The sequence below is a fragment of the Croceicoccus estronivorus genome, assembly GCF_001625325.1.
GTDB lineage: Bacteria > Pseudomonadota > Alphaproteobacteria > Sphingomonadales > Sphingomonadaceae > Caenibius > Caenibius estronivorus.
Genome location: NZ_JRQQ01000007.1, coordinates 57672 through 115342, shown reverse-complemented (window position 1 = coordinate 115342; position 57671 = coordinate 57672). Strand labels below are relative to the sequence as shown.

The window sequence follows — 57671 nt, the reverse complement described above, 5'->3', positions numbered from 1 at the left end:
GCGGTGAGCCGCGATCACCTTGAACTTCAGCGCATCGGATGCCTCGTATTGCAGGGTCAGCGCATGACCGGACGTACGCACAGTCTGCGGGCCCTCGTCAGCATAGGAGAGGTCGTTGCGGCGGCCGTCCGCCTGCACGATCAACGGCACCCCGCCCAGCGATGGCGACTGCGCGTAATAGTCCGCGAAACGCGGCGCAGTGAAACGGATCTGGAATGCCGGGGGCCGATATTCGCCATCGGTAAGATCGTATGAATAATCGGCTGTCAGCTTGCCCCATTCGCCATGCACACGCGCCCAAAAGCCGTCGACATTAAGCGCACCTGGGTCGGCCGATCCAACCTTGTCCGGGCTGTTGACTTCTCCGTCCCGTTGGCGGTGGAGATAGCTTGCCGAAGCGCGCAATCCGGTATTGCCGATGTCCCCCGTCGTCAAACGGGTGTTCAGCACGATTTCCGACAGTTCCGCGTAAGTGACGCGTTGTTCAAAGCCGAAGTCGGCACTGGGAGTCCGGGTAACGATATTGATCGCACCACCCGTCGTGTTGCGTCCGAAAAGTGTCCCTTGCGGTCCCCGCAGCACCTCAATCCGTTCGACGTCCGCCATCTCCGTGTTGGATGCCGTCATCCGACCGATATAGACGCCGTCTATATATGTCGCGACCGCGGGGTCGAGCGCACCGCTCGGATCGAAAGTGCCGATGCCGCGGATCATGGCCGCGTTGCCTGTCGGCGAGCCGACAAGAGTCACCATTGCCACGTTCGGGACAACGGCGTTCAGATTGTCGGTGGTGCTGATACCAAGCGCCGCCATCGTCGAATTCGACACGGCCGTAACTGCAACCGGAACATTCTGCAGGCGCTCGCCAACCCTGCGGGCTGTCACGACAATGTCCTGCACTTCCACCGATGATGATGCCCCGCTCTGCGCCCCCTGCGCCAGCGCGGGCGAGACCGACCCCGCACAACAGGCGAGAACAGTACCGGACAGCAGCGCCCTTGTGAATTTCGTCATTTTTTTCTCCCAACGGACATTGTTTTAAATTGCATTCGTTGTCCGAACCGATGCGCTGCCCAATCCCGGCGACGCGTTCGGCCTTCCGGCGAGCCGGCATGAACATCGACAGCCGGTCGTTGCCGGCAGCCCTTGCGATCACCCATTGCTCATCTGGCACCCAATCCAGGCCCGGCCCCTTTCAACCTCCTTTTGGGCGGGTTCCAGCGAGTGATCTTGCGCACAATAGGCCTGCATGGATGCAAACCGTCAATAATGATCTCATATTTCGAAAAATATTTTTCTATTTTCGGTGGAATATGCCGGATATGCGGAAAATTGCAGCCGTAGTGCACGCGAGTGCAGTTGGTTAGGTCTGCACATTCACACAAATTGCACGGCTTTGGATTTGCTACAGGTTTCAGCTAAGCGCCAAAGACGCACCGAATCGCAACTCAGCAGACGCCATAAGGCGCCATGCCCGACAACCTTCGGACGAAGTCAGCGAGAGAGGGAAATCTCAGTGGGCTGAGACGGAGCCACGAACGAACCGGGATTTACAATGCTACGCCCGGCGATGAAGGAACCGATGCGGTCGGCGGCAGCTCGCAGGCGCTTCGCCATCAGCAAGACCGCCTTGCCCTCGAGCGGACGCACGAAGCCCAGTAGACTGAGGCCAAATGCGACCGTTTCAGCGCGTCCGAATACCGGCGCGGAAATGTAAGCGAGGTTGTAGCTCGCCTCCGGATCGACGCTTGCGATATAATAGTCAGTCATATCCGACCGGTTTCTCAGTTCCAGAGCACGCTCCAGGCTATCGAGCGGAACAATCCGGACACCAACCGCATAGCGATTGGCCCGCAGAAATTCGAGCGCGCGCATCACGTCCTCGCGATCCTGGGCGCTTAGCGGCGGTTCGCCGCTATCCATCCAGCGCGCCAGGACCTCATCGCCGGCCCACGCCAGGAAAATATTGCCGACCGGCGGCGCAAATCTCTGCGGGGCCATACCAGGTGCGTCCCATGCGATGTGGGACAAGGCAGCCGCCCTTTCATGCACGACGATTTTGTCGCCTTCGAGAAAAGATGCAGAACACACCACGTCGAACTCGTCCGCCAGCAGCCGCATTTCCGGCCGTACAACCTGCATCAGAACATCCAATGGTAGCGTCACCTGCGCCAGTCGGCTCACCGCAGGGCCGATCACATAGGTTTTCGCGGCCGTACGATAGACGTAGCCAGCATCCACCAGCGCCCCGAGCAAGTTGTGGCAAGTCGCGCTGCTGATCCGCAGGGACTTCGATATTTCCGTCAAGGTAAACGCCTGGCCGCTGTGACCGCCCAGAAAATTGAGCACAGCGACGGCGCGCGCGATGGGAGGAGAGGATGACATGGCAATGCAACGCCCTGAACTTTCCCGGCCCTAACATCAAGCCCGCGCCTTCGGCAAAATGTCAAATCCCATCATAGATTCGTTATTTTGAGAGAATTTTTGTAATCTTGACAAACTTTCGGCATTATTCGATTTCACGCCTGAACAAAGCATGAGAACGGCGTTGCAAAGCCGTCTGCCCACCCCAGCCCGAGAGGAAATCATGACCGTATTGCCATTCAGCCCCTTCGACGCCGACGCCCACGTCAATCCGCCGCCAACATTCTGGGACGACTACCTGCCGTCCGCCTTGGCCGGACGGGGCCCGAAAATCGAAGAAGGCACACCGGACGAAACGCACGACTGGGTCGTGTTTGAAGGATCACGCAAACCTTTGAACGTACTTTCGTCCGTTGTTTCGCAAGGGCGGAACTTCCGCCCGGTCGGACGCAGCAGCGAAATCCAGTCCGGTAGCTGGGAACCCCAGGCGCGCCTCTCGGACATGGACAGCGACGGCGTAGGCGCCGCCGCGCTGTTCGGTGGCGGCCCGCTGGGCACCCGCGACAATGACCTCTACATCGCCAGCTTCGAAGCCTACAATCACTGGCTGGCAGATTTTTGCTCCTATGCGCCTGACCGGCTTGTCGGAGTCGCTTATCTCCCCATGCAAGATATCGATCAGTCCGTAAAAATGCTGAAGGATGCAGCAAAGCGCGGCATGCGAGCTGTCAACATCCCGGCATTCCCCCAGTCCGGAAAAGGAACGGACGGAGGCGGTTTCGCAGCGCAGGTACTCGCACTCACTGGTGACCCGGATGGCCCGCTGCAATACGATGACCCCGCTTTCGACGTCTTTTGGAAAGCGTGTGTCGATCACGACATCGCAATCACAATTCATCTCGGTGCCCGCATCGCGCGACCCGGCATGAATCGCTTCCTGCCCCACCTCGTAATGTCGAAAGTCTGCATGGCTGAACCGATTGCGATCATGATCTTCGGCGGCGTCTTCGATCGCTTTCCAGCCTTGCGCTTCGGTGCGATCGAAAGCGGCGTGGGCTGGATGGCCTGGATGGCCGAATACATGGACAGCATCTACGACAACCAGCGGCATTGGCTGCAGCTGGACCTGCAACATCGCCCAAGCCACTACATGGATCAGAACATCTATGCTTCCTTCATCCGCGATCCTGTCGGCATCCGGAACCGCAATCTGCCGGGCGGACGAAACATCATGTGGTCAACCGATTACCCCCATTCCGAGACGACGTGGCCAAAGTCGATGGACGTCATGGACTGGCAGTTCGACGGCGTTAGCGAAGAAGACCGGGCACCTATCATGCGCGAAAACGCCATGCGGTTCTTCGGCCTGTCCTGACCACCTGAGTATAGAGCATACTGGCCAGCACGATATCCATTGTGCTGGCCAGTATCGGCACTGTTGTGGTTGATATGGCTGGCCCTCATGAGGTGCCAACCATCTAGCCGCCATTCACCTCTAGCGAGCGCATCCGACTCCCTGAGAGTACGTTGCTCAGGCACTGCCTCATAGGCCACCGTCAATCGATAATCAGGTCATCATACTTGAACGGCCCGCCAACAACTGGACGAAGTGAAGCCGGGCTGCTTCCATCGAGGTCGAGCAAACCGTATTCCCGAGCCTGCTCCGCACCAATCACAGTGCGACCTGACAGCGCCATCATCCCTGGATCGCTGTGGATGGCCGCAATGAGACGTCCCGTGAAGTCTGGTGTTTCCATATGAGGCAGCAAGAAATCAAACTGCCCAGGCTTCTCCGCCATGGAAGCCGCTGACCGGGCTGTTTTGAGAAGGCCCATCCAGATGCTGACAGACGCCGCACCGAAAGGCTTTAGTTCCACCGCCATATCGGCCGACATCTTATCGGTTCCGGCCTTTTGTGCACCGTACGCGGGCCCATGGGCATAATTGACGGCACCGGGCGCTGAGGTGAAGATTATGAGACCTCCAGGTTTGGCGACGAGCAAAGGGGCAGCCGCATGAGCCGCGATATAGCTCGACCTGAGGCCGACGGTAATGATGTCCGCCATTCCGACAGGCCTCGTCCAGAACGGTCCACGCTGGATCAGATCGCTACTGATTGCCGCGGCGTTATTGACAAGAATGTCCAGGCGTCCCTCATCACGTTCGACGGTGGCAAACAGATCTCGCACAGCTTCGTCGTCGGCATGGTCGCAAGCGAAGGCAACACCGCGCCCGCCGGCAGCGGTTACCTGGGCTGCAGTTTCATGGATGGTTCCGCCGAGCGGTGATGCATCCTGCGTCTGGCTACGCCCGGTGACATAGACGGTATAGCCTGCTGCTCCCAATGCCCGCGCGATGCCCTGGCCCGCACCGCGACTTGCCCCTGTAACGACGGCAACACCTTTGCTCATACTCATATCCTTTTGCGGCCTGACCCACCGCTATTCTCACATGATCCGGAAACCCACGCATCTGAGATAGCGGTGGGTGGGGCGTATCTTACCAGTTGATCGTAAATGTGGCGTCAACCGTGCGCGGCGTAACGGGTCGTCCGCTAATCGCCGCAGTGTAGCTGGCGGTGGACACAACGTAGTTCTTGTCGAGCAGATTACGCCCGACCAGAGCGATGCCATACCGTCCGTCATCACTGGTCCAGCCAACGCGCGCGTTGAACAGGCCATAGGCCTTCTGCTGTTCGAGATACCCGCTGACACCGTCTGCCCCGTCATTGGCAGGGCTGAAGTAGAGGTCATCCTGCCATTTGTAGTCGGCACCGATGTAACTGTTCCCGCCTGCGAGAGGGAATTCATACTGCGCTCCGACGGTGAATGCCCATTCGGGGGCATTGTTCAGCCGTTTGCCGGTTGCGTCAAAGGCGCCGAAGGCAGCCGTATAGGCGCCTGTGTAATGCCGGTACTTGGCATCGAGATAGGCCAGCGTACCCGAAAGAGTAAATCCGCGAGTGGGACGGGCCTGCATTTCCAGTTCGACACCATAAGTCCGTGCAGAAGCCGCGTTTTGCGTCACGGCATAGGAAGGTGGAACGAAAAGGGTTACCTGCAGATCGTCATAATCATACCGGAATCCGGTAAGCGCGATATCGAGCTTACGATCGATCAGCGACGTCTTTGCGCCCACCTCGTATGACCATAGCAATTCCGGGGCGAAGCCGCGTTCGGCAATTACTTTGTCGGTTGCGCCCATGTCATATCCGCCACTCTTGAAGCCACGGGTGACGGAGGCATAGATCAGGCTGTTGGCATCCGGACGGAAATTGATCCCGAACTTGGGTGTCCATGCATCGTATGTTTCCGAGGCGCTGGCGACGAAAGGATCATAGAAATATGGTGCACCAATCACCGGGGCGGACAGTGCCGTATCAAAGTCTGGCGATGCGGATGCAGTCCAGAGGAAACGACCGGCCAGCTTCTTCCGTTCGCGAGTGTACCTTAGCCCTGCAACGATCGATACTTGCGAGCTGACCGCGTATTCAGCCTGTCCATAGAACGCAATGGAGCTGGTACGGATTTCGGGGAGACGGAAATTACTTGCGTCAGCAGGATAGAGTGTGAAGCGAAGCGGCTCTTTCACCTTCTCATGAAAATAAAACAAGCCTGCAAACAGAGTAAGGTTATCGAACTTTCCAGTAAGTGAAAGATCTTCGCTATACTGTTCTTGTCGGAGATTAACTGTTGAGCGCCCGATATCGCTTGCACTGGCATCGGAATCATAGTCCAGATTGCCATGCAACTGCCGCCATGAAGAGAGTGATTTCAACGTCACCGTATCAGTCAACGGGAAGCTCAACTCCAGCGACACCCCACCGCCCGACTGCTCCTGCCGGTTTCTGCGGTTCAGCGACACCTTGTCATAGTCCCCCAGGACCGCATCGTCTGTGGCAAGGCCAGTTGGGGCAAGCAGTTTGGAATAGCCTACAAGCCGCCCTTTCTGGCGCGTATAGTCACCGCGCAGGATTGCCTCGCCATCACCGAGCGGAGCAACGATCTGCCCGCGGATTCCGAAGTTGCTGTCCCGCCCGATATCGCCACCGGTAGAGACATTATCGAAATAGTCTCCATTGCGGCGATACTGAACAGCGAGACCTGCAGCCACTCCTCCGCCAAGCCCACCGCTGACGTACGCGGCACCCGATGCCGTCCCATACGTTCCCGCGCCAGCCTGGAGCCGGGCTTTGAACTCTTCGGTTGGCTTGCGGGTGATGACGTTGATGGTGCCACCGACCGAGTTGCGTCCGTAAAGTGTGCCCTGTGGCCCTCGCAAGACCTCGATCCGTTCGACATCGAGGAAGCTGGAAAAATATCCCAAGGTGCGACCAAGGTAGACACCATCGAGATGCACCGTGGAACTGGGATCGGTGCCCGCGAAGGGATCGTTGGACCCCACCCCGCGGATAAATATCTGCGCATACCCGGTGAAATCGGCGATTTGCAGGTTGGGTGTGTAATCGGTCAAGCCGCGAATGTCGTTTACACCTCGCTGGTCGAGTTGATCCGCGGAGAGTGCGGTGATGGCTATAGGCGTGTCTCTGAGCCGTGATTCCCCTGTACGTGAGGCCGTAACGACAATTTCCGAAGACGGTGCCTGGTCGTCCTGCGCCATCGCTTGAGTACCACCAAGACCGATTGCGAGAACGCTGGCTGCAAGCCCGTACCGTCCGAAATTGGATGACATCATCTTCCTCCCTATCAGGTACGTATCAGTACCCTGAAATAAATGGTGATTCTTATGCAGTTGATTCGAATTTATTGTGCGCCACCTAAATAGGTACGCATCAGTACACAACAGAATTTTTCCCTTTAGGGTGGCGATGTGACTTGTTGACCCCCGATTGCCAGACCATTATCTGTGCGGAAGTAGTATTTGGGGATCAGGTGGTTTGAGCACGAATGTGACTGAGGAAAGTCCGCGTCGGCGGGGGCGTCGCCGCAGTCAGGAGGCAGAACGTGCGATACTCGACCAGGCGATGCTGATCCTGCTCCAGTACGGCTTGCAAGGATTTACCCTGGATCGCGTTGCGGCAGCTGCTTCAGTAAGCAAAGCGACAATTTATCGCCGCTGGCGCTCAAGGGAGGAAGTGGTCCTGGCCGCATTGGGAGCGATCCCTTCGATCAAGGCGGAAATAAAGGGCAACGTGATCGAAAGTCTCACAGGCGTGATTCAACAGTTTGTGGAGCTCGTGAAAAACACCCCGGGACAACTCGAAGCCCAAACCAGAATGGTGACGATGATGCCATCTCTGGTCGCGCAGTGCGCTGACAATCCCGCGCTGATGGAAGCCCTCCATACCTACATTGAGCAGCGCAAGGCCCCAGTGCGGGAGATTCTCGATCATGCCATCTCAAGTGGGGAGCTTCTCGCACCTCAGAATGTCGATCTGCTGATCGATGCGATAATGGGGCCCATAGTCTTACGGCTGTTTCTTGGAGGCGGCGATGTCAGCGAAGATGCAACACGCGAACTAATCCGCTTGGTGGTATGCGGCGCAAATACGCTCAAATAACGCGTCGAGATACGACACGGGAGCATTCGGGATGCCCAACGAGAGCCGGGTTGGAGAGGTTCTTCGGCGGCGGCCACTGCCGACATCCAGCAGCATGGCCCCGCCAGCGAACCGGCAGTCACAAAGTGTCAGCTGACCTGATCAAGGCAAGCGCACAACCAAGACCGTCATCTGCGGTTCGTCAGTAGCTGCAATTTGCAGCGTATAGCGACCCGGCGTCAGGGGAAAGTCGACGATTTTGCGAATGCCGGTGCAATCCGGACCATGGCCGTGCACAATGGAGGTCACAGCCTGACGGCCGCGAACGAGGTCGATCCAAGCTGCCGAGCCGAGCGCGACTCGGTAAGTGCCGGCTTTACGCACATCGAGCCGGACCAGGCCGCCGAAGCTGCCCGATTCACCGGGCTTCTCAGGGCGGAGAGGATACCGGACCTCAGGTGTTTTCAGCAACGTCAGGTGTGCAGCCTGCCCAATGGCCAGGCGCGCACGGCCAGTGCGGCCTTCGCTATTTTCCGCCGCAAGTGGGACCGGATCAGCCCAGGATGCCAGTTCATCTGTCGGTGCAACTGGCATCACGCAAGCTGCCGGAGCCATCTCCTGCGCTGCGACTGGTGGGGGCACGAGAGCGATGAAAGCCAGTGTTCCCAAAACCACAACCCTTGAAATTTTCACGGCCATGCTTGCCTCTGTCACCCATATCTATATTTCTCTAAATATAGATAGTCGCCCTTTGCGACAACCACTATCGGGGTATCCCATGCGTCTGTTCACTTTATTCGCTGCTGCGAGCAGCCTTGCTCTGTCGACGGGGGCATGGGCAGATGAAGCGCCATCAACGAACGATGACGGCACGTTCACCCTTGGCCAGATCGTCGTTACCGCGCTGCGGCCGAAGGGAATCGAAATCAGTGGCGAGACGCTGACCGCCGAGGCGATCTATGCGTTCAACCGCCCGACCCTTGACGATGCGGTAAATGTAATGCCCGGTGTCATCGCATCGAACAGCGGCGGGTCGCGCAATGAACGCCTCGTCTTCGTCCGTGGGTTCGACCGGTTCCAGGTCCCAGTCTCGATCGACGGCATTCGGGTCTATCTGCCCGCCGACAATCGGCTCGACTACGGCCGTTTCCTCACCCCCGACATTGCCGAAGTGCAGGTCGCCAAGGGATATGCCTCGGTGCTTGACGGGCCTGGCGCGATGGGCGGTGCCATCAATCTGGTAACCAGCAAGCCCACGCGGGCGTTGGAAGGAGAAGTGCGCGGCACGCTCAATCTCGGCCGTGAAGGCGAATATGCGGGCTACACCACTTACGGTCGGCTCGGGACCGCGCGTGATAAATGGTATGCTCAGGCGTCATTCGCCCGCAACTTCCAGGATCACTGGGACCTTGCCGGGGGCTACACTCCGACGGTCGGTTCGGCCGAAGATGGCGGGCATCGTGACTTTTCCCGCACGGTCGACTGGAGGCTCAATCTGAAAGCAGGCCTCACGCCGAATGCCACTGATGAATACTCGATCAACTACACCCGGCAGGAAGGTGAGAAGAACGCACCACTGCACGTAACCGATCCGCTCTCAACGCAGCGGTTCTGGACTTGGCCATACTGGAACATCGACAGCATCTATTTCCTGTCGAACACAGCCCTGGGTGACCGGGCTACGCTGAAGACGCGAATTTACTACAATACCTTCGACAATCTCCTGCGCTCGTTCAACGATCGCACTCAAACCACGCAGACCCTGGGCCGCGCATTTAACTCCTATTACGCCGACAAGGCGTGGGGCGGTTCAGTGGAACTCGGGGTCGACATCAGCAGCGCAGACCGGCTCACGATCGCTGCTCATTACCGCCGCGACAAGCATGTTGAATGGCAGCAAGGCTTCCCTTCGGGGGCGACTGAACCGCCGCAGACCAACATCGAGGACACGTATAGCATCGCTGTCGAAAACCGGGTCGCATTCACATCGGCCCTGAGCCTGACATTGGGAGCGAGCTTTGATTGGCGCGACCTCAAGAAGGCGGAAGAGTACGGCACACCACCAGCTGGCGGGGCGGCAGCGATTTTCAGCTATCCGCTCCGGAACTCCGATGCCTTCAACGCGCAAGGCCAACTCGTCTGGACTCCTGACGCTGATACACGCGTCAATGTCAGCATTTCGTCGCGCGCCCGCTTTCCAACTATCTTTGAGCGTTTCAGCACGCAGTTCGGCACTGCAGCGTCGAATCCGGGCTTGAAGGCCGAGCGTGCAACGAATTATGAGCTAGGCATCAGCCATCAGATCGGGGCGTTTCATATAGAAGGCGCGCTGTTCTACAGCGACATCGATAATGCCATCGTCTCGGTGCGGCCAGCCGGGTTCCCAGCCAACGCCACTCAACGTCAGAACCTTGGCAATGCCCAATACTATGGCGGGGAGATTTCGATCAACGCCAAGCTTGGTCCAACGTTCGATCTGGGAGCCAACTACACATACATCCACCGCAGCTTCGACATCGCTAATCCCGCGCCGGGAACCATGGTGCCAGTTTTTGCGCTGACAGGCGTCCCAACCCACAAGGCCTTCATCTACGCCGACTGGCATCCTCTGAGGAGACTTCGCATCCTGCCAAGCCTCGATATTGCCTCGGATCGCATGACTTCGACGACAGCGCCCCCGCCTATTTATTACGAGACGGGAAACTACGTCGTTGCCAACCTGCGAGTGGATTACCTGGTCACCGAGCAGATCGAACTCGGATTCGGCGCGCGAAACCTGTTTGACAACAATTATATGCTGGCAGACGGCTTTCCAGAATCAGGCCGCATTTTCTTCTTGAGTGCCCGGGCAAAATTCTGACCAATGGCCTCAGCGAGGCGCCCTTTAACGACTGGCAGCCGACAAGCGGAAACAGTCCAGACTGGTGCAAAGCCCTAGTATTGGGACCTGTTCTGGCAAGGAATGACAGAGGTTTGTGGCGGAGCTTTCAGTCTAGCTGCAGCTGGTTTCCGACCAGCACTTCCTCTCTCATTATGTATTCAAGCTTTACCTCTTAGCCAGCGCAACCAAACGACGGCCCCTGCAAGTATCCCGGTCGCTTCTGGATCACGCATATAGGGATGCGTAATTTGATATGACTGACCTTCGGCGGCACGACCGCCACTTATGCGAACATATCCCGCAAATGGATCAAAGGAGGATTCTGCGCGATCTGCGATTGTGGCATTTTGCCTTCCCTCGCCAGCCTCTGGTAAACTCTTGTGTTTGCGAGCGCCATATAAGTCACGGCCATGCGGCAGAAATACAGCCTGTGGTCCACACGCCTTCCGGTCAATTTCTCGTAATGATCGAATGTTTGTTCTTCGTCCCAGAAGCCAGCCAGACGATCGGTCTGCGCGTAGGCCTCCGCCATTACCCGATCCATCATGACGTAAAAGGCAACATCGAACCCAGCCACGCCCAGGTGCGAAAATTCAAGATCCAGAACCGCCACGGGATCGAGACCGCGAAACAACATGTTTCGCAAACTCGCATCCCCCCAAACCATTACCGGATCATCATTCATTTCAGGCTGCGCGGTTTCAAGCCACGACACCGCTTGTTCAAGGACAGGATACACTCCTTCCTGCTGAACCACATCAAGATACAGGCGCCAGTATGCAACAAGCCTGTCCAGCGCCGTAAGGCCTCCGGTGCGTAAGGCCAGACTGGCCGGATCGCAGTGGACAATATCCGCACTATGTATCTGCGCGATGGCGTTCAGACCATTTTCCCACAATCGCGACCGTTGCTCTGCATCGAGATCGTGGATCCACCCTTGCTTTACGTATGATGGCCAGTCAGGTGCGCCTTTCCCCTCCACATAGTCCATCAAAATGAAGGGTGCGCCAAGAATGCGCTCGTCCGGCTCAAACGCGATAGGTTCAGGCACCGGTGCGGCTGAACCTTGCGCCAATATCTTCTGAGAAAGGTACTGTTGCCCCGCATCGACATAGGGATAAGCGACCCGTGCAGAGATCAAACGTAACACGCATCTCTTGCATATGGGGCCACGCGCCAGCTCGACCACATATATCTCGCTCGATGCGCCGCTGGTTCCCGGAGTCCGCACAGCTGCTATTTCCCCAAGGTCCCGTTGGTTCAGCCATGGCTGCAACCGGTTGGCGATCGAGTTTGCGTTCTGCAAAGTCGATTTTTCCAGCGACGAGCGGATCGCGGCATCCTGAAGGCTATCAGAGGTCGACATATTGCGCCTCAGACCAGCCCAGTGGGCGATAAGGGCCCATGAGAAGCTGTTCGGTGTGGCCGAAACCGATGACCCGCCCGTTTTCACGCAAGGTCATGACGCTAAGAAGCATTTGCCGGTCTAGGCGGCTCATATCCACGCCAGAAAGATCCCAGTCTTCCCGTTCCAATGCCAGAACGGGTCCATGCGACAGACCATGGTTCCAGGTCGCGTGATTGTATCCAATCCCGGCATAGTAGAACGATGGGCCAGCCACCATCTCCCAGTCACGGCAGCTGCCATCCTCCAGCTCAACACGGTAGCGCCCTCCTCCGATGCGCCGCGTACCGTCGCGAAAATCAAGATCGAAAGTCCAGTCGGCCACGTGTATCAGGCATGGCTCCCCCACCGGCACATCAACCGGGGTATCGTAGACCGGAGCGAAGTAACCTGTCCGCTCTTTCGAAACCCCCTCACCATCGTCGAGCACACGGATGACGCAAAACTCGCCATCGAGCCGGGCGACGAGATTCATCCAGAAAATCTGGCCTCCCTTTTCAGCAGTCGTGTGATTTTCGGCGAACAAGCGCACCCCCCAGGACTTGTCGCGCAAACCATGGCACCTGCTCTGATCGACGGGATAACGAACACCATCAATCGCAATCCAGCCATGCCATCGGCCATATTGCATGAAACGCGTCTGATCGATGAAAGTCATCCCATCGCGCTCCAGCTTTAGCCGGCCTTCGTCGATCGCTCCGGTTTCGGCACGAAATTCCAGATCGTAACCAACACCTTCAGCGTCACCGTAGCAGCGCAGCAGGCGCATCGGCTCCACAATCTCCAGTTTCAGAGGCCCACATTCCATGATCGACGGATCGGGCGAAAGAAGAAGCGAGGCATGCAAGCTCACCTGTCGGCCGCCCACAGCCACGGAAAAATGCGCATCCTGAACGTGACGGTTAGGATATCTGCCAAAAGCCGCGCCAAACACGATCGCACCAGACCTTTCATAACCCGAAAAGAAATACCGGTCGTAGAAATTGCGGTCGGTAGTCGCAGGCACCCGCAGATAGTCGGGCGTCTGATGAAGACAGTAGTCGTCGAAGCGCGAGATCATCGAATTATTCGACCACTGCGGCAATTATCGAGGCACAGTTGTCGATCCGTATCTCCCCGCCGCTCATGAATGAAGATTCGTCAGAAATCAGATAAACCACCGCATTTGCGATATCTTCCGGCACAGCAGAGCGCATTTGTGGAGCATCCGGCTGCACAGGCGCGGATGGCGGAATCCGCATGCCAGGCATCTGCGCCGCCATTTCCGCTTCCAATCCCGAAACCAGTGGCGTGTCGACCCCCCCGGGAAGAACCGTATTGCAACGAATGCCAAGCTTGTTGACTGCGCAGTATGCGGCCACCGACCGTGTGTAAGATGCGACCGCCCCCTTCGACGCGCAGTATCCACCATAGAAGTAGAGGCCGGAAACGGCGCCGATCGACGCAATGTTGACGATGGACCCGCCACCGCTGTCTATCATTGCAGGGATCGCATGTTTGCACCCGAGGACAGTGCCCTCCAGATTGACGGTCATCATCGCGCGCAAGGCATCGAGCGTGATCGTGCAGGGATCGCCAACCCGGATAATGCCAGCGTTGTTCACCAAACCGTCCAGCCTGCCGTACCGCGCAACCACTCTCGCGATCAAATCCTCCCAATCGGCTTCTGAACTGACGTCGTGACGCACGAACTCCGCATTGCCGGTGCGTTGCGCAACCGCTCGCCCCTTCTCCTCTTCGACGTCGGCAAGTATGACGCGTGCACCCTGTTCAGCCAGCAACCTGACGTCCGCTTCGCCAATCCCGCTCGCGCCTCCTGTAACGATGACGACTTTGCCGTTCACACGCTGCATCGCGTCTTCTCCCCGATCACGGTCACCGCGCAAACTCGTGCACGTACCTGTTGTAATGGATGTCTTGGCAATCGCCCCAGGCGATCAGCCCGCCAATGTCCCAGCGGGTCAGCGCGTAATGAACGACAACATTCTGCCAGGTGTTCCACGGCACACGCGCCATCACTTCGCCATGCATCTTCAGCACCCGCCCGGCATCGTCTTCGATTTCCATGTCGAAGCCGCGTGGAGAATGGCCATCGGCCTCTCTCCGGGTAAGCTTGGAGGCACGCGTAACCGCCGCAGTGTGCCCATCCATCGCGAGATAACCCCAAAGAAGGTTTTCGCCTTCCGAAGGCTGATTGAATGCCCCTGTCCAGTCAGGCTGCAAAGCCGGATCGTCGAACGCGACGAGATGAAAGGATAATCCGTCGGCCATACCTGTCATCCAGGTGATCGGCGGCAGGTCGAGCGGACTTTCGAAGCGTTCCGCCCCCCAAGAACGATCGCGCATAAAATAACCATCGATGGCGATCTGTTCCCCGTAAAGGTCAAGTGCGCCCGTGACTTTCATGGGCTGCACCAGATGGTGACCATTTGGACGGGAAACCGGCACATGCGCGGCTTGTGCAACCACATCGAACGAAACGCCTCGCGCAGGATCGTGCATTTTCAGCCGCGCCTTCTCCAGCGGCTCAACAATTTCGATCTCCAGACCAATCGCCTCGATCCGATAGTGTCCGATCTGATCCGGCATAGGTAGAAAATGGTGGTGATTTACATAGTCTGCGGCGAGCGATGAACCTCGCAGGCCCCGCCAAAGCAGAACCCCGGCACTCATGACCTTCATTGCCGGGTGAAACCAGATATAGATTTCACACATCAGATTATGCTCGGGAGCGGTAAATCCCCAGTATGACGTTTCCGTCCACGCATACCCTGCACCTTCGGGAACCGCGTGCAAAAATTCGTCCTCAGCTTTTAACAGGGGACGGTTCCCAGTCGCTGTGGCTGTAGTCCAGCCGGGGTTCAGCACCGTCTCGGTCATAGAACATCCTTAAGTTTGGAAGCGATGTCTCGAAGGAAAAAACGATACAGGGCCAATCCCTGATACGCGGCCTTGCTCGCCGGATAGAGCCCGTTCACCAACCCGTACCAGGCAGTCGCGGTGGTCGTGGCATTGCGTGTCGATCGCCATATTTCGTAGAACTTCGCCCGTCCGACATCAGGGACTTCGCCGCCCGCATCACGGTAAGCCTGCAACACATTCATCCAGTCGACATGGGGTTCAGCAACGAGTTGAAAGTAACTCAGATCTTCCACCGGATCCCCTGCATGGGCGAATTCCCAGTCCAGCAATCCCGTCAATCGCCCATTGTCAATCAATGTGTTGCGGAAGCTGACATCCCCATGGACAAGCCGTGCCGGCTCGTCACTGTCCGGCACATTCGCGGCCAGCCATGCATACGCCGCTTCAAGAATTGCCGAGGGATAAAGCCGCCGCCGCTCCCATTTGCCACGCCATTGCGCGACCATACCCGCAACTGCGCTTGCGCGGGAAACCTCGGCCAAGCCCACCGACGACGGCTTTAGCGTGTGGAATTGCGCCATACAGATCGCAACGTCGCGCGCCACCACTGCCTTCTCTTCGCCATCCGCCTGCCAGTCGCCAAACACGGCCTTTCCCGGAAGGCGCGGAAAAATGAGAAAGGGCGCATCGACAGCGTCTGTCGACACATCTCCGGCCAAAGGACGAGGAACCGGTACCCCTGCATCACTCAACCGCAGCAGAAGGGCGTGCTCCTCGCTTACGGAGTTTTCACCCGGGCCGAAGGGCAAATCGCGCCGCAGCACCAGATTCGAGTAACCCGCAAGCTCACCTGAGATTTCGATCATCCAGGTGTCTTTGGAATAGCCGCCGACGACTTGCGAAATACTTGTAACATGTCCCACATTCGGATACTGCATCTCGGATGCGAACCAGGCCTGAAGTCTCTCGGCTTCCACGGGTGGCTGCAATTCGGGGACGCCATCCGAAAAATCTTTCGCCCGGCGATCTTCGTCAGCAAGCCGCGCTTCCTCGATAAGGACCGCCTCACGCGCGCAATCCCCTCCTGTCCGTGCGGATACCGCAAGAGCGGCATGGGCATGCGCCAAATCGGGATCGGAATATAGCTCTCCACCAGAGAGATAATCCCTCATCCATTCATCCGGATTATCTTTTTTCTCATTTATTTCAGATTGATAATTTTTACCTTCGCCAGAACCCAGACCCACTGCCACCCACCCCAGCATCTCGTCCATTAGTGCGGATGTGGTTTTCGCGCCCTCCGAACCCAATTCCGGAACGAGCACATCTCGCAGGTCCGCGCGTAACGATTGCAGAACTTGCGCGAGAGCATGATGCACGGCCGGCACGCTGGTCGGAAAGGCCGTCATACGCCTTCCTCTCTCTTGTCTTGACTAGTGCCAAGCCAATGCCCAGAGCTGGCACATGTAAGCATTTTAAGGGAAGAAACAGGTTGGCACGCAAGACGTCCGCACAAAATCGGCGTCCAGCCCATACGCTGGCCCGCCGCCGCGAAATTCTCGATATCACTCGGCAGATCATCACTGAAAACGGTTTCGAAAACATTCGGATGCGCGAACTGGCGAAGCGTTGTGGGGTTGCTGTAACCACGCTTTACAACCACTTCGGAAGCCGTGATGAATTGATCGCTGCCGTGCTGGAAAACGACTTTCGCGGCCTTTACGGACCGCTTTCGCAAAAGACGGCCGATCTGCCGCCGGACCGCAAGTTCATCAGCCGCGTCGTTTACGCCTGTGACAATATCCTGGCGATGAGCGATTACACGGCGACTGTCCTGACATTCTATTTCCGTCCCAAGGTTGACCCGATCCTGCGTTCGGTCGTCCATGACTATGTCGCCGGAGACTTTGCAGGCATTGCGCAGGCAATCGCTGAGCTTGGCGAATTGCAGGACTGGGTTGAACCCGCCGATTTCGGAAGCGATGTCGTCACACAGCTTTACGCAATCGTCATTATCTGGCTGCAGGGATACATGCTCCCGTCCGCGTTGCATCCGCGTTTGCTGCGCGCAGGCGCCACGGCGTTTGCCGGTGTTTCCAAAGGTAAGACGCGCGAAGCGTTCGAAAGGATAGCGGCCGATCCGCTTTCTGCCATTCATGACGCAGCCACCGCTTCGGCGCCCGCGATACGGCCGTAAGTGATGCAATTGGCTATCGCATAGCCGCTACCGACATAGTTTCGCCCAAACACATTGCCGACAGTTTCGCCAGCGGCGAACAGACCGGGTATGGGAGTCCCCGCTTCACTCAGAACGCGCGCTCGTTCGTCGATACATAGCCCTGCCCCGGTTACCACCAGGATCGCAGGTCGCACCTCCGCCGCATAAAAATCCGCATCCCTGACTGCGACGAGATTTTGTGCCATTTTGCCGAAATCATCATCGTGCCCGGCATCCGCCAACTTGTTGTAGTGCGCAATTCCGGCTTCCAACCCCGCCGGATTGACACCGGCTTTTTCCGCAAGCTCGGCCAAGCTGCCCGCCCGGTGGACCTTGCCTTCAGCGATCTGGCGTTCGAGCGTTTCAGTTATCCAACTTAGCGTAATGGTGCCGTTGGCAAGAGCTTCCAGCACGCGGGGGTGCGGACGGGCATGTTCACGCAGCATCGCAGCATCGAAGATCACCCAGCCCCTGCTGCCATCCTGCCGCTCCAACCCTTCGGCAATTTCCCAGTATCCGCCATCCTCGGCGACGAAACGTTGCCCATGGCAATTGACCAGCACACCCCATTCCGGCCCGATCACTTCGAAATCGCGATGAAAACCCGGCGTCATCAGCAGAAGACCGCTATCGGCGCCGCCCAGTTTTGCACCGACTTCCTCGCCCATGAGCAGTCCGTCGCCACGGTTCGACGGCCACCCCACGTGCCAAACCCAGTCACTGCTTCCCCGCGTCTTCGGCAGGAAACGTTGCACGAGTTCCGGGTTCGCGCCGATCCCCCCTGTCGCGATCACGACCGCGCGGGCATGGATTACCTCTCCGTCCACCAATGCCCCGGTCACCCGACCGGCAGCGTCGCAGACAAGCTGTTCCACCCGGCTTTTCAACGCAATGTCCACGTGGCGCTGATACAGCGCATTGTCCAATCGTTCAGCGACAGCCATGCCGAAGCCCACGGGTTCATGCGCCCGCGGCACTGTGCGACCGCTGGGCGAGGACAGTCTTTCCTCGGGGTATTCAACCCCCAGGGCCTCCAACCACGCCAGCGAGTTCGCCGCTTCGGCGCAAAGGCGCCGGATCACCGGCTCCGGTGCATCCGGATTGATCGCCATGACATCGCGAAACATAGCCTCAGGCCCATCATCGATACCCAAAGCACGCTGCTGACGCGAACCTCCCGCAAACAGCAACCCACCTGCAAGAGCGGTCGAGCCGCCCAGCCGATCACTGGCTTCGATCAGACACACGCTGGCACCAGTATCCGCTGCGGTAATTGCGGCAGCCATGCCTGCACCGCCGCCGCCGATAACCATCACATCGTACATTTGCTCAGACATCGGAGACCTCGTCTCGCGCGGCACTTCGGCCAGCAGTCACGCCAAAGATCAACGCAGCCCCCAAGGTGCATCCGGGCCCAAAGTAGCTCGGCCCACTGAACGCCGCAGTCACGTTGCCTGCCGCGTAGAGTCCCGCAATCGGGTGACCATCCCTTCCAAGCACCCGCGCAGCGGGATCGAACAGCGGCCCGCCGCATGTGCCGATGGTCGCAGGGATCATTTCAACCGCGTAGAACGGCGGCTTCTCGATAGTCCCAAGATTTGGGTGGCCGGGATTATCCCTGTCCCCGAAGAAAGCGGCGTACCCGCCTCCCCCCCTGCCGAACGCATCGTCATGCCCACGCATGACAGCCGCATTGTATTCAGCCACGGTCTGCTCAAGGTCTGCAGCCGATATCCCCTTTGCCTCGGCCAACGATGCGAGATCGGGATGGCCTGTAAGCCAGGACGGATCTTTTTGCCCCGGCATGACCGGCCCGAATGGATATTTCTCGCGGAACTGCCCATCGAACACATGAAAGGCTGGAAGATTGGGATAGTCACCTGCCGCATCACGGCGCGTCATATGCTTGAGAATGATGTGGTATGATTGCGTTTCGTCAACGAAGCGCTGGCCCTGACCGTTCACGCAGATCAAATGAGGCATAAGCCTTTCGATCAGTGAGGTACGCACCAGCGGATGCCCATCGGGCTGCACTTCACCCGGAATGCAGTAGGCTGGCCAGCCCCAAAGCCCTTGCATATTGCCAAGCGCGGCATCGACTTGCCGGGCCATGGCCAAGCCATCTCCTCGATTGGTTGGAACGGTTGCCGGCTCAATCCCGACCGGGAAGTTCTCTTCCATATCGGCGGCGTTCCATTCGAACCCGCCGGTAGCAAGCACGACCCCGCGCCGGGCCAAAAAAGAGAGCCTACCATGATCGGTTTCAGCTTCGACACCGTGAACGCGACCGTTGGCGAGAAGACGCCGAGCACGCGTCTGCGGGTGTAACGCGATCCCGCGTTCTACTACTCCAGCGAACAAACCCGCAGCCAATGCTTCACCCCAGCCGACCAGACCTTTTTCGAGCCTTGCACTGTACTCGGACGGATCGATCCGCTCTGGATGGATCGTGGCTTTCATCTCTTCGGTTTCAAGAAAGCTGAATGGCATCGTGCCATGAGGGGAACGGCGGGCGAGAGGACGGGCTTCTCCGAGACGGTTCAGATCAAACACATCGGGCGCAACGGACCGGCTCTTGCCCAGATCCAGCATGCCGCCAGGCACGCCACCGTGATAGTCCGGCATCGTCCCGACCGTGAAGTCGATCGGTGTCGCCTTGCTGAGATAATCGAGCGCTTCCGGCCCCGCGTCGAGATACGCAGCGAAGAGCGTCTCGTCCCCCCTGCCCTCCGCACAATGGCGCATATAGCCGAGCACAGAATCCCGGTCGTCGTCGATCCCGGCATCGCGGGCGAACCCATTGAGCGGCACCCAAGCCGCACCGCCAGACCACGCCGCGGTTCCGCCAAAACAATCGCTCGCTTCCAGCAGGGCAACTTTGGCGCCGCTGTCATGCGCCGCAATCGCGGCGGCTAGTCCAGCGGCCCCTGCACCGATGACAACGACGTCGGCCTCATGCTCCGGTGCACGTTCCATGGAGCGCCCCCTCAGTAGCGGTAGGACAACTGCAATTGCACTTCACGGAAGGGCTGCAGCGTGAACAGGGCATCATTTGTGAAGCCACGAATGGCACCAAACGAGGCGATGGCTTGATTGGTCAGGTTGCGCCCGATCAGCGCGACCTTCCAGGGGCCGGTTTCGACTCCCACATTGGCGTCGAGCCGGAAGAAATCATCCTGCACCAGTTCCGGGTTGAGGGTCGGTTCAACATAGTAGCGGCCCGAATAGTTGAGCGTCGCGCCAACCTGAAACGTCACGTCGTTGCCGATCGGCTGTTCGTAGTTCGTGCCAAGAGAGAATGTCCAACGTGGCGCTCTGGGCAGCGGACGGCCCGAAAGATCCTGCGTGAAATCGCTCAACTGACAACCGTCAGCGGCGGTTTGCGCGTTATAGCATTGCCCGCGTGTCTTACGCGTTTCCCCGATATTGTAGTTGGCAAAGCCCCTGAACGAGAGACCTGTTGTCGGATACCAGTCCAGCTCCGCCTCGATCCCCTTCGTGATGGAATTGCCCACGTTACCGGTGATGAATGAGGCAGTCGCAGGTTGATAAATGCTGACCTGCAAATTGGAGTAGCGATAGGAATAGGCCGTCAAGTTGGCCTGGACTTTCCCCCCGGCAAGCGTGCTGCGAATGCCAGCCTCAAACCCCTTGGCCGTTTCGCTGTCGAACGTGAAGTCGGCTGGTGACAGTCCTGCGCTAGGCGTACCCCCATGCGAAAACCCGCCGGGCAGAAAGCCGGTACGGTATGCACCATAGATCATTAGATTGTTGTTGGGTTTATAAGACAGTGTCACCTGCGGCGACCATCGATCATCGCGGAACTTGTCCTCAAGAACCGTACCTTCGGGCAGGAAGAAGAATGTCTGCCCCGGATTCACGTAAGTCAGTGTATAGCGTGAATCCTTCCGCTCCTTCGAATAACGCGCGCCAGCAGCCAGTTCGAGACCCTGCGCCATATTGAAAGTCACTTCGCCGAAGGCGGACCAACCGTCCCCTTTCTGTTTGGAAAAGTGATCCTGACTGATGTTGCGGCCATCAGCCGGGTCGGGTGGCGGCAGGAGCAACTGATTCAGGTTCGCATAACGAAATCTGCTGTGCTGGTAATTTGCCCCGACCAGGAAATTGAATGGGCCGTCGAAATCGCTCGCCACCCGCAATTCCTGGTAGAGTGCCTTGTTGCTTTCATCGTCGGCAGCAGTGATCAGCCCACCGGACGCAATCAGCCCCGTCGCATACCCGTAATCGTAATCGCTATATGCGCTGATCGATGTGACTGTGACGCCGTCGCCTTCGTATGCCAGCTTAAGCGAAGCACTGACAGCTTCCAGCTCCGAATATGGTCCACCAATGTCTGTTCCCGGCGCGGCCAGATCGACATTGACCGTGCGATTGAGCTTGCAGTCATCCTGAACGGGATATGGTTCCAGCCCGATCATACCAGGCATACCCGTGACAACGTAGGGATTGGCCACACCCGGCCCCTTACAGTTGAAGAGTTGGCTGTAGACCCCGATCCCGTCGTCTCGCCGGCGGGCGTATTGCAATTTCACTGTTGCGTTGAACCGGGATGTTACATCCCAATCGAGTGTAAGCCGGGCAGCCTGTTCTTCCGCGCCACCAAAATGCTTGCTGGGATTGCTGAAGGACGTGTTCTTGTATGCTCCTTTTGAATCGGACAGCCGGAAAGCAAGCCGGGCACCCAGCGTTTCTGTCAAAGGACCGGAAAGGAACCCTTCCCCGTAAAACTCCTTGCCGGCGAATTCATATCCCACCGTGGCACCGGCCTCGAACTTGTCGGATGGACCGGCCGTAGTGATGTTTATGGCTCCTGCCACCGCACTGCGGCCAAAGTACAGCGCTTGCGGGCCCTTGAGAATTTCAATCTGGGCCATGTCCATGAAGCCAAGGTTGGCCCACCGACTTCTGTCATAGAACACGCCATCAATGACGATACCAACGGTTTGATCGAACCCGGTATTGGTCGAGTCCGAGCTGACGCCGCGAATGGAGAGCGTTGTCGTAATGCCGGTATTCGCTATCACGACACCGCCACCCGCAAGGCTGGCCGCATCAGTAAGCGAACTAAGGTTATTGTTTTCCAGAGCCGACGCGTCGAGCGCTGCAATGGCTATCGGAGCATCCTGAAGGCTCTCTGCCCGCTTGCGGGCCGTGACGACAATCAGCCCGGGGATGTCCTCACTCTCGACGCCCCGCGCAACACCCTCTTCCGGTTCCGCACCGTCGCTTTGGCTGTCGAACGGCGAAGTCGCTGCTTCCGAAGCTATCGCAGAAGTTGCGCTAAGCCCCGAAACAACCGCCAAGACCGCAATGCCCGCACCGGACAAAAGAATGCCTTTCACCATCGCTCGCCTCCCCATCCTTGTCATTCCAACTCTCAGTTGGAACATGTTTCAATATCTATCAAATTGAAACATGTTCCAAAAGTCCCTTTCTGAAGGCACCCCAGCCACACATACGAGCCAGGCAATTCCTCCAAACATGGTATATATATACAGTATTATCAGTTGTTTATTGCCGAGAGAGAATCACCCCGGATTGGGCCACTTCAATCGAACTGATAGTTAGAATGAAACATGTTCTGGTTTGGAAATAGGTGATTCGAATGTCAGGTACCCCCTCAACCTTGAGGGGGAGGCTGACAGACGACGATGGCTATCATTCATCCGAATTCTCAATTCGGGCGAACCGAACGCCGCCCGGAGTTCTTCATATCTCGCGGGACAGTGGAGAGATCGCCGCATGAATACACTCAGTCACATCACCTTCGATCTGACGCCCGGCTCAGCACAATATCCGCTAGACGCGTGGTACGTGGCGGCCACTTCCGTAGAAGTCGGCAACACGCCATTGCATCGCCGCCTTCTCGACAAGCCCGTCGTCCTTTATCGCACGCGCGATAACCTACCTGTGGCCCTATTCGACCGCTGCCCGCACCGGGGTTACCCCCTGTCGGCCGGCATATTGGTGGGCGATAATATCCAGTGCGGTTATCACGGGTTGGAATTCAGTCCTGGCGGCGGGTGCGAACTTATCCCCTCCGGCGGACAAACGCCGGCCGGCATGAAGGTCCGCTCGTATCCTGTCGCCGATGCATGGGGCTGGGTCTGGATCTGGATGGGCGATCCGCACAAAGCCGATCGAGAGAAAATCCCGGACCTCGGCATATACGGGTTCGGTAGGGAAGGCTGGTTTGTAGAAACTGCAGCAACCTTCGAGCTCAGGGCCAACTACCTGCTTCCGTTCGAAAACCTGCTGGATGCCACTCACATCACCTTTCTGCATAATGGCCAGATCGACACCGGCGAGGTTGCGGGCAAGCCGTTGGAAATGGTGGTGGAGAAGGAACGAATCCTCGTCATCCGCCGGATCGAAAACGAGCTGCAAAGTCCGCTGACCATGCGCACCTTCGCCTTTAACGGCGACAGGGCTCATCGCACCATCACGGCAGAGGCCGTGCCGCCGAACCTGTGTGGGATCAAGGTGGAACTGGAGCCGGTCGAAAAGTCGGCCGTAGAGCGGCAGATAAACCAGCTCGTCGTCGCCATAACCCCGCAGGATCGCACAAATACCCTGCAATTCACTGCCGTTGCGCAGACCTTTCCATTCGTGAATCCCAGGTGGCGGGAGGAATTGCGGGATCTTCTGAATGAAGACGTTGCAGCGATGGAAAAAATCCAGGCGCTTCACGACAGTATCCCGCGTGAAGAGGCCGTGGAATTCGGAATTCACGCGGACAAGGGGGCCTACCGTGCCCGTTCCATGATCGCACGTATGCTGAGGGACGAGACAACTTCTCCGTCGGCGACAGGGGAGCAAAACGCATGATGCTGAAAAAGTTTTTGGGACAAACGCCGTCTGCGGACCAACTTGTCGAGCGTACGCAGAACCTTATTCCACGCATCAAGCCATACGCCGATCGCATCGAACAGGAACGCAGCGTCCCCCCCGAAGTGATCGAGATGATCGCCGAAGCCGGCCTGTTCCGCATCCTCCAGCCCTCCCGCTGGGGTGGCTACGAAATGTCGCCCCGCGTTTTCGGGAAGGTTCAGACCGCACTGGCCAGAGCGGACATGTCGGTTGGTTGGGTCTATGGCGTCCTCGGGGTCCACAATTTCCAGATGGGGCTATTCGACGACAGGGCCGCGCAGGATGTCTGGGGTATCGATGACAGTGTGCGGATTGCATCGACATTCCAACCGGGCGGAATCGCGACGCCGGTGGACGGCGGTTATGCCTTTTCCGGTCAGTGGAAATTCGCAAGCGGTTGCGATCACGCCGACTGGGTTTTCCTCGGCGGGCAACTGGGCGGAGAATTTCTCACCTGCTTGTTACCCAAAGAGCAATATGAGATCGTCGACACTTGGCATGTCGCCGGCCTGAAAGGCACTGGCAGCAAGGATATTCGAGTGGCCGGGGTCGTCATCCCCGAACATCGGGTACATCGCAGTTCGGACGGTTTTCGTTGCGACAGCCCCGGCAACAAGGTCAATACCGGCCCATTGTACAGGTTGCCGTTTCACCAGGTCTTCATCCGCGCCATCACCAACAGCGCAATCGGGGCGCTATACGGCATGATGGATGCCTTTGAAGATTACGCAGCGGCCCGCGTCGGGGTCGTTTCAGGGGCCACCGTCAAGGATCCTGACGCACTGCTCGCACTGGGTCGTGCAGTCGCACTTGTCGACGAGCTTGAGGCAGTCCGCGATCGCAATTTTCAGATTTTGGAAAACTACGCGAAGGACGGGGCCGTTCCGCCTTTCCCACAGCGACTGGCGTTCAAGTACCAGGCCGCTTCGGTAACGGACCGCTGTCTTGAGGCAGCACGGTTGCTGTTCCAGGCGACGGGTGGAACGGGACTGTTCGACCAACAACCCTTCGGCCGGATTCTGGCGGATCTGACAGCCGCCCGGCAACATGCGGCTGCCCAGGAAAAACTGACTGCCCGCAGTCTCGGCGCACTAACGCTAAAACAGGATATTCAGGAATGGTACTTGTGAATGCTGCCCCGCCCTTGCCCGGCACTGAACAATTGCATTAAAACGTGTTCCATCGTGAATGCACCATGCCTCCGGTGAGGGACAAGGGCATCGCGAGGGAGAGAGAAGTTGGACGACGTGGACCGGTTCCATGACGCCGTGATGGCAATCTACGACGCTGCGGCAGGCGGACAGCCGTGGGAAGATGCTCTCGCGCACTTGCTGGTTCCTTTGCATGCCAAAGCCGTCATCCTGGAATATCAACCTGTCGAACGGGGTGAGACCGAACACTTCATTGGCGCCGGCGTTCGCACGCAACCGCGCGATATCACCGCGTGGCAAACACGGGGTATCAACCAGCGAATTGATCTCGCCCTCCGTCCAGGGCAGATCTTGCGCATCAACGACTTTTCCCAGCGCAGTTGCCCCCCTGACTTCGTTTCCCTATTGGGCCGCTACCGCGTCGCGCGCAGCATGTCCGCCTGTATCGGTATGCAGAATGGCACCAGTTTCTATCTTCATGCCACCCGGCATTCGAAAGACCCGCCTTTCGCGACTACCGACGAAGCTCTGCTCACCCGGATTTCAAAGCACTTGCGGAGTGCCTTCAAAATCAGCGCGCGAATGGAACAACTCGACAATATCGGGCGTCTGAATGCCGACATCTCACACGGGACCGGGATAGGAATCGTGTTGATCGATCCGAATGGATATGCGTACCCGATAAATGGTAACGCGACCGAAATTCTTGCCGGCAATGACACCATTTCGATCAGGAATGACCGGCTGACAATCGGCGATCCCATGTGGGACCGGGAACTGCAAAGCCTGATCACACAAGCCCTGACATTGCCCTCCGATCCACGAGGCAGCGCAATGACCGGTGCCATGCGGATCGATTCCGCCACGGAAACAGACAACTGGCGAATCATCGTCAAAGCCGTGTCATTGCGCGATCAGCCAGTGAAACCACTTTCACGTTGCGCTGTGGTCTACCTTCTCGAATCCCAACACCATTATGACTGCCCTCAGCGAAGCATCAGGCAGGGGTTCGGTCTGACCGCAAAAGAGACGGAAATCGTTTGCCTGGTCTTAAACGGCGCGGAATTCGACACCGTACGGGAACAGCTCAATATCGGCTACTCGACCTTACGGTTTCACCTCGGCTCCATCTACGAAAAGCTCGGTGTCCGCACGAAAACAGAGTTGATCCGGCTGTTGGCACTAATCGGCCCAGTCTTTTTCTCAGCCTCGCGAACGGATTTGCCAGCCCCCTTCCCCCTGCAAGACAGCACCTTACCTCGTACAAAAAACCGAGCAGCAACACCGCTTCATTGACCTTGCGCTTCCATAGGCCACCCCGGAGGACTGATCCGATGCCGCGAAGATCAGAGGCCAAGAACACACGCTGCCCGTGTAACTAAAGAAGGCCAAGGCTTGTTATTCCCAATCCATTTATGCCACATGGTGCAAAATTGGAGAGGTGATAGTGATCAAGCCGCTTTTTGCCCTGTTGGCGTGTACCGCTTTGATAATTCCTGAAGTGGTCAGGGCAGAGGTGCCCGAACTGCGACCGGATCAGGCAGAATTTCGCGCCATTTATCAGACACTGGTAGAAACTGACACGTCCTATCCCGACGGGGATTGCACATTGGCGGCCGAACGGATGCTGGCGCGGTTACGCGCGGCGAATTTCGGGCCTGAGGATGCCGAAGTGTTCATGCCAGAAGGGCACCCGAAGGAAGGCGGTCTGATCGCTCGCCTGCCGGGCAGCGACCCGTCAGCGGGCGCGATGCTGCTGGTCGATCATATCGACGTAGTTGAAGCCAAGGCCGATGATTGGGGCCGAGATCCGTTTCGCCTTGTCGAACAGGATGGCAAGTTCATTGCCAGAGGCGTCATCGATGACAAGGCCCTGTCCGCGATTTGGCTCGACAGCCTGATCCGGATGAAGAAAGAGGGATTTCAACCGCGCCGGACAGTCAAGATTGCGCTGACCTGCGGTGAGGAAAGCAGTCCCTGGCAAAACGGGGTCGAATGGTTGATCCACAATCGGCCGGACGCGGTCGCTGCCGACTTTGCCTTGAACGAAGGTGGCTATGGACAGGCCGATGCAGAGGGCAAACCTGTCGCACTGTACCTGGCAGTGGGGGAAAAGCAGGCAGTGGATTTCACTGTCGAAAGCCGCAATCCAGGCGGGCACAGTTCACGCCCGAGGCCCGATAACGCGATCAATGATCTGGCCCAGGCCCTGTTGAATATCAACGCGGCACCTTTCCCTGTCCAGGCCAGCTCGACAACCAGGGCCTATTTCGAGCGAATGGCACCGATTGTGGGCGGCGAAATGGGTGCGAGCATGGCCGCCTTCGCGCGAAATCCCGACAATGCCGGAGCAGCTGCGGTACTGGCCGCCAATGTCACCTACAATGCCATGCTGCGAACCACATGCGTTGTGACGGTCATCAATGGCGGCGGCGCGACCAATGCCCTGCCGCAAAGCGCCAAGGCGACGATCCAGTGCCGGCTCTTGCCGGGTGATCGCATCGGCGATGTCCAGAACCATCTGGCGCAAGCCATCGTGGGGACCAACGTGACACTTTCCTTGGCGCCCGGACAGGAAACGGACATCGTTGCTGTGGCTCCCGACCTCGATCCCGACATTCTGGGCCCAGCCGAGGCAATTGCGCGGCAGTTCTATCCCGGCATTCCTGTAGTGCCATCCCTGCTGACAGCCGGGACTGACGGAAAATATCTGAGCGCCAATGGCGTGCCGACCTATGGTGTGCCGGGCATCCTGCTGGATGGCGATGGAAATGGGGCCCACGGAATTAACGAGAATATCCGGGTCGACAGCGTGTATCGCGGGCGTGACTATATCTATGCACTGATCCGGCGCTACGCTGGCGGTGAATAGACCCAGAGTTACTCGGCTTTCAGCGCCTGACGTTGTAAGTTCGGATACGACAATATTGCGGACGCTTTACAACTATAAATTGGGTTCGAACTCGTTCCGCTCCATTGGGCACAACCTACACGGGCGCAGCTTTCCGACGTTGCGCCACCTTACGGTTTGATCGCGACTTCGTCGAACTCGTGAAGTCTGGCTCCGTAGATAGAGCACCCCTGCTGCTTGAGACCCGCCATCTCCCCTTCTTCCCGATCGAACTGTGTTTCCTACCCCGCTCAATTCCGAAAAGTGGAGCGGAGACCATGCACTGTGATCAAAGCCAGAGAAAAGGTGGTTCGGGCGGATATGCTAAGGATCGGAGAACTGGCGCACAGTCAGTCTGCCCGCAACTTGTTTCAGATGGTCGCAAATTGCCCCTCACCCCAGTTTGCTCTGGCTATATCTCCGAGCATATCAATCATCGGCGCTCTTTTTCGTCGATCCGCGCAAGACTGACGGCAAATCCGCATCGTTCCCAGGAGTCGAGCATGAATTCCTGATATCGCTCGAACCGGCCACCAAGGTGCCGGTCGATTTCTGCTTGTGTATAATCAAGCCCATGGATGCAGCCATAACCGTCGGCGGCGGCTTTCTCCATCGCGACATCTCCGTCATCCACGCCAAAGAAAACATTCATTACGCCTTCGCCTCTGGAAGCGAGGAATTGCGATACTGCGCTGTTCGTTTCGTGCCCCGGAAGCGGCGCGCGCAGTTCTATTCCCGCATCCCATGCAATTGCGACACGGATACCAAACGGCTCGCCGGTCCAGTCAGCATCCACGAAAGTTGCCCCCAACAGGTCGCAATACTGCCGCTTCGCCCGCTCGATGTCATGCACCACAATCAGAACGCGGTTCACGCCTCTCAGCCCCATGGCTGCTCTCCTGCAATTGGCCGGTAAATCACGTCAGATCGCGCGTGCGACCTGCGCGGCGGAGCGTATCGCGCCTTCGATATAGCCAATGCCGGTGCAATCACCGATGGCGTGGATGGCAAACCCCGCGCGTTCCAGCGAGTGGGCCAGCCCGAGTTCGCCCCGTGCGCCCTTGGCCACGATCACGTGATCAGCCGGCATTTGAACCGTCACACCCTGGGGATCGCGAGCCGCGACATGATCGGATTCGATAGCGATCTCCGTATGACCCGGACGGAGGGTGACACCCAGATTCTGCAATTCGTCGAACACCCGCCACCTGCGTACGATGGTCAGCCCGCGTCCGAAGTGACTGTTTTCGTCGATCACGGCTATTTTGCGACCGCGTTCGGCAAGGAATTCGGCCAGCTCCAGTCCGACCAGATCACCCCCAACAATGACGATGCGCTTGCCCAAGGGAAGCCACGACTTGCTGGCTTCACGAATGAAGCCGGGATCACGTGTGAGGCCGGTCATAGCGCTGGCTTTCGCCGCAAGGCGGGTTGCAAGGCCCATCTTGTCGCGCAAACCATCCATATCCTCACCCATCACGAGACGGCGCAGATCGTCACCACCCAGCACATGGGGAAGATGCGTACCGGGAATATCAGGCAGATCCCTGCGCGCGCCCGTGGCAACAATCACGGCATCGGGCATCAATGAACGTACGAGATCTTCCGTTGCCTCCGTCTTGAGCCGGACGTCGACCTTCGAGTCGTCGATCCCGCGCCGCAGCCAATCGAGAATCCGCTCGTTGGGCGCATAGGCAATAGAAGCGAATTGCAGTGTCCCGCCAAGCCGATTGCCCTGTTCGAGCAAGGTTGTTGCATGGCCCCGCGCGTCCAGCCTGCGCGCCGCCTCCATGCCCGCAGGCCCACCCCCGATAACGAGAACCCTCTTCGGTGTTTCAGTTCGGGTCAGCCACCCTTCTTCTTCGAACCCGGTTTGGGGATTGACGGCGCACCGTGCCGTCTGCCTTTCGTAGATCGCGCTGATGCAAGTGTAGCAATAAATGCAGGGCAGGATGTCTTGTTCGCGCCCGGCCAAAAGCTTGTTTGGCAGTGCCGGATCGGCCAGAAGCTTGCGCCCCATGGCAATGAAGTCCGCCTCGTTCCTGGCGATGACCTTGTCCCCCAGATCCGGTTCGATCCGCCCCGAAAGGATGACAGGTATGTTCACGGCCGCCTTGATCGCGGCTGCCTTGTCGGCATTCAATCCGGGCGTTTGAGGCGTGTGCGAGCCGGAATGAAGCGCTCCCACACGCGGATCGTGATAGGCGGTGGTGGTGATGGCGTCCGCCCCTGCAGCTTCCACCATTCGGGCTGTGGCGATGGCATCGTCCAGCGTAATTCCGCCTTTGCGTCCGTATTCGACGGCGTCGATCTTGCACCATAGTGCCGTATCCGGCCCCACGGCGGACCGCACCGCGCGTACGGTGTCCACCAGCAGACGGGCACGGTTCTCCAGTGAACCGCCATAGACATCGATGCGGCGATTGGTAACGGGCGAGAGAAACGAGGAGAACAGATAACCATGCCCGCCATGGATCTCGAGCCCGTCGGCACCAGCTTCCTTTGCCCGCCGCGCGCCCTGGGCGAACATGGCGATGACCGCATCGATATCCGCCTGTGTCATCTCATGGTAGATCAGCGGCGGCAGGTTGGCGAACCCACCTGCTTCGACTTCTTCGGGAAGGTAGGCTGCGCCAAGCCCGCTGTCTTCCTCCTCCAAGGGAACGGATGGGCACCATGCCGGCTGTCCGGCTGCGGCATTTGCGACCATGCCGCCAAAATGAAGCTGGATGGCAAACTTGGCCCCCGCTTCATGGACTACGTCCGCCACGCGGCGGATACCGGGAATGAAGCGGTCTTCCGAGATAGCCGGCTGGCGCGGCATGTTGTTGCCTAACGGCCAACCCACCCCGACCACGCCCATGGTAACAAGGGCAGTGCCACCTTCTGCTATGCTCCGGTTGAACGCAAGGATGCGGTCCCCGCAACTGCCGTCTTCCTCTGCATAACCGGTGCCCATTGCTGTAAGGAGCAGTCGGTTGCGCAACTCCATTGGACCAATGTGCCCAGGTGCAAGCAAGTGGGGGTGAGATGTGGGCATAAAGAAAGTTCCTCGCTGGGCTCAGTGGTCGAGGGGAACGTCGAATGGAATGAAGAGGTGGGCCGAAGCATTGCCGATGCCCGTCACGCCTTCACGTCGTTCTGCAAAGCGCCATTCACCGTCGGCACGGACGAAGCGATCGTCGTAAGTGCCAATGAAGATCGCCTCGACCTTGCGGGGCTCAGTCTCCTGGAACACGGTGAAATAGCTGCGACTGCGGGCTGCATCCGGTCCGTCGAACCAGATCTGGGCATTCGTGCAGACATGTCGGGTTCGGGGGGTGCCGCCGGGTGGATAGACCTTTACCGCGCTACGCAGCAGGTCACCGAAACCGCCATGCCCGGCCTGCACACTCGGGCGATCCGATCCCGGCATGTAAACGTCGGCCTGTCGGAACATGGCATCCACCCGGTCGAAGTCGCCGTGATCGATGGCATCGCTATAGGCGTGGAGCAGATTCAGCACAGCGATATGATCGCTCGCGGATGGCTCGTAGGCAGGTGCGCCGGGCATCAGTACGACACCTTCAGTTCGATGCCCCAAGTGCGAGGCTCCGCATAGTTCGCATAGGCAAAGCCCAGCGAGCCGAAATCGACGCCCCACTGCTGGTGCGCCTCGTTCGTCACGTTTTTCACCCATCCTGCAATGGACAGCTTGCCACCGGCCATCTCTATGTCCGAGAGAGTCAAGCGTGCGTCGAGCAGCCCGACCGGCCCATCGGAGATGTCTTCGTGGTAAGGATTAACCAGTGCGGTGGTCGTGTAATAAACGCGTGTTCGATAGGAATAATCGAGGCGCGCGGTCAATTCGCCGAATGACAGCGGCGTTCGATACTCTGCCGAGGCAGCCAGCGTCGTGCTGGCAGAGCCAAAGAAGCGTGCGCTGTCCGAAATGTCCACCAACTCGTCCGTCGCCGGATCCAGCAAGTCGAATTCGAGGAACTTGCGGTCGATATAGCCGAAGTTCGCCGTCAGGGTCAGCTCATCCGTCACCGCCGCGGCAGCCTCCGCCTCAACTCCGATATAGCGGGCATGGCCTGCGTTCACGACATTTGAGATTGTCCCACCGGAACCGGCGAGGAACTGGGAACGCTGGATATCCTTGAGATCGGTATAGAAGACCGCAGTGTTGAATCTCAGGCGGCGATCGAACAGCTCGGACTTGATGCCCACTTCGTAAGACGTGAGGTTCTCTGGTTCGAATCCGTCGTTGGCCGCACGCGCGCTAAAACCGCCAGCCTTGTACCCGGTCGCCACGCGGGCATAGGCCATAATGTCGTCATTGACCTTGTAATCTGCCGATACAGCCCAGTTCACCTTGTCGAACGAGCGGTCGAGCTGGCGCACAAACGGCACCGTCTGGTCGAGGTGTTTGTCGTCCCTGGTGTAGCGCAGTCCAGCTGTCAGGCTCAGACGGTCGGTTAGATGCCCGGTAACCTGGCCGAACAGTGCGCGGGAACGTGACTTGTGGCGATAGACGGTATCGGTCGCGAGATTGACCCCGAACGAATTCACGAACACGCCAGGGGCTGCTTCGATGGGTGCGCCGCTGGGCAGGATAAGCGTGAAGTTCGTCGGGTTCGCATCGTGCACGACTTCGCGGAAATAGTAGGCACCAAGCACGAAATCGACGCTGGATCCGATGTTGCCCAACAGGTTCACTTCCTGCGTGAACTGCTTCTGACTGCGATCGAACGAAAGGTTAAAGAGGCTGATAGGCTGGACACCGAGCGGTACGAACGGTCCGCCCGCCAGAATGCCGGGATCGACTACCAGACCGACGAGGCCGCCGTTGCCGTCCTGGTCGCTGACGACGGTATTTTTCCATGTCCGATAACCGGTAAGCGAACGCAGTGTCAGGCTGTCCGAAAGGTCCAGTTCGGCAACGAAGTTGTGACCGGTGATCTTGTCGCGGACGGGGCCGTCCGTGTCGGCGCGCTGGGTCGACATGCGCTTACGCGAAATTTGCGGCGCCTCGCCGCCCAGTGAGGAAGACGCTTCGATATAGGCGAGGATGTCCGGACGCGCGGCGATCAACTGCACGGGGATGCTCACGCCCCGGCGGTCGTTATAGTCGAATGCGTAATCGAGGCGCAGCGGACCGCCATGATCGTATCGGACAGCGATGCGAAACGCATCAGTGTTGTAGGCACCGGGGTCGCCGCTATCGGATCGCAGAACATTGTCGACATAGCCGTCACGCTGCTTGTGAAGGTATGTCGCCCGCGCCCTGAGGCCGGTATCGCCCCATTCGCCGGTGTCGATGGTGGTCTTGGACTGGATGAAGTCGAAGCGGCCATATGACAGTGACTGTTCGACGGAGAATGTGTCGCCAGGCTTCTTGGAAATGAGATTGACCGCACCACCGGTCGTGTTGCGGCCATAGAGCGTACCTTGCGGCCCGCGCAGCACTTCGATCCGTTCGAGGTCGACGAGATCGAACGCCGCACCGGATGTCCGGCCCAAAACGACGCCATCGACATATATCCCCACCGGGCTGTCTGCGGTCAGGACCGTATCGGATTCACCGATACCGCGAATGAACAGGGCCACGTTCGCGGTTGCCGCGCCGGTCATTCCGACGACCAGATTGGGCGCAATCGAGGTAAGGCTCGAAACGTCGGCAATGCCCCGCTGTTCGATCATCTCGCTGGTGATGGCGCTGACCGCGAGCGGAGTTTGCTGCAGATTTTCGCTGCGTTTCTGAGCGGTGACGACGATTTCCGACAGGCCGCCAGCCTCGCTTGCCGGTGCCTCCTGTGCAGCGGCCCGCGAAGCCAGTGCCGTGGCAAGGGCAATCGCGGACGCCAGGCAAACGCGATGAAATGCTGAACGCATGATGGTTTCCTCTCCTCCCGGCGCGCCGCGATTGTCCGCAGTCACGCAATATTGTGATGGACAGCATAATCGGCTTGCGCCCATTCTCCTGGGAGGGTGTAATTGCTCAAAAGGGGGGCAGAAATGCTCGAATCGAACAGCACGTGAAAAGCTCAATTCGAGAAACGCGGCGTCAAACAGTTCCGTTGGACGCAGTTTCCGCGCTGATCGAAGCGCTTGATGCTATCGATGGCGATGTTGGCAAAGCACTCGCTTCGGCCGGATTGTCGACCTGCCGCCAGCTAATTGAAGAGGGCGGACAAGGAGAAGTAACGCGTGTCGCATTTGCGAGGCTCGCGCAGGATTGCGTGCTTGCCTTCCACTATCATGCGTGTCGCCGCGATGCGTTGAAACCCCACCCGGTGCGCAATTTCCGGCTGATGTGTATTGCTTTGCTTGCCTGTCCCGATCTCAAGACCGCGATAGAAGTGGCAGGGCAATTCCAGCACATGGCGTTCGACGGGCATGGCAGGCTTGACCTCGAAGTGGACGGCAATACCGCCACTCTAGTGCTCGATACCCGCATCAAGGGGCGCGGCGTCGGCGACATGCTGGTGATCATGTTCGGACTTGCATCGTTCCACCGCATGTTTGGCTGGCTGACGCACGAGGAAATCCGCCTCGATAGCGTAATGCTCAACTTCCCGGCTGCGAACGAGCGTCTCGCATTCAACGATCTGCTCCAGATGGAGCCGGAATTCGACCGGGCATTCAACGGCTTCCAGTTCCCCGCTTATTACCTCGAACGACCGGTGGTGCGCACATATGACGAGCTGTCGACTCTGTTCACACTTTTCCCATTCGATCTTCTGCCGCCCGGATATGACAGCCAAAGCCTGAAAGAGCGCGCGGCAGCCGCAACGTCGGCGGCCTTATCCCGAGCAGAAAAGCCACCCAGCCTCGCGCAGTTGGCCACGATGTTTGGCCTAACCACCGCAACCTTCCGGCGCCGGCTCACCGAAGAGGGTAGTTCATTGACCACAATACGCCACGATTGCCGGAGCCTACTGGCAATGCGACTTTTGGTGGAATCCAAACTGACGGTGAAGGAAATTGCCTATCGCGTGCAATTCAGCGACGTGGCGGCCTTTCGCCGGGCCTTCCGCAACTGGACAGGGCAATCACCCAACACCTATCGCCAAACCGGCATCAGCCCTCGGCAATAGGCCTTAGTTCGTTGCTCCGGGAACTGTAGAGCGCCTCATCTGTGTTTAGTCTGCCAGGACATCCCTGGATGGCGCCGTCTTCGGATGGCAAGATGGCAGAAACCACTTACAGCGCCATCATCGCTGATCGAAACATTCGGCCTGTTATTCACCGACGATCAAGAGCGCCGCAAAAAATGAGCATACCCGGTTGCCGCACGGCCAGAATCTGCCTTGGTGGTCAAACGACAGGATCGCCGACCGTAACTGTGCCTGGCACGGCCACATCACAATAAACACTCATCAACTGGCGCATTTCGCGCACGATCGTCCGGGTAATCGCAGTGTTTTTGGCTATGCCACCCGGCTGCTCGGCCGCAATGATAGTACATCGCGGACATTCCATGACAACGTTGAATGCCACCTTGCCCAAGAGCAAAGTCCTGCCGACCCATTCACGCTCGCGCACATGGTCGGAAGCACCGCCATCGTCGATCAAAAAGTTGGGGCGGAAGCGCCGGACATCGAGATGCATGCCGCCCATCTGCCGCTCGAGGAAGCGGATTGACGATGTGGTGAGGATGTCGATCGGAAATGCGTCGAAGTAGGTCCCCCTGGGCGCGCCCAGCTCGCTCAGTTCGCGCATCAGATGCGGAGGCAGGCGGCTCATGTCCGGCAGGGGCTCCCCTTCTTGCAGGCCGAAGAGCATCCGGATCTCACTGTCCATGCTACCGGTGACGAGAGCCTCCTGTCCTTGACGCAGGTGTTCCACCTCATCGTCAGGCATTCGCGGCCACAGCGTCAGATGCTTGCCAATCGCGTCGGACAGGCGCTGGTTGACGCGGGTGTCGTCCGAGTTAACGCGGCTGCCATCTGGCAGCGTGATCTCCACATGCGGCACAAGCCCGGCGTCCGTACCCGGCAGATACCGGGCGGAACACAGGAGAAGGCGTGGGATGTAGCGCGCGCTGCGAATGGCCCCCGCTTTCTCATCCCGCACGGCCCATCCCCGATCGAACTGGATTCCACGAACACCCACATTGGCCTGAGCCAGTTGCTCACCACCCATCGATTTTACCGGATAGCGCCAAATCTGCTCGACGGTGAGTTGATCAGTCACAGAACCACCTTTTCCTCAATACTATATAATTACTTAAATTTCTTTATAATAATTATATTTTATACACATTGTTAAATAATAAAACCTATTTTATAACATGCATATTCAGCATTAATTGGTCAATGATTGTTTGTGAACATCGGTGTTCATGATTATTTCTTTATATTCATGATAATCTCCCATAGCTCTGCGATCTCAATTGAAGCCGCTTTCCCGCCGGTCGTGGACTTGTAATACTGAATTGGCGTTCATGACGGCGGTTGCAGGAGAACAAAACGATGTCAGAAACTGCCCCTTATCCCGCGTTCGCGTCTGCTGTCCGGGTGGACAACCTCGTGTTCTGTTCTGGCCAGATTGGCTTGGAAAAGGATGGAACCGTACCCCTGGATCCCGAGCGGCAGTTCCGCCTGGCTTTCGAGAGCGTTGGTGCGGTTTTGGCACAATTCGGATGTACGGCCGAAAATATAGTAGAGTTGACAACCTTCCACGTCGGTTTCCCTTCACACATGGAAGAATTTGCGTCAGCACGCTCCGCTTTTCTGGATGGGGAGAAGTCAGCATGGACAGCCATCGGCGTTGCTGCACTCGGCTATCCGGACTCGATCGTGGAAATCAAGGCTGTCGCCAAAGCGGTTGACTGAACAGTGCGAACCGCCGAAGCGTAAGCGAACATGTTCGACTGGGACGACCTGCGCTATTATCTTGTAGCAGCTCAAGCCGGGACTATCACGGCGGCGGCGGATATCCTCGGCGTGAGCCGCATGACCGTCACTCGCCGTGTAGAGTCACTTGAACGCAGCCTCAACTTGACACTGCACGAGCGGACCGCTTGGGGGCCAGGCAGCACGGATGCAGGTCGCCTTGTCCTGGCTTGCGCGCGCGATGTTGAGACGCGTGTCGCAGAACTGATGCAAGCGCTTGCTATCGAAACGAGCAATAACAGTCATGTCCGATTGAGCATTCCGGCAGAAATTGACGTTGACATTGTCGACATCAGCAACGCGATTTCCCAACAAATACCTCTGATAAAGCTAGAGTTCGTCCGCTCGTCTCGTCCGGACGAGGATCTTCGGCAGCGCCGTTCGCTTGTGGGCCTATGTGTCTCCGACGAGCTCCCCGCGCATTTGCATGGGCGAGCGATTGGCTCGTTGATTTTCACACCGTATCGAAGCGCTGAATATGTCACCGCCCCTGATGACGGTGACTGTTGGATTGGTTACGGTCGCGATCTCGATCACTGCCTACCTGCGCAGTGGATGCTTAGCCACGTCGATGCTTCCCGCTTAGCTCTCCGGGTCAACTGGGCGGATGACCTTCTTGAAGCAGTGCGTCGGGGGACCGGGATCGGCTATCTACAGGAAAATGCCCGTGGGGTGGCAGACTTGGTACCAGTTGATGCTGGGCCGAAGTTCCACTGCAAGCTCTGGCTTTGCATGCACGAGGATGTGCCTCCTTCACCGATGCTTCGCATGTTCTTGGCGCTCGTCCGAGCATACTTTGAAAAGTCGATTTCGATGCCACGATGACGGCCTGTCTCCATTCGAGGCATCGACTGCATTCTCAACGCACTCATCAGGCAACGGGGCTCGATCAGTGAGACTGAGCGGCGAGCGTACGTCTGTCTACCAACGAGGTGGCTTTCCATGACGCTTCAGCCCCTTTTCATGAACGGGAAAGCCACACATTTGTATCGTTTCATCATGACGTAGCTCTCGAGGACCTCACCCTTGTGATCGACGGCGCGCCACAATTGGCCTATCTCGCCGTTCATCTCATCCAGATGCCACCAGTGCCTAGTGCCACGCCCATTGGGGGACCGCTTACAGGGAATTTCGCCTGCGGTCAGCGAGCCGAAACGGTTCCACCACAATCGAATGTCTCGTGGCAGAAGTCATGTCCTGACCCAGCCATCCCCCTGCAAACCTGCACTTGGGGATGCGTAATTTGATATGACTGCCCTTCGGCAATCTCCGGGCATTGCATACCGCCCCCATTTTGCATTTCCAGATTGCCACTGAGGCAGTCCTTCGGCGGCACGACCGCCACTTATGCGAACATATCCCGCAAATGGACCAAAGGAGGATTCTGCGCGATCTGCGATTGTGGCATTTTGCCTGCCCTCGCCAGCCTCTGGTAAACTCCTGTGTTTGCGAGCGCCATGTAAGTCACGGCCATGCGGCAGAAATACAGTCTGTGGTCAAAACCCCTTCCGGTCAATTTCTCGTAGTGATCGAACGTTTGCTCTTCACCCCGGAAGCCAGTTAGGCGCCTGTCCCCTCCACATAGTCCATCGATAGCAAAGCGCACTCGCTAGCCTGTGCGGTCGAGGCTCAGGCCTCGCCCTACACCCCCTCACTCAAACAATCGGGGCGATCCCTGTGGCAGGGCCATCGCCACTTTCAGCAAATACTTTCAACGCTGCAGCAAGAGCATTGAACGATTGAGAGATGGCCTCACCCATTTGATCCATCATAGGATCTGCCTGTGGTCCATAAAAGGTATCGGTGGTTGTGTAGATACACCCCCCATCCGCCGGAGCGAGATACTGATCTCGTCGCGTCCGGACATCGCCCTTTTCATAGGCCCATGCCAGATGTTCAGGCGGCAGTTTTTCGACCAACCGGTGTTCAAAAACCTCCACCTTGCCGGTTATCCCAGCGTTATTGACCCACAGTTTGACCCGACTCCCCAGATCGAGCGACGATTCAATTCGTGCACTCAACGGATTCCAGAGGTGATAGTTGGGCAGATCGGTCAAAATAGCCCATACCGCCTCTCGTGAAGCGGCAATCGTCACGGGTTCCGAGCTGACTATTCTGGTCCGTTCCATTTAGAGAACACCCTCTTTCTGTTCGATAAGTTCGATCCTCACCCCGTTGGGATCCAGCAGCCGCAAAGAACCGTTGTGGACTGGCTGATCTTCCGCCCAACCTTGCGAGGCGCCATACAGCTTACTTCTGGCTTCCAGAATCGAAGGTACATAGAAGCCAAGATCGTAAAATCCGGCTCTAACCGGCACTGCGTACTCTTCCACGTAACGCGGTGCCGGATTGAAGAACTGGAGCAGTTCGATGACATCATCACCATTGCGCATCATCTGTGCGATCGCGCTGCTGCTTTCCTCTTCGAACATCAGATCGAGTTGGCCTGGGGGATCCCGATAGTCGAAGACTTCGTCGAGGGCGAAACCGAGTGACTGATAGAACGCAATCGACTGATCCAGATCGCGCACACAGATTCCCGAATGCGAAAATTTCCGGCGCACACCGGGAACCGCGGAAGAAAATCCGCCGGGACCATAAGGCTTAGTCGTCCACACTTCTACACGAATGCCATCAGGATCGGTGCAATAGATCATGTCCATGCTACTATCATCCTGCATGTAGGCAATGCGCGTTTCAGCGGCTATATCACCTCCGCGCTTGCTCACCGCAGCGAGGGTTTCATCATAATCCTCGACATAAAAGTTCAGGTGCGTGAGCCCCAGCGCGGTCATCGGACGACGCTTGCGATTAGTGCAGCCATCGGGATTCGGGAAACGCATAAGACGAAGCCCAATACCCTGCTCGTTCCGCAGCGTTCTTACACCGCTTTGCGGCTCCACATGCCCGTGGTTCCCACTCGCCACAGCAAAGCCCAGTGCTTCATAAAAATGCACCGACGCAGCCAGATCTGACACATACAACCCTCTATATGCTAGCGAGATAGACATCGATCTGCTCCCTCGGTTTCGTTGGGTAACGCGCAAAGTGTTCCATATGCAGCACGTGTTCCGCTCCGCGCACCGGTGTCGCGTTTGCGTGACACGTGCATAAACTCACAGGACATGCTCGACCGCTTGATCTTGCACAACGTGTCCAGCGGAGAGATTCTGCGAACCGCAATGCCGAGCATCCGCATCGACCCCATTAAAATTTGTGAACCATAGATCCTTGCAATCGGTACGGAAGGCCTCCGGTCGTCATCGGAGTATGAGATGAGATACGAAGGCTATCAGCGATAGCGTCATGGTAATACGTGCACTGTCCACCATGCCCGTATTCAGAGCCGTCAACAAAACTCGATCTGGTTAGAGATTTTTCTCTCTATTTTGTGCTGCGTCAGAAACATCTTTCATCTGATAAAAATAAACAACACAATTCATCTCCATATATTTTCTATATATTACCCTTTTATATTCATTACTCTATCATATTTCTATGCCGACATTCGTTCACCACCATTCACATCCAACGTCACCCCAGTCAGCGCACTGGCATAATCGGACGCAAGAAACAGAACCGCCTTCGCACATTCTTCGTCCGTAGGAATTCTCCCAAGCGGTATGCGCGCACGGATAGGCGTCAACATGTCCTCCACAGTGCAATGGCGTGCCTCCGCCTGCATTTGCAGGTAGGCTTGCGTAGTGGCACCCCACATCCATCCGGGACGTGCACAGTTCACCCGAATATTGTGCGGGCCGAGCTCTGCCGCCAATTGCCGGGTTGCACCTTCGATCGCAGCCTTGGCTATCGCATAGGCCGACTGCTCCGGGACATGCTGGACCGCCGCCATCGACGAAACGTTGACGATCGCGCCCCCGCCCCGCGCTTTCATCGATGCAACAACTGCCTCAGCCATGCGCAGAGCGCCAAGGCAGGTTATGTTGAAATTGGCCATCCACTGTTCAAGCGCGGTCTCTCCAAAAGGACCGGTTGCCTCGGTTGAGAAGGCACAGTTGATCAGGCCATCAATCCGGCCAAATTCCTCCAGTGTTGCTTCGGCCAGCCCCCTGCAATCCGATGCGCTGCCGATATCAGCGACACGGGCGATGGCTTGCCCACCAGACGCCCGTACTTCAGCGGCAGTCTGCTCGGGACCTTCTCGAAATTGGGTCGCCACCACAATCCGCGCGCCTTCTTTGGCCCCCAGCATTGCTAGACGTCGGCCAAGACCGGGACCCGCTCCGGCAATGATCAGCACTTTGCCTGACAGCAACATCCCACCCTCCTCATGAGCGCCAGCCCTCCTGTTGCCCGCACGTATTGTTCAGAGCGAAACATCAAAAGCGATGCGGTCGCAGTTCTCTCGCATCACTCCGATTCAACTGGGCCGGACCGATAAACGGGCACGCCAAGGCGACAGCGGCATGGACAATTGGAATCCCTTCTTGTCCGCCATTCGACAATGGCCAGACTGTGCCCCAAGATACTTCGAGCCGTATGGATACCCCCGATGTCGGAAGCATTTGCGTACAACTGCGCTGCATCAGGCATGCCCCAGCACCCCTGCATCGAATAACATGAGATCAGAATGTGAACGACGTTTCCACGCCGTATGTGCGTGGTCGGTTGAAGGCACCCGTCAACACCCCGGAAATGTCCGCCGTCTGTGCAACGCGCCGTTGGTTCAGAAGATTTTCACCCCAGATCGAGAACCGCACTTTACCATCCCCGAGCGGAACATCGACTAAAGATGCACGCGCCCGCACCATCCATTGCGAACGTGATGTAATCGCTTCACGCAAACCCTCGTCAGCTAGGGGCAGGATGATGCTGAGCGCCGGGATCAGTCGCGAACGATAATCTCCCTGCACCATGAACGAGAAATAAGCCCCGGAAGAGGATGGCTCCGTATCGTACGATACAGATGTCGAAAAAGTCGTTTTCGGCGTGTTCTGCCGGGTGACCTTTCCTGCAAGATCAATCGGCTCCCCGGTTTGCATGGTCACGAACCGTTTGAAATTGAAATCGATAAGCCCAAGACTTGCGTTCAGAGTGAGACCTCGTGCGGGTGCCAACGTCGCTTCCGCCTCCAACCCCTTGATCCTCGCCTTGCCGGCATTTTCATAGACCAGTCGTCCATTCTGGTAGTAACTGAGTTGCAGGTCCTTGTAGTCGGCCGTGAACACTGCGGCGTTGAGCCTAAGCGTCCGATCAAAGAAATCTCCCTTGAACCCGACTTCATAAGAGGTCAGCGTCTCGGGATTGAACTTCACTGCATTGTAAATGCCGCCCGCCAGATAGCCCGTGCCAACCTTGGCATAGACCATCACCTCAGGCATAACCTTGTAATCTGCAATCACCTGCCAAGTCAGCTTGCTGAAGCTCACTTTGGAATCGACGTTCAAGAGATCTGGTCGAAAATTAAGTTCGCGCCGCTTGTCCCAGGTCTGCCGAAGCCCCCCAGTCAGGCCAAGTTCGTCAGTGACATGCAAAGTACCCTGCCCATAGACCGCATAAGCGGTATTACGCGCCTTGTAATCCGAGAATATATCCCCGGGGCGGAATGCAATCGGCTGACCTTCGGGCGGGAATGACATGAAAAACGGTACTGGATTGTAATCCCGCGCACGTTCCTGAAAATAGAAGAACCCGCCAACGAAATCGATCGCGTCACCAGAATAGGTCACCTGCGTTTCATTGGAAATCTGGCGCTGAAACCGGTGCGAGAGCGCGTCTAGGATGCTGAACCGCGAACCCGGTTCACCATAGGGATCGTAGAGAAAATTACCGTCAAACGAATTGCCGTTATTGTAAACCTTTGAGCGGCGGTATGCTAATATGTTTTTAATATTCAACGTGTCATTCAATTGGTACTGCAGAGTAAGACTGTGGCCATAAACTTTCAGCTTGTCAGTGCCACGGTTTGCATCGTGAATCGCTCGCAGCGGCCGCGTACTAACCACATTCGTGCCGCCAAGGCCCGGTTGCTGCGAAAAGACAAACTGAACATAGTCACCAATCGGATTGGATCCAGGGATGTCGTCGGCTCCACGAAAGCCGAACACCTGCATGGCCGTCTGCGTCCCCGCGAAGTCAGTATAATCGAACTTGTAGTCTGCCGTGAACGGACCATTCTCGTAGTGCACGGCAGCGAAGAACGCGTCGGTATTCTGCATCCCCAAAGTTTTTGGGGCCTTCAATCGCCCGAAGCGCCCCTCGGTCGCCTGCGTGTAGTCCCGCACCACCCCGGCTGAGAGGTTCTTCACCCAACCATCATACTCCTTGTGCATATAGGTCAATGATGCACTGAAGCCTCCAAATTCAGGCAAATCCACCCGCGTGCGTGCGCGTAGTTCATTGAACCGGCCGTAGCTTATGTCTTGCCGGATACCGAACTCACCTGGCGGCGTGCGTGTAATGAAGTTGATCGCACCTCCGGTAGTATTGCGACCGAACAAAGTCCCTTGCGGCCCCCGCAGCACTTCGACGCGTTCAATATCGGCAATGTCAAACAGCGACGCCGCCGAACGGCCGAGATAGACGTTGTCCAGATAAAGACCAATGCCATTGTCGACCTGGCTTTGCGTTTCGCCGGCGACTACGCCCCGCAACGCATATATCGGAAGAGCCGCGCTGCTTGGTTGCGTCAAAACCTGCAAGTTAGGCACCACTCCGCTAAGGCCCGTCGTGCTGGTAATATGGGCATCTTCGAGAGTCTGAGCGTTAAGGGCCGTCACAGCCACAGGCACATCCTGAAGCCGCTGCTCTCGCCTTTGTGCCGTTACGATTATGTCCTGCAACCCTGTGCCATCGGTCGAACTGGTGCCCGACGAAGTCGTACCCTGAGCGAACGTTGGGGAAGCAAAACCAAGCATAAGCGAAGTGCCGCAAAATTGAACGCACCGGATTAAATCGATACGATGGAATTTTCCCCCATTCATGTCCGCTTTCTCCCATTTTTCATTTCATATTTTCTTTTTCCACTTCGTAATTATTGCTCCTCTCACTAGCAACCTCGACCTCTCGCAGTTTCATATATTGTTACCGAGCGCGCCAGTAATCGAGCCGCACGCCCGCTGCGAAAGGGCGCAAGCGCGACCATCCCCCTTTCCGCCTGACGTATCCCAACGAACAAAGGCGCTTTTTCAATCTTCGTGAGGGCTATCGAAAGACACAGTCGGTAAATTGGTATCAAAATTTGATACTGTAAGGCACATCGCCCGAAACGCCCGAAATTGCTCTTCTTTAATGGAAGCATCGGACTTGCATTCATCGCTCGGAAGATGAAGATTTAAGCCCTCAAAAATATCTCATCAATTTTAGAATAGCCAGGAAAGAACTCTGGATGCTCACAAATATTTACGTGATTGATTACGTATTGAAGTCTCTCGAAGACTCCAAGGATCGACTCGACAAGATTTTTGGTAGTGAACCACTATGGATTCATCCAGACATGACTCCTGGTCAGGCAATCACTGCTATGTACTACCAGCTACCTGGAAACGGGGAGATGATGCATGCGCTCGGCTTGTTTCAAGAAGGTGGCGATTCCATTCGTGTGGCGCATGATCGCCTGTTCCTGATTGGGATCATGTGCGACGATATGGACCGCACAATGGCCGAGATTTCTGCGCGTGGGCTGAGCTTTGTACACCCCGAACCCCAACGCTATGCCGTGGGCGAAAGCAATACGCTGGGGGTGCTGCATGGCGTGGAGATCTTCATCGCCCGGCATATTCCCGGTGGGGACAAGATTGCTCGCGAAATGATGTTCACCAAGGATGGCTCGTCTGATTTCGGGGACGAGACGCAAGGCGGGATTTTCAAGGGCATCAGCGGCCTGGATTTCGCTGTATCCGACATGGACGCAGCGCTCGATACGTTTCGCGCCGTGTTGGGTACAGAGCCTATCAACACCACCCCTCGCACTGCGGAGTTGGGTGTCCGTTCCTATCACTTCCATGCGCCGGGCAACAGAAAAGGGTTGCATGAAATCGGGTTTTTCTCGGTCGACGATGGGGTCGCGAGCGGGGGGCTTGCAGGCCGCATTACCGGCTTCCTCGACAAACATGGAGAGGGCGTTTTTCGCATGGATCTGCTGGTAACCGACATCGATGCCATGCGTGCAGTTTTGGCAGCACGGGGCATCGAATTACCCGCGGGAGACCAGCCAATCCTCTCGGATATTCACGGCACCGATCTTCGTTATGTGACGGATTCACAATAGCCAGAGCCGATCCACAGCATGTTACCGCGCTGACAAGGGACTACAGAGCATGCAACAGCCAACTCCCGGGACAAACAGGTTTGCCCACTACCGCAAGCAACCGATGATGCTGGGCATCTTCGCCACCAACGGGTCTGCATCGGTGGGCATCAACACCGTGCCTAGCTCCTATGAATTGTCGTGGGACCACAGTCTAGCAATCGCAGAACTGGCCGATGGCATCGGCTTTGAATTGTTCATGCCGCTCTCGCGTTGGCGCGGATTTGGTGGAGTGAGTAACTACGCCGCTGAGACATACGAAACATTGACGTACATGGCGGCCGTCGCTGCGGTAACGCGCCGGGTCATGACCATCGTCACCCTGCACTTGCCAGTTGTCCACCCAGTGCTTGCGGCAAAAGCTATTGCCACCATTGACCACGTTTCGCGCGGCCGCGGCGGCATCAATATGGTCATGGGTTGGTACAAGGCGGAAATGGGGATGTTCGGCCTCGCTCCGCATGCAGCCGAAGACCGCTATGTCTATGGTGCCGAATGGCTCGAAGTCGTTCAGCGCTTATGGACGGAGAACAAACCATTCGACCACGAGGGCAGGTTTTTCCAACTCAAGGACTGTATCAGCGACCCCAAGCCAATACAGGCCCGCCCGCCTATCGTAAGTGCCGCAATGTCGGAGAGTGGCGTACGCTTTGCATCGCAACACGCCGACCTCACATTTGCCAGTTTCCACGGACACGAACACTTGCGCGAACACAGCCGCAACTTGCGAAGAGTTGCGAAGGATGCAGGCAATCCGGATGTAGGTCTCGTATGCGTCTCGATCATCGTCTGCCGCGAGACCGAGGCAGAGGCGCAGGCATTCTTCAAGCATTTGCGCGACAACGCTGACCTCATCGCGGCGCGAAACCTCGCGGTACAGTCCGGTACAGATGTCGACGCAGTGCCGAAAGAAAAACAGGAAGAGTTTTTACGCGACGTTGCCATGTCCGCAGGCAGCGTCGCTCTGGTCGGTTCACCTGAGCAGATCGCGAACCAAATCGCCGATCTGCATGCAGCCGGCGTCAACGCGCTGTTCCTTGGGTTTCATGACTACCTCAAGGAGCTCCCCTTCTTCGCAGAGCGCGTCCTGCCCATTCTCGAACAGATGGGTGTACGCATGCCCGTGGAAATTGCCCAGTGAGGCACCTGCTCGGCGCAAGCAAATTACCCCTTCCCTCTTATTGGCCTGGATAACACCATGGCAGACCCCCTGTCCGACAGGACGCTGGATAGGATTTTCCGGAGCGCGCGTAGCTATAACGGATACTACGACAAAGCTGTTACCAACACGCAGCTTCATGCGATCTGGGACCTTATGAAATATGGCCCCACCAGCGCAAACATGATGCCGGCTCGGATGGTGTGGTGTACAAGCGACAAGGCAAAGCAAAAACTGGCAGGATGTGCCAGCAACACAAATAGCGCTAAGATCCTGAACGCTCCCGTTACGCTGATCATCGGAATGGACATGGCGTTTCACGAGCAACTTCCCTGGCTATTTCCGCACACGGATGCCCGCTCTTGGTTTGAGGGTAACGATGCGCTGCGCGAGATCTCGGCCATTCGCAATTCGTCGCTGCAAGGCGCCTATTTTATCATAGCCGCGCGAGCTCTCGGGCTCGATACAGGTCCGATGTCCGGTTTCGACAACGATGCTGTAGACGCGCTTTTTTTCGCGGATTCGCCGAACGTGAAATCCAATTTCATCAGCACATTGGGCTATGGTGATCCTTCCACCATATTTGAACGTCTGCCGCGTCCCGACTTTGCGGACTTCAACCGCCTAATCTGAATGCACCGCTCAAAGCCCTCGGTTGGCTGGATAGACAGCTCCCTTCGGGCCAAGTGATCGTGGCGCACGGAACTCGCCATTCTGCAACGGGAAACCCCAGTTCGTCTCCCGTTGCGCGACGAGGAGCGAGTACCACTGCTTTTGTTCGTTCGGTACGCCCTGATCAACCTTTTGCAATATGCGCATAGTGCGAACGAGCTGGCGCATGTGTTCTTCGATCTGCAACACAGATGACCGGGAAAGCCTTGCGGTTTCGTAACCAAAAAAACTTTCCGTGTTGGCAAAATCCATCTTCACGAAATTTTCGCGAATATCCTGCTCAATCTGCCGGCGCATAGGCCCGCCAGGGCGCCATTCGATATGACGCGAACCGCGAATACGAACTCGATTCCCCGGCAACAGCTCGATGAGTTTCAGGCGGTCCAACCGTGTAAGGAGATTGATGAGCGCGGCTTCGTCAACGCCATATTCGGCGATGATTTCTTCCGCTGTCAATCCATTATAGAGCAACAGGCGAACCAGGGCGAGCTCATAGCTAGCAGCCAGCGCGCTCTCCTGCTGCAGTTCGAGGTCAAGCGTCTGGCGGCCATCGCTCACCTTCGCGAACTCAGCCAGTTCGATGAGACTAAGCCCGATGCACGAGGCGATGTCTTCGAGTGCTTCGATGGGTACGCGTTCGGAATTAAGGTAGCGCTTGATGGTCATAACGCTGACCCCCATGTAGTCCGCAATATCCTGATAACGCATCCCGCGCACTCGAATTTGCTGCTTCAGAATGTCCTTCAACATCTTGCTCTGATTATGAGCGGCGGAAGACTTCGGAGAAATTTTTGATTGCCTGGCCGCATTTTTCTCAGAATGCCGACGGGTCTTCGCGTTTGGAAAACTTTTCTCTTCGTGCATCATCCCACCCTATTTCTTTCTAGTGTCAGCTGTAACCGGCTTATTTATTGCCAGTGGCGCAGCCAATGTCACGAGATCTGTTTCGATCGTCAGGCGCGCCTCAGCCGGAGGCTAATGCACCGCAAAAACGCGTGGTGCCTGAAGGGCCATAGCCCACAGCACAGCAAGTTGGGGGCAAGGGTACAATGCCAGGCTCCAGGCCGATTTCCGAACGCGCGCCGGACGCATTACAGGCAGCGTAAGCGTCTCGAACGCATGTTCGGTCATTTCAAAATCAACCGTACTATCTCTACCCGCTACGACCAGTTGGCGGGCAGCTCCCTCGGCATGGTCCATCTCGGCACTGCCAGATGCTGGCTCGAACTTGCCCACACCGCCTAACCGCGGCCCCATCTAATTCTTGGGTGTGGTGTGGCTGGGGGCTCGCGCAGAATCTGATTGCCTGCGCGAGCCCGGTATTCTGCCCTCTACTGGCCGTTTGAACAGCGTGTTACATCACCGCTGCGGCAAGCAGCCACATCTGCACGCCATTTGTCCATCTTTGCCTGATATTCACGCAATTCGCGTTCTGCATCAGCCTTCTGACGGGCAAGTGTTGCCTGGAAAGCTGCCCTTTCCGCTTCCTGTTTTCTTTTCTCTTCCGCAGCAGCGGCAGCGCGAGCGGCGGCCCGTTCTCTCTCAGCAGCGAGATTGGCCTCCTCAATGCGCTTCCTTTCCTCCGCATCGCGACGTTCCGCTTCGCGCGTGGCCTTTTCGTAAGCCTCATATTCCCGCTTCTTGGCAGGGTCGGTCGACAGGCCATCTGATACTGCACATGACTGGCTCTTGTTTGTCTTGGTGCATTTGGCATCGAATGGGTTGGAGGGAGCTTTCGGGCGGGCAGCAGGCTTGAAGGTTTCTTTGGGAGGGGCATCCGCACCGACCGGTGATTTTGCCGATCCCGCCGGTTGAACCAGCAGGCGCGGTCTGTTCAATTCCTTGTGAGCCGTCGGGGCCTCTGGCGGCTTGGGCAGAACGAACGAGCCATCGTTTATGACCTCAACCGGAATCTGCACAATAATGTTACGGGTATATCCCAAGCCAGGCGCATGAATATAATCCGAGTGAGCTCCCTGGCCAATACAACGCCCATCACTTCGATCGAGAGCATAAGTTACTAAATATTTTTCATAATATATATCTCCGAGCCTATATCCACCCAGGTAATCATCATAATTATCCGTTCCATCTGGATCAGATACCTCACCAAAAACAATTGCCCTGAAATGATCTATCGAAGATTGCTTTTTCAGACGAGCATTGGCTTTCGCCAGAACATTGGCATTCAAGTACGTGTTGATTGCGTATTTTAGTAAATTTTCACAGTCTTTCAGGAAATAATCATTGGGGTACAACCGCCTGCTTGTTGGTTTACTCGAATTGTAATTCGTAGTGTAATAATCGCCATGACTGTCTGGAAGAGAGAATGTGAAGACTGCATTTATGAGATGATTAGCCGGTTTCTCCCCGAGGTTCGCCTGGGCTTCAAGGTAAAGAGCATTCCCTTTCTGGAGTGAGCTTGCCATATCGACGGCCCTATCATCCGGTTTCCAGTCGCCAATGTTGACGGGCGCCTGGTCTGCCCACGCAGAAAGCGGAAACCCAACCAAGAAAAAAGCAGCTATCGCAGAAAGAATTTTCATGTCGTTTCTCACAGGAAGGCCATAGTTTCATTTCCGTCGGCGCAGATCTTCTGATCGGCGGGAAATTACGTGGTAAGACAGGTAAGTATATCAGGCAATCAGAATTGCCATAAGAGCCATCCAGTTGCGATATCGACGCCATTGAGCACAGCGAAGGTGGCAGCCAAATTGCCGAAGGTTGGCCTACCTCCTTCGGGTGTCTACGACTTCAACTGAGTTGACATCTTCATAGCAAGCGCAGCCTTTTCGAGGTTGCATTTCTTGCCGGTTGTGAAGGGACATGAGTTAGATGCCACTCTTACGCTTTTGCTGAGAATGCATGTGATTTGTGTTGCAGTAGCATCGGTGATTTTAGGTTGGCGCATCCAGTTGCTTTGAGCGACTTGCATACATCGACGACCCCATTTGTCCGGATGTCTATTAAACCGAGATCGAGCAACGAGTGGGAATCGGCGCCGAGCAAGAGGCCGTTTAGCGTGCTTCGTGTCCTTGCACCCCTGTAGGGGTATACCCGCCATATTATGAGCAGCTTCTCGGCACAGCTGCACCATGTCCACGAGCTGGAGAACCTCTCTCGGAGGAAGTCCGGAACAATTTTGCGACTGCGTTGCAATAGCGTATAAAATCGCCTAACAGGCCCCTTCCGTTAAGTTTGATCCCCAATCGGAGTCTCGATGCCCTCAAGCATCACCATCGATGATGTGGGCCGCCTTTATCACGGCCACAGTGACTGGCTGCAGGGATGGCTGCGCCGCTATACGCGCTGTTCCGAGAAGGCGGCTGACCTGACGCAGGATACTTTCTGCCGCCTTCTCGAAAGGCGCAACACCGCCATGCCGCGTAATGTGCGCCCGTATCTTGCGACCGTGGCTCGCAGGCTTTTGATCGATGATGTTCGGAGGGCGGAGGTTGAGCGGACATTTCTGGAAGCTCATGCCGCATTGATAGAAGGGGTGGCGCCCCCCAGCCCTGAACGGATCGCCGCAGCGGTCGATGATTTAAGCCGTGTCCTAAAAGAACTCGACAGCCTTTCCGATCGAGCGCGCCGGGCCTTTCTTCTCGCCCGGCTCGATAGCATGCCACACGCCCAGATCGCGGAACGGCTCGGCGTTTCAAAAAGTCGTATCAAGCAATACGTCGCCAAGGGATATGCCTGTTGCTATGCCGCCGCCTATGGGGCTGGCGCTGACTTCTGACAATCTGGGGATGGAGCCAGGCGCAGACGTTGTCGGCGAAGCTGCGCGATGGCTGGCGCATCTGGAATCAGATGACGCGACCGAACAGGATCGAGCTGACTTCGCCACATGGTGCGCTGCCAATCCCGCGCATGCACTGGTGGTCGAGCGTCTGACAGGGACGCGGGACAAGCTGGATAATGCGCCAGACGTTGAACGCGAAGCATTGCGGCGGCTTCTGCTGAGGCCGCCCCGGTCCGCTGGCATTCCTCTGGTGCTCCTGCTGCTCCTATTCGGCGCAAGCTGGATGGTCTGGCGTCTTCCGGCGGTACAACTGGCCCTCGCGGACGAGAGGACATCAGTTGGAGAAACACGCGTCATTGACCTCGCTGATAGTAGCCGGTTGGATATTTCCACCCAAACAGCCGTCAATATCGATGTCGACGACAATCGGCGCAGCGTGACGCTGCTGCGCGGCGAGGTTCTGGCGCGTGTGACGAAGCGGCCCAATGATCCGTTTGTCGTGCAAACCGATGATGGCACGGCAACCGCTCTGGGGACCGCCTACACTGTGCGCAAGGATGTGGGGGGCACTGTGGTGACCGTTGCAGTATCCCGGGTTCGGACCTGCCCGCGCCTAGATCGAGCTGCCTGCCTCACTCTCTTGCCCGGGCAAAGCGTGCGCATGACTTCTCGTACGGTCGAACGACTGGCGGATGTGGAACCAGGCGAAGTCGGTGCCTGGGCGGATGGTTGGCTATCTGCAGAAGACAGGCCACTCACAGAAGTGCTTGATGAGCTCAATAAATGGCGCGGTACGCCCATCGCCTTTGACCGGGGTGCACTGGCCGACCTGCGGGTTTCCGGCGTGTTCCCGTTGCGGGATCCGGACCGGGCCGTTGCTAATCTGACCGGCCTTTTGCCGATCGTACTGGACGAAAGCGATCCTGCCGCTCCTGTCATGCGGCGGCGCTGAATTTATTTTCGCGGGCCTCTGTCCCGATGGCGATCTCACCCGTCCCCTTCATGAAACGTTCTCAACAAAGGGGTTTAGACAGTGCGAAGTTCAAGATTGGCCGGAGTCGCCGCAGCAGCGCTCGCGATCAGCCTGTCACCGGTTATAGCAACGCCAGTGATGGCCCAGTCGGCCGCCGAGCGGACCTATGACATTCCGGCCGGCTCCCTTGGGTCAGCGCTCAACCGGCTGGGACGGAATGCAGGGGTGGCAATTTCCTATGACGGCGCTTTGGTCCGGGGCAAAAAGACCGCACGGCTAAGCGGCACCTACACGATCGAGGAGGCGCTCAATCGCCTTCTGAGCGGAACCGGCCTTGAGGCCCGGCCGGACGGGGCTGGTGGATTTGTGGTTCGTAAGGCGGCTCCAGTCGCCCGCCGGCGTGATCAGGCGGGCCGAACACTGGCTTTCAACGACCGTCCGCAGGCTGCGGCGCGCATCCCGCAGGAGATCGTGGTGATCGGTCTGACAGCACCCTATGCCCGAAGCGGGCTTTTCGGCGAGCAAAAGGTGCAGGACACGCCATTTTCGATGACCTCCTACACCGAGGAATCAATGGACACCCTGCAGGCACGCACCGTGACCGATCTGATTGCGGTGGATCCTTCGGCCCGCAGTAACCTGTCCGCCAGCAGCGAGAGCGAGCAATATGTGCTGCGCGGATTTCCGCTGTTTGCCTCGGAAGTCGCTTTCGACGGATTGTATGGCATGCTGCCATTGCGAAGGATCCCGGTTGAGCCCTACGCCAAGGTGGAGATCTTTCGCGGGCCGAACGCACTAATCAACGGCGTCGCGCCGTACGGCAATATCGGCGGTATGATCAACCTCGTCCCCAAGCGCGCGCAGCCTCAGCGAACGCTGGACGCAACGGCCGTCTATATGTCCGACGGACAATGGGGTGGTAATGTCGATCTGGGGGCGCGGCTCGGTAGCGAACAACAGATAGGCATCCGTTTGAATGCAGCACATTATGCAGGCGATTTGCCGCTCGACTATACCAATCGCCGTGCGGACGTAGCGAGCCTGGCACTCGACTACCGGACCGGCGCTTTGCAGCTCACCGCCGACCTGCTCTATTCGTCCGAGACGATCAAAGGACAGGATCATCACCTGACCGCCGCAGGGGGCTTCGACATTCCCGATGCACCGGATTCAACCCTCAATTATGGCCAGCCGTGGACGCGGACAAAGAACCATACGGCAAGCGCCGTTCTGGGCGCCAGCTATGAAATTTTGCCCAAGACCACTCTGTCTGCGCGCTACGGTTATCTCGCATTCCGCGAGACCTATCGCTATACGCTGGGAACACTCACTTCATCGGATGGCGATTTCACATCCCGCTTCAGCCTGTTCGGAAGCGAGTCCAGGAATCAGACCGGTGAGATCGCGCTGCGATCTTCGTTCGATACCGGCCCACTCACCCACAACTTCGTCGCCGCAGCGACCAGCCTTTATATCAAGGGGTTCGGTAATCTTCCTTTTCAGGTACTCGCATCGATAGCGAACAACATCTATGATCCGGTCTATATCGACAGACCCGATGCCATGTTCACCGACGCGGTGGCTGCACAGTTCGACGATATGCGCCATTCGACTGACCGCAAGCTGCGCGGCCTTGCTATTGCCGATACAATTTCCGCGCTTGATGATCGCGTCCGCCTGACCCTCGGCGTCCGCCGCCAGAATGTAAAAATGGCGAACTTCGACCGCGTCACTGGCGCTCAACTGACCGATTACGACGAGTCGAAGACGACTTTTGCCGCCGGACTAGTAGTGAAACCGACGGCGAACTGGTCTCTTTACGGCAGCTTCTCGCAGGGCCTGACACCCGGTCTCTTCGCACCGGCTGGTGCAGACAATAGCGGGACCGTTTTCGCGCCGTTCGTCAGCACACAATATGAGATCGGCTCAAAGGTCGAACTTGGATGGGTGGACGCCAGCCTGGCTTTCTTCCGGATCAATCAGCCATTCGGATATGTGAAGCCATCAACGAATATGTATGTCGTCGACGGCGATATCATCAACAAGGGCATTGAGTTTACGCTGTCAGGCAAGCCCGTGGATGAACTCACTCTGCTCGGCGGGGTCTTGTATTCCGCAGCTAAGCAGACGGGCACCGTAGATGGTTTGACCGACGGCAACCGCCCGATCGGTATGCCCGAATGGCAGTTCAACCTCTTCGGAGAATATGAGCCGGCCCTACTGCCCGGCTTCGCGGTGAATGCCACGTACATCCACACTGGCAAACAGTTCTACGATGCGGAAAACCTGCGGCCCATTGACAGCTGGGGACGACTTGACCTCGGCATGCGTTACCGGTTCGACGTTGCCAGCAGCCAATATACGCTGCGTGCCAACGTCACGAATGTGACGGACAATTCCTACTGGCAATCGGCATCGCGCGGCTTCCTCACACGAGGCAGCCCCCGCACGGCGATGCTTTCGCTCGCAATGAGCTTCTGAAACGGCCTCGGGTGACGTAGTGGAAGTACCTGAATGGATTGACCGGTTTGCGTGGTCTGGGCATGCGCCTCACCTACTCCGCAAACATCGCGGGGCAGTTGCTTTGAAACTACCCCGCAACGCGATCAGGCCGAGCAATTTTGGCGTGTCGACGCTTGAAGCGAACCGGTCAATTCCGACCCGCGTTGTTCATACCTCCAGCGCCCCCAGCCCGACCATTTCCGCAACCGAGGCATCCCGTTCGGCCGCTCGTCGGGCAAGCTTAAGGGTACGCCGCGCATATCTTAAATGGTCCCCATAGGCATAAGGCCTGTCGAGCGCGGCGCGAGCATGATCCACCTCGTCCGGTGTCGGTGAAAAGACCGCGTTGAGCGCGGCGATGTCCTGGCCGATGAAGGTTGAGCGCCCATCGAACCCGCAGGGATTAGGCGCCGTGACCGGCAGTGTGATCCCCTCGATCGCGCAGCGCCCCGCAGCCCGGGCCGCCACCACCACGCGCGTGCCCACCAGATGCAGCCCCGACACGGCGTCGGCCGACGGCAAGCGCAAGTCAGCCGCGAGGTCTCCGGCCCCGATGACCAGAGCGGTGACGTCCTCCACAAGCGCGATCTCCTCGCAATTCGAGAGGCCGCGAGCGGTCTCGATCATCGCCCAAAGCCGAAGCGGCCGCGCGCCTCCCCCCAGCCTTGCACGTATTGGGGCGAGATCTTCCACGGTGGAAACCTTAGGCACCATAATGTCGCGGATCAGAGTAGATGCCAGCATCTCCAGATCGAGAGCCCGCTCTTCCGGGTCGCTCGCATTGATCCGCACGATCAATTCCAGCGCCGCGAATCCGCCCAGGTTGGCTGCCTCGCTCACAATCGCACGCGCCGATGGCTTCTCCCCCGGCGGCACATTATCCTCGAGGTCCAGGCACACCACATCAGCCAAGGATTGTCTGCCCTGCTCCACCATCGTCCTGTGTTGCCCCGGAACATAGACGAGCGATCGCCGCAGCGGCGGCAAGGTCTCGATCACGATGCCACCGGGGGGACGACCTTGCCGGGATTGAGCAGGCCCTCCGGGTCGAGGGCCGATTTCAGGGTGCGCATCAGTGCCAGTTCCTCCGGAGTGCGAGTATAAGGAAGTGCGGCCAGGCGATGGAGGCCCACACCATGTTCGGCCGAGATCGAGCCACGCAATGCCCCCGTCTCACGAAACACCACATGATCCGCAACGGACGCATCGCCTGCACGGCCATGTCCCGGCGCAATCACGAAATGGAGATTGCCGTCTCCCGCGTGACCGAAGGTGAACAACCGTGCCCGGGGCAATTCCTCCGCCACCCCTCGGGCCACGCGTTCCGCAAGCTCGCCCATCAAGTCGATCGGCACGCTGACATCGTAGGCGAATATCGGCCCCAGCCTTCCCAGCGGCGACATATCGTCGCGAGTGGCCCAGATATCATCGCAGTCGCGACTAGACCGAGCCAGAACACCGTCAACGACAAGGCCATCCGCCATCAGACGCTCCAGAATCGTTTCGACCTCACCCAGCATCGCATCCCCGCCGTCTATCTCGACCAGCGCATAGAAGGGATAGCCAGCTGCCAGCGGCGCGCGATGATTCCAGTCAGGGGAATGAGCGACCAGATCGTACACCTCCCGCCAGGACAATTCGAAGCTGGTCAGCCTCCCGCCAGTTTCCGCGGAAAGCCTGCGCAGGAGCGCAAGCGCCGAGGTAAAGTCGGAGCACGCGAGCAGCGCGGTCGCGGGTGGCGCGGAACGTTGCTGCAACTTGAAAATCGCTCGCGTGACAATACCCAGGGTGCCTTCGCTGCCGATCATCAGGTGTTTCCAGTCGTAGCCGGCGTTATCCTTCAAGAGCTTGCGCAGGCCGTCGATGACGGTGCCATCCGCCAACACCGCCTCGATTCCCAGAACATTGTCGCGAGTCACACCCCACCTGATCGCACGCAATCCTCCGGCATTGGTGGATACCACTCCACCGACAGTCGCACTGCCGCGCGCACCGATGTCCACGGGGAGCACCAGCCCTTGGCTTTCGACTGCTTCCTGCAAGGTCTGGAGTCCCACCCCGGCCTCCGCCGTGACCGTCATCGCGGCGCAGTCGATCTCTTCAATGCGGTTCATTCGTTCGAGCGACAGCAGCACGGATGGGGTCGGCGTTTCGGTTCCGCCGACCGTGCCAGTGCGTCCGCCGACCGGGACCACTGGCCACCGGAAGCGCGCTGCCAGCTTTAGCACTTCGACCACTTCGGCGGTGTTTGCGGGCTTGGCCAGCAGCGAGACTGGCCCGGATCCACCATGCAGTCTTTCGCCATGAACGACCGGCCCCAGATCGACACCACCGGAAGCCTCCGCGACATATCGTTCGCCGAGAAGTTCGCTCAATGCCTCGCGGATCTTCATTGTCTGCCTCGTCCATGTTCAGAAGGTCGGCTACGGCCGGACAGGGCAGCGGCCAATGCCAGGCCAGAACCCAGGGCAATCGCCACGAAAGCCGCATTGATGGATGCGTGGGCGACCACGAATTGCAGCAGCAACGGCCCGACAAACAGCCCGGCGAAACTACTGGACTTTATCAGCCCGGTAGTGCGCGCTCGCAATTCAGGCCGAAACCGTTCGGCACTGTCGGCATAGATGTGGGCCACTATCAGCCCACCGCCTACGCCGCTGACCAGTTGTCCCATCGCTACGATCCAGCCCACATCCGCCACCGCAACCAATAGAGCACCCAGCCCACAACAGGGCAATGCGAAGAGATAGACGCCCGGTCGTGACAACCGCGAGGCAACCAGGGCATAGGAAAAGGAACTGAGCGCGGATGTTGCCACCGCCAGCGTGCCGATCAGCCCGATCATCATGGCGGACGCAATGCCGACCGCCACCAGCTTGAACGGCACGAAGGCAGGCCCGCTGTAAATGACAGCACCGATGAGAAAGGACAGGGCCCCAACAAGCGCCGCTTGCCGCAACTCTTCACCGGTCAGCGGAATGGATCGGCCGGAGGTCTTCCCCAGATTGAATGACAGTTCACGGCGTGCGCAGATCGCCAGCGCGAGATGAAAAAGAGCGAGCAAGCCCAGTAAGGGAGCCAGCCGCCAGTCGATGTCCCCCAGTATTCCCGCCACCGGTAGCAGCACCAGCAGAGCGAAGGCGGAGCCCCCCATATGCAGCCCCAGCAAGCGGTCGCGCGTCGTACCCGGATAGAGAGTGGCCGCCAGCGCCAGCAGGGTAGTGACGCCGATCGCGACGCCGATGCCCTGCACGAAGCGTGCAGCAACCAGCAATTCGAGCGTCGGCGCAAGACTGGAAACTATCGA

Annotated in this window: 45 protein-coding genes (2 of these 45 cut by a window edge); 18 read left to right on the top strand and 27 right to left on the bottom strand. The window is 57.6% G+C overall.

The annotated features are described in order from the left end of the window. Both MB02_RS11905 and MB02_RS11900 read right to left on the bottom strand, forming a co-directional pair. Positions 1–1014: the 5' end (the start) of a TonB-dependent receptor gene (locus tag MB02_RS11905; RefSeq protein ID WP_067537611.1), read on the bottom strand. Its footprint begins 1269 nt before the window's first position; 1014 of the gene's 2283 nt are visible here — the first part of the coding sequence; its start codon is at positions 1012–1014; the stop codon falls past the left edge of the window. A gap of 480 nt (positions 1015–1494) precedes the next feature. Further along, positions 1495–2385, bottom strand: a complete 891-nt coding sequence (locus MB02_RS11900) for an IclR family transcriptional regulator (RefSeq protein WP_067537608.1) — start codon at positions 2383–2385, stop codon at positions 1495–1497. Between the two features lie 202 nt (positions 2386–2587). On the opposite strand from MB02_RS11900, the gene MB02_RS11895 reads away from it, so the two are divergent. After that, the gene (locus MB02_RS11895) at positions 2588–3739 is read left to right on the top strand and encodes an amidohydrolase family protein (protein WP_067538016.1); all 1152 of its coding nucleotides are present in this window, start codon (positions 2588–2590) and stop codon (positions 3737–3739) included. 181 nt (positions 3740–3920) lie between these two features. Here the strand turns inward: MB02_RS11895 and MB02_RS11890 are convergent, their stop codons facing one another. Together MB02_RS11890 and MB02_RS11885 are read right to left on the bottom strand one after the other, a co-directional pair. Then, a complete protein-coding gene (locus MB02_RS11890) occupies positions 3921–4775 on the bottom strand; it encodes an SDR family NAD(P)-dependent oxidoreductase (protein ID WP_206598596.1) in 855 nt (284 codons plus the stop codon). A gap of 88 nt (positions 4776–4863) precedes the next feature. Then, positions 4864–7059 carry a TonB-dependent receptor gene (locus MB02_RS11885; RefSeq protein ID WP_235829497.1) on the bottom strand — a complete coding sequence of 732 codons (2196 nt, stop codon included), beginning with the start codon at positions 7057–7059 and terminating at the stop codon, positions 4864–4866. A gap of 214 nt (positions 7060–7273) precedes the next feature. Between MB02_RS11885 and MB02_RS11880 the strand changes: the two genes are divergently transcribed. Then, positions 7274–7885 carry a TetR/AcrR family transcriptional regulator gene (locus MB02_RS11880; protein ID WP_067537595.1) on the top strand — a complete coding sequence of 204 codons (612 nt, stop codon included), beginning with the start codon at positions 7274–7276 and terminating at the stop codon, positions 7883–7885. A gap of 141 nt (positions 7886–8026) precedes the next feature. On the opposite strand, the gene MB02_RS11875 is transcribed toward MB02_RS11880, so the two are convergent. Continuing rightward, the gene (locus MB02_RS11875) at positions 8027–8557 is read right to left on the bottom strand and encodes a hypothetical protein (protein WP_235829496.1); all 531 of its coding nucleotides are present in this window, start codon (positions 8555–8557) and stop codon (positions 8027–8029) included. 85 nt (positions 8558–8642) lie between these two features. Between MB02_RS11875 and MB02_RS11870 the strand changes: the two genes are divergently transcribed. After that, positions 8643–10724: a TonB-dependent receptor plug domain-containing protein gene (locus MB02_RS11870; RefSeq protein ID WP_067537590.1), complete on the top strand. Its 2082-nt coding sequence runs from the start codon at positions 8643–8645 to the stop codon at positions 10722–10724. Between the two features lie 304 nt (positions 10725–11028). Here MB02_RS11870 and MB02_RS11865 read toward each other — a convergent pair whose 3' ends face one another. From MB02_RS11865 to MB02_RS11845, 5 genes are read right to left on the bottom strand one after another with little or no spacing between them, the layout of a single operon-like run. Continuing rightward, positions 11029–12111, bottom strand: a complete 1083-nt coding sequence (locus MB02_RS11865) for a phosphotransferase family protein (RefSeq protein WP_067537588.1) — start codon at positions 12109–12111, stop codon at positions 11029–11031. Then, positions 12098–13210: a hypothetical protein gene (locus tag MB02_RS11860; RefSeq protein WP_067537585.1), complete on the bottom strand. Its 1113-nt coding sequence runs from the start codon at positions 13208–13210 to the stop codon at positions 12098–12100. The genes MB02_RS11865 and MB02_RS11860 overlap by 14 nt, the downstream gene beginning before the upstream one ends. Before the next feature lie 4 nt (positions 13211–13214). Beyond that, the gene (locus MB02_RS11855) at positions 13215–14003 is read right to left on the bottom strand and encodes an SDR family oxidoreductase (RefSeq protein WP_067538010.1); all 789 of its coding nucleotides are present in this window, start codon (positions 14001–14003) and stop codon (positions 13215–13217) included. A 22-nt stretch (positions 14004–14025) separates the two neighbouring features. Beyond that, entirely contained in the window at positions 14026–15030 is a 1005-nt protein-coding gene (locus MB02_RS11850; RefSeq protein ID WP_067537582.1) for a DUF7064 domain-containing protein, read from the bottom strand. After that, the gene (locus MB02_RS11845; protein ID WP_067537579.1) at positions 15027–16421 is read right to left on the bottom strand and encodes a phosphotransferase family protein; all 1395 of its coding nucleotides are present in this window, start codon (positions 16419–16421) and stop codon (positions 15027–15029) included. Before MB02_RS11845 ends, MB02_RS11850 begins: the two co-directional genes overlap by 4 nt. 83 nt (positions 16422–16504) lie before the next feature. On the opposite strand from MB02_RS11845, the gene MB02_RS11840 reads away from it, so the two are divergent. Continuing rightward, a complete protein-coding gene (locus MB02_RS11840) occupies positions 16505–17209 on the top strand; it encodes a TetR/AcrR family transcriptional regulator (RefSeq protein WP_067537575.1) in 705 nt (234 codons plus the stop codon). On the opposite strand, the gene MB02_RS11835 is transcribed toward MB02_RS11840, so the two are convergent. From MB02_RS11835 to MB02_RS11825, 3 genes are read right to left on the bottom strand one after another with little or no spacing between them, the layout of a single operon-like run. Continuing rightward, the gene (locus tag MB02_RS11835; protein ID WP_067537572.1) at positions 17167–18567 is read right to left on the bottom strand and encodes an FAD-dependent oxidoreductase; all 1401 of its coding nucleotides are present in this window, start codon (positions 18565–18567) and stop codon (positions 17167–17169) included. The genes MB02_RS11840 and MB02_RS11835 overlap by 43 nt on opposite strands. After that, positions 18560–20206, bottom strand: coding sequence for an FAD-dependent oxidoreductase (locus MB02_RS11830; RefSeq protein ID WP_067537570.1), 1647 nt, complete (start codon positions 20204–20206; stop codon positions 18560–18562). The genes MB02_RS11835 and MB02_RS11830 overlap by 8 nt, the downstream gene beginning before the upstream one ends. 11 nt (positions 20207–20217) lie before the next feature. Next, the gene (locus tag MB02_RS11825) at positions 20218–22596 is read right to left on the bottom strand and encodes a TonB-dependent receptor (protein ID WP_067537568.1); all 2379 of its coding nucleotides are present in this window, start codon (positions 22594–22596) and stop codon (positions 20218–20220) included. Between the two features lie 397 nt (positions 22597–22993). On the opposite strand from MB02_RS11825, the gene MB02_RS11820 reads away from it, so the two are divergent. From MB02_RS11820 to MB02_RS11805, 4 genes are all read left to right on the top strand, one after another. Beyond that, on the top strand, positions 22994–24079 hold the full coding sequence (locus MB02_RS11820; protein WP_082826153.1) for an aromatic ring-hydroxylating dioxygenase subunit alpha: 1086 nt from the start codon (positions 22994–22996) through the stop codon (positions 24077–24079). Then, entirely contained in the window at positions 24076–25251 is a 1176-nt protein-coding gene (locus MB02_RS11815; protein ID WP_082826152.1) for an acyl-CoA dehydrogenase family protein, read from the top strand. Before MB02_RS11820 ends, MB02_RS11815 begins: the two co-directional genes overlap by 4 nt. Positions 25252–25368: 117 nt before the next feature. After that, the gene (locus tag MB02_RS11810) at positions 25369–26568 is read left to right on the top strand and encodes a helix-turn-helix transcriptional regulator (RefSeq protein WP_235829507.1); all 1200 of its coding nucleotides are present in this window, start codon (positions 25369–25371) and stop codon (positions 26566–26568) included. Positions 26569–26719: 151 nt separating this feature from the next. Further along, entirely contained in the window at positions 26720–28144 is a 1425-nt protein-coding gene (locus MB02_RS11805; RefSeq protein ID WP_235829495.1) for a M20/M25/M40 family metallo-hydrolase, read from the top strand. Between the two features lie 451 nt (positions 28145–28595). Here MB02_RS11805 and MB02_RS11800 read toward each other — a convergent pair whose 3' ends face one another. Genes MB02_RS11800 through MB02_RS11785 form a run of 4 tightly spaced genes read right to left on the bottom strand, consistent with a single transcriptional unit; the run spans position 28596 to position 34039 of the window. Beyond that, the gene (locus tag MB02_RS11800; protein WP_067537559.1) at positions 28596–29051 is read right to left on the bottom strand and encodes a VOC family protein; all 456 of its coding nucleotides are present in this window, start codon (positions 29049–29051) and stop codon (positions 28596–28598) included. Positions 29052–29084: 33 nt separating this feature from the next. Further along, positions 29085–31202 carry an oxidoreductase gene (locus MB02_RS11795; protein WP_067537557.1) on the bottom strand — a complete coding sequence of 706 codons (2118 nt, stop codon included), beginning with the start codon at positions 31200–31202 and terminating at the stop codon, positions 29085–29087. Positions 31203–31223: 21 nt separating this feature from the next. Then, positions 31224–31715, bottom strand: a complete 492-nt coding sequence (locus MB02_RS11790; protein ID WP_067537555.1) for a nuclear transport factor 2 family protein — start codon at positions 31713–31715, stop codon at positions 31224–31226. Continuing rightward, on the bottom strand, positions 31715–34039 hold the full coding sequence (locus tag MB02_RS11785) for a TonB-dependent receptor (protein ID WP_067538000.1): 2325 nt from the start codon (positions 34037–34039) through the stop codon (positions 31715–31717). Before MB02_RS11785 ends, MB02_RS11790 begins: the two co-directional genes overlap by 1 nt. Before the next feature lie 185 nt (positions 34040–34224). Here MB02_RS11785 and MB02_RS11780 point away from each other — a divergent pair, with 185 nt between their 5' ends. Beyond that, the gene (locus MB02_RS11780; protein ID WP_067537552.1) at positions 34225–35244 is read left to right on the top strand and encodes a helix-turn-helix transcriptional regulator; all 1020 of its coding nucleotides are present in this window, start codon (positions 34225–34227) and stop codon (positions 35242–35244) included. Between the two features lie 220 nt (positions 35245–35464). Here the strand turns inward: MB02_RS11780 and MB02_RS11775 are convergent, their stop codons facing one another. Continuing rightward, positions 35465–36343, bottom strand: coding sequence for an MOSC domain-containing protein (locus MB02_RS11775; RefSeq protein WP_067537550.1), 879 nt, complete (start codon positions 36341–36343; stop codon positions 35465–35467). 278 nt (positions 36344–36621) lie between these two features. On the opposite strand from MB02_RS11775, the gene MB02_RS11770 reads away from it, so the two are divergent. Both MB02_RS11770 and MB02_RS11765 read left to right on the top strand, forming a co-directional pair. Continuing rightward, positions 36622–36984 (top strand): RidA family protein, encoded by a 363-nt coding sequence (locus MB02_RS11770; RefSeq protein WP_067537547.1) that lies wholly within the window; start codon positions 36622–36624, stop codon positions 36982–36984. A 30-nt stretch (positions 36985–37014) separates the two neighbouring features. Next, entirely contained in the window at positions 37015–37869 is an 855-nt protein-coding gene (locus MB02_RS11765) for a LysR family transcriptional regulator (protein ID WP_067537545.1), read from the top strand. An 830-nt stretch (positions 37870–38699) separates the two neighbouring features. Here MB02_RS11765 and MB02_RS11755 read toward each other — a convergent pair. The 4 genes from MB02_RS11755 to MB02_RS11740 all read right to left on the bottom strand — a co-directional run bounded on the left by MB02_RS11755 (position 38700) and on the right by MB02_RS11740 (position 43922). Then, positions 38700–39173, bottom strand: coding sequence for an SRPBCC domain-containing protein (locus MB02_RS11755; protein WP_067537539.1), 474 nt, complete (start codon positions 39171–39173; stop codon positions 38700–38702). Beyond that, positions 39174–40055, bottom strand: coding sequence for a VOC family protein (locus MB02_RS11750; protein WP_082826150.1), 882 nt, complete (start codon positions 40053–40055; stop codon positions 39174–39176). It lies immediately after the preceding gene. A 485-nt stretch (positions 40056–40540) separates the two neighbouring features. Next, a complete protein-coding gene (locus MB02_RS11745) occupies positions 40541–41323 on the bottom strand; it encodes an SDR family oxidoreductase (RefSeq protein WP_067537534.1) in 783 nt (260 codons plus the stop codon). Between the two features lie 307 nt (positions 41324–41630). Further along, entirely contained in the window at positions 41631–43922 is a 2292-nt protein-coding gene (locus MB02_RS11740; protein WP_067537532.1) for a TonB-dependent receptor, read from the bottom strand. 470 nt (positions 43923–44392) lie between these two features. Here MB02_RS11740 and MB02_RS11735 point away from each other — a divergent pair, with 470 nt between their 5' ends. From MB02_RS11735 to MB02_RS11725, 3 genes are read left to right on the top strand one after another with little or no spacing between them, the layout of a single operon-like run. Beyond that, entirely contained in the window at positions 44393–45274 is an 882-nt protein-coding gene (locus tag MB02_RS11735) for a VOC family protein (RefSeq protein ID WP_067537529.1), read from the top strand. Between the two features lie 49 nt (positions 45275–45323). After that, entirely contained in the window at positions 45324–46454 is a 1131-nt protein-coding gene (locus tag MB02_RS11730) for an LLM class flavin-dependent oxidoreductase (RefSeq protein ID WP_082826148.1), read from the top strand. A 57-nt stretch (positions 46455–46511) separates the two neighbouring features. Then, positions 46512–47105 carry a malonic semialdehyde reductase gene (locus MB02_RS11725; protein ID WP_067537524.1) on the top strand — a complete coding sequence of 198 codons (594 nt, stop codon included), beginning with the start codon at positions 46512–46514 and terminating at the stop codon, positions 47103–47105. Positions 47106–47114: 9 nt separating this feature from the next. On the opposite strand, the gene MB02_RS11720 is transcribed toward MB02_RS11725, so the two are convergent. Beyond that, positions 47115–48011 carry a helix-turn-helix domain-containing protein gene (locus MB02_RS11720; protein ID WP_156495506.1) on the bottom strand — a complete coding sequence of 299 codons (897 nt, stop codon included), beginning with the start codon at positions 48009–48011 and terminating at the stop codon, positions 47115–47117. Here MB02_RS11720 and MB02_RS18120 point away from each other — a divergent pair. Next, positions 47964–48389, top strand: a complete 426-nt coding sequence (locus MB02_RS18120) for a transposase (protein WP_082826147.1) — start codon at positions 47964–47966, stop codon at positions 48387–48389. The two genes, MB02_RS11720 and MB02_RS18120, sit on opposite strands and share 48 nt — an antisense overlap. Before the next feature lie 86 nt (positions 48390–48475). On the opposite strand, the gene MB02_RS11710 is transcribed toward MB02_RS18120, so the two are convergent. Then, positions 48476–49690 carry a hypothetical protein gene (locus MB02_RS11710; RefSeq protein WP_067537519.1) on the bottom strand — a complete coding sequence of 405 codons (1215 nt, stop codon included), beginning with the start codon at positions 49688–49690 and terminating at the stop codon, positions 48476–48478. Positions 49691–50364: 674 nt separating this feature from the next. Here MB02_RS11710 and MB02_RS11705 point away from each other — a divergent pair. The 3 genes from MB02_RS11705 to MB02_RS11695 all read left to right on the top strand — a co-directional run bounded on the left by MB02_RS11705 (position 50365) and on the right by MB02_RS11695 (position 54343). After that, positions 50365–50886, top strand: a complete 522-nt coding sequence (locus MB02_RS11705) for a sigma-70 family RNA polymerase sigma factor (RefSeq protein WP_067537516.1) — start codon at positions 50365–50367, stop codon at positions 50884–50886. Then, positions 50852–51841 carry a FecR family protein gene (locus MB02_RS11700; protein ID WP_170304719.1) on the top strand — a complete coding sequence of 330 codons (990 nt, stop codon included), beginning with the start codon at positions 50852–50854 and terminating at the stop codon, positions 51839–51841. Before MB02_RS11705 ends, MB02_RS11700 begins: the two co-directional genes overlap by 35 nt. A gap of 81 nt (positions 51842–51922) precedes the next feature. Next, positions 51923–54343, top strand: coding sequence for a TonB-dependent receptor (locus MB02_RS11695; RefSeq protein ID WP_156495505.1), 2421 nt, complete (start codon positions 51923–51925; stop codon positions 54341–54343). A gap of 189 nt (positions 54344–54532) precedes the next feature. On the opposite strand, the gene MB02_RS11690 is transcribed toward MB02_RS11695, so the two are convergent. The 3 genes in view from MB02_RS11690 to MB02_RS11680 are tightly spaced (each overlapping or abutting the next) and all read right to left on the bottom strand, a layout consistent with a single transcriptional unit that may run on beyond the window. Beyond that, complete coding sequence (locus tag MB02_RS11690; RefSeq protein WP_067537510.1) at positions 54533–55363, bottom strand: HpcH/HpaI aldolase/citrate lyase family protein; 831 nt, start codon at positions 55361–55363, stop codon at positions 54533–54535. Beyond that, a complete protein-coding gene (locus MB02_RS11685; protein ID WP_067537507.1) occupies positions 55360–56757 on the bottom strand; it encodes an FAD-binding oxidoreductase in 1398 nt (465 codons plus the stop codon). Before MB02_RS11685 ends, MB02_RS11690 begins: the two co-directional genes overlap by 4 nt. Beyond that, positions 56754–57671: the 3' portion of an MFS transporter gene (locus MB02_RS11680; RefSeq protein WP_170304718.1), read on the bottom strand. Its footprint extends 249 nt past the window's final position; 918 of the gene's 1167 nt are visible here — the last part of the coding sequence; the start codon falls outside the window, past its right edge — the gene reads right to left on this strand; the stop codon is at positions 56754–56756. The genes MB02_RS11685 and MB02_RS11680 overlap by 4 nt, the downstream gene beginning before the upstream one ends.

What these genes read in the sequence shown, in the direction of transcription:
- MB02_RS11900 (WP_067537608.1), bottom strand. Translation starts at nt 2,385, where the DNA reads ATGTCATCCTCTCCTCCCATCGCGCGCGCCGTCGCTGTGCTCAATTTT.
- MB02_RS11895 (WP_067538016.1), top strand. Translation starts at nt 2,588, where the DNA reads ATGACCGTATTGCCATTCAGCCCCTTCGACGCCGACGCCCACGTCAAT.
- MB02_RS11890 (WP_206598596.1), bottom strand. Translation starts at nt 4,775, where the DNA reads ATGAGCAAAGGTGTTGCCGTCGTTACAGGGGCAAGTCGCGGTGCGGGC.
- MB02_RS11885 (WP_235829497.1), bottom strand. Translation starts at nt 7,059, where the DNA reads ATGATGTCATCCAATTTCGGACGGTACGGGCTTGCAGCCAGCGTTCTC.
- MB02_RS11870 (WP_067537590.1), top strand. Translation starts at nt 8,643, where the DNA reads ATGCGTCTGTTCACTTTATTCGCTGCTGCGAGCAGCCTTGCTCTGTCG.
- MB02_RS11865 (WP_067537588.1), bottom strand. Translation starts at nt 12,111, where the DNA reads ATGTCGACCTCTGATAGCCTTCAGGATGCCGCGATCCGCTCGTCGCTG.
- MB02_RS11860 (WP_067537585.1), bottom strand. Translation starts at nt 13,210, where the DNA reads ATGATCTCGCGCTTCGACGACTACTGTCTTCATCAGACGCCCGACTAT.
- MB02_RS11855 (WP_067538010.1), bottom strand. Translation starts at nt 14,003, where the DNA reads ATGCAGCGTGTGAACGGCAAAGTCGTCATCGTTACAGGAGGCGCGAGC.
- MB02_RS11850 (WP_067537582.1), bottom strand. Translation starts at nt 15,030, where the DNA reads ATGACCGAGACGGTGCTGAACCCCGGCTGGACTACAGCCACAGCGACT.
- MB02_RS11845 (WP_067537579.1), bottom strand. Translation starts at nt 16,421, where the DNA reads ATGACGGCCTTTCCGACCAGCGTGCCGGCCGTGCATCATGCTCTCGCG.
- MB02_RS11835 (WP_067537572.1), bottom strand. Translation starts at nt 18,567, where the DNA reads ATGTCTGAGCAAATGTACGATGTGATGGTTATCGGCGGCGGCGGTGCA.
- MB02_RS11830 (WP_067537570.1), bottom strand. Translation starts at nt 20,206, where the DNA reads ATGGAACGTGCACCGGAGCATGAGGCCGACGTCGTTGTCATCGGTGCA.
- MB02_RS11825 (WP_067537568.1), bottom strand. Translation starts at nt 22,596, where the DNA reads ATGGTGAAAGGCATTCTTTTGTCCGGTGCGGGCATTGCGGTCTTGGCG.
- MB02_RS11820 (WP_082826153.1), top strand. Translation starts at nt 22,994, where the DNA reads ATGAATACACTCAGTCACATCACCTTCGATCTGACGCCCGGCTCAGCA.
- MB02_RS11815 (WP_082826152.1), top strand. Translation starts at nt 24,076, where the DNA reads ATGATGCTGAAAAAGTTTTTGGGACAAACGCCGTCTGCGGACCAACTT.
- MB02_RS11800 (WP_067537559.1), bottom strand. Translation starts at nt 29,051, where the DNA reads ATGGGGCTGAGAGGCGTGAACCGCGTTCTGATTGTGGTGCATGACATC.
- MB02_RS11795 (WP_067537557.1), bottom strand. Translation starts at nt 31,202, where the DNA reads ATGCCCACATCTCACCCCCACTTGCTTGCACCTGGGCACATTGGTCCA.
- MB02_RS11790 (WP_067537555.1), bottom strand. Translation starts at nt 31,715, where the DNA reads ATGCCCGGCGCACCTGCCTACGAGCCATCCGCGAGCGATCATATCGCT.
- MB02_RS11785 (WP_067538000.1), bottom strand. Translation starts at nt 34,039, where the DNA reads ATGCGTTCAGCATTTCATCGCGTTTGCCTGGCGTCCGCGATTGCCCTT.
- MB02_RS11770 (WP_067537547.1), top strand. Translation starts at nt 36,622, where the DNA reads ATGTCAGAAACTGCCCCTTATCCCGCGTTCGCGTCTGCTGTCCGGGTG.
- MB02_RS11765 (WP_067537545.1), top strand. Translation starts at nt 37,015, where the DNA reads ATGTTCGACTGGGACGACCTGCGCTATTATCTTGTAGCAGCTCAAGCC.
- MB02_RS11755 (WP_067537539.1), bottom strand. Translation starts at nt 39,173, where the DNA reads ATGGAACGGACCAGAATAGTCAGCTCGGAACCCGTGACGATTGCCGCT.
- MB02_RS11750 (WP_082826150.1), bottom strand. Translation starts at nt 40,055, where the DNA reads ATGTCTATCTCGCTAGCATATAGAGGGTTGTATGTGTCAGATCTGGCT.
- MB02_RS11745 (WP_067537534.1), bottom strand. Translation starts at nt 41,323, where the DNA reads ATGTTGCTGTCAGGCAAAGTGCTGATCATTGCCGGAGCGGGTCCCGGT.
- MB02_RS11740 (WP_067537532.1), bottom strand. Translation starts at nt 43,922, where the DNA reads ATGCTTGGTTTTGCTTCCCCAACGTTCGCTCAGGGTACGACTTCGTCG.
- MB02_RS11735 (WP_067537529.1), top strand. Translation starts at nt 44,393, where the DNA reads ATGCTCACAAATATTTACGTGATTGATTACGTATTGAAGTCTCTCGAA.
- MB02_RS11730 (WP_082826148.1), top strand. Translation starts at nt 45,324, where the DNA reads ATGCAACAGCCAACTCCCGGGACAAACAGGTTTGCCCACTACCGCAAG.
- MB02_RS11725 (WP_067537524.1), top strand. Translation starts at nt 46,512, where the DNA reads ATGGCAGACCCCCTGTCCGACAGGACGCTGGATAGGATTTTCCGGAGC.
- MB02_RS18120 (WP_082826147.1), top strand. Translation starts at nt 47,964, where the DNA reads ATGCCGACGGGTCTTCGCGTTTGGAAAACTTTTCTCTTCGTGCATCAT.
- MB02_RS11720 (WP_156495506.1), bottom strand. Translation starts at nt 48,011, where the DNA reads ATGATGCACGAAGAGAAAAGTTTTCCAAACGCGAAGACCCGTCGGCAT.
- MB02_RS11710 (WP_067537519.1), bottom strand. Translation starts at nt 49,690, where the DNA reads ATGAAAATTCTTTCTGCGATAGCTGCTTTTTTCTTGGTTGGGTTTCCG.
- MB02_RS11705 (WP_067537516.1), top strand. Translation starts at nt 50,365, where the DNA reads ATGCCCTCAAGCATCACCATCGATGATGTGGGCCGCCTTTATCACGGC.
- MB02_RS11700 (WP_170304719.1), top strand. Translation starts at nt 50,852, where the DNA reads ATGCCGCCGCCTATGGGGCTGGCGCTGACTTCTGACAATCTGGGGATG.
- MB02_RS11685 (WP_067537507.1), bottom strand. Translation starts at nt 56,757, where the DNA reads ATGAAGATCCGCGAGGCATTGAGCGAACTTCTCGGCGAACGATATGTC.